Source organism: Novosphingobium sp. FSW06-99 (genome assembly GCF_001519065.1).
GTDB lineage: Bacteria > Pseudomonadota > Alphaproteobacteria > Sphingomonadales > Sphingomonadaceae > Novosphingobium.
In genome coordinates this window covers 1-48,144 of the sequence record NZ_KQ954268.1, presented here as the reverse complement: position 1 = coordinate 48,144, position 48,144 = coordinate 1, and the positions used below count along the sequence as shown (strand labels likewise).

Sequence of the window (48,144 nt, the reverse complement as noted above, 5' to 3'; positions counted from 1 at the left end):
GGCGGGAAAGGGAGGGTTCGGTCGCGCTGTCACGGTCTGTCACGTGACAATCCGTGACATCACGTGATCGGCGACGGTTTTGGCGCTCCCGATCCTTTGCCCGACGGTCCTCGAGGGATCTTTCAGCCAATTTCTTTTCAGCCAGGATCATTGCGACTTCGGCCACAAGATCCGGTGACAGACCGTCGGCTATGAGGCGGGCTAGCAAATCGCTCATACCACACCCCCGAACGCCAGCCCGGCGATCAGATCTGCACGATGCGACGGCACACCACGGCGTAGCACGGCTTGGCGGCGCATGCTGTTGGTGCTAGTATCGTCAGTGTCGCCGCCAAGCAGACAACCGACGCCTTCGCCCAGCCGGGCGGGGGCGTTTTGTTTTATCGGCATGGTTGGCGCTGCGGACATGAGATATCGACCGAAACAGGAGCGATGAACGTGGTTCCAAGGTTGGGAACCGAACGCACGGGAATCGCAGCGTTTCCATAGGTCAAGCGGTATGGTTGGGGACCGCTAATAGCTTGAAAATCAGGCTCGGCGCTATTCCGTCCCCGGGCACCATTGGCCCTTCCAGCGACATCCACCGAGATCCAGCAGCGTCGAAAAAACCGCGGAATTCTGCGGTTTTTGCAAATCGTTTGGACAGCTATGTCCAGTGCTGTCCAGTTGCAGCCGGCCCCCCTTATGGTATTCTTGTTGGTATCGAGATTCAGCGTCCGGCGAGATACCATCATGCCCCTGACCGTCACTGCAATAAATGCTGCAAAACCAAAGGATAAGGCATACAAGCTGACTGACGGCATGGGGCTATATCTCCTCGTTACGCCCACCGGCGGGCGCCTCTGGCGGATGAACTATCGGTTTGGCGGCAAACAGCGCACGATAGCCTTTGGGAACTACCCCGACCTCTCGCTCGCCAAGGCGCGCGAAAGGCGTACGCAGGCCCGTGAAGCGCTAGCCGACGGCAAAGATCCCATTGAAACCAAACGGTTGCAGGAGCGCGAAATCAAGTCGCGCTCAGAAGACACTTTCCAGGCAATCAGTCGCGAATGGCTGGAGAAGCTGGAATGCGAAGGACGCAGCGCATCGACGATGAGCAAGCTGCGGTGGCTGGTCGACTTTGCCATCCCGCATATCGGCGAGCGCCCGATAACCGATCTCACCGCTCGCGATCTCCTTGATATCCTGCGGACGGTTGAAGTTCGTGGGCGTTATGAAACCGCAAACAGGCTGCGCAGCACCTTCGGCACGATCTTTCGCTATGCCATTGCGACGGCGCGCGCCCAGCGTGATATCTCAGCCGATCTCAAGGGTGCATTGATCACGCCGAAGACCAAGCACCATGCAGCCATTCTCGACCCGAAAATGCTCGGCGCCCTGCTCAGAGCGGTTGAGAATTATGAGGGGCAACCCACGCAAGCCGTGGGCCCAGAGCGCATGCAGCGGCTGTGGCCGGTGCAAGAAGTCGTCACGACCGGGGCCAATGTGGTGGTCGGGTCGGACTGGCCAGTGATTGCCGATGTCAATCCGTGGCTGGCGCTGGAAACGCTGGTCACACGTCAGGCGCCCGGCGCAACCGGCCCGGCAGCGGCGCCGAACGAGGCAATCACGCGGGCCGAGGCTCTGCGCCTGCTGACCGTGAACGGCGCACGCGAAATGGGGCGGCTAGACCGAGGCGGCACGATCGAGCCGGGCAAGCTGGCGGATGTGATCGTGGTCGATCGCAATCCGCTGACCGCGCCGATTGGCCAGATCCACGCCACCCGCGTGCTTGCCACCTACATCGCCGGCGAACAGGTCTTTGCCTTGAAGGATGCCAAGCCATGACTGCCACAACGCATTTTCTGACCGATGAGCGCACTTTCTGGCACAGCACCGGGGTTCAGGCGCTGTTCCTGCCGATCGGGGACTGGGTCGAACCGCCTGCCGGCAGCTATGGTGCAGACACCCCAGGTTCAAAGCGACGGCTGCTCAATCTGGTCCGTGCCTCGGGCTTTGACAGCGAACTGGCGATCCGCAGCGCCGCTCCGGCCAGCCTTGCCGACCTGACCCGGGTCCATGCCCAAGGCTACATCGATGAATTCATGCGGCTGAGCGATGCTGGCGGCGGCGAATTGGGGCTGTTTGCCCCCTTCAGCAAGGGCGGGTTCGAAATTGCGGCGCCGGGACGGGCCTTGGCTGCAACCTCAACATTCCCCTGCCCGCCGGCAGCGGCCACACAACCTATCTCCACGCGATAGACACCATCGTCGTCCCTGCGCTGCGGCGATACCGGCCGGACATGATCATCGTTGCCAGCGGCCTCGATGCCAATGCTGTTGATCCGCTCGCACGGCAATTGCTGCATTCCGACAGTTTTCGAGCCATGACCACACGAATGGTCGATCTGGCCGATGACCTGTACGGCGGACGTCTCGCGGTCATTCACGAAGGCGGTTATGCCGAAGCCTATGTGCCGTTTTGTGGCCTGGCGATCCTTGAAGCCCTTGCCGGAAAGCGCAGCGCAGTCATCGATCCGGAACTGGATTTTTTCATGGCGCAGCAGCCCGACCAGAGGGTCACTGATTTTCAGGCAAGCCTTGTTCAGGAAATGCGCGATATTCTGCAATTGGATTAATTACTTCGATCAAATTGTATCACTTCATTTCTATTCAATGGATTGTCCGAAAAGGTAGATGTCGGAGGGCCTTGACGCTGCGTTGGTCCACGAGTCCTCCACGCGATCACGGCAGGCCGATTGAATTGCATCGCCGACTTTGGCAGATTTAAGCTTGGGGAGGCGATGACAAGCGCCCTTGATCGTCGATCAGTTGCAGGACGGCAGGGGGCTGCTGGCCCCACGTCCAAAGCACCAGATTGCGGTCATCTGCCTGGGCATGAGGCGCGAAGCTTGGGACGAGAATGCCTGCGTACCTTTGAACCTTGAGATCAATCGCGAGTTGCTGCGTCGCGGGTATGCTGCCGGCCAACATCGTGTCGCGCCAGCGACAGTCTGCAAGCGTTGCCACTGAAATACCCAACTTGCTCAATGCTACTGGGTCGGTCCCGTCAAAGACACGAACGATCTCTGCTCTGTAGGCGACGAGTGTGATCGGCTGAAAGGCGCCAACCTGGTTGGCCTCACGCATGGCGGTTTCAGGCCTGAGGCTTGTGTAAAGCGCTGGCATGCCTTTCGGGTTGAACCGGCCGCCAAAGCGCGCGGCTCCCTCACCGGAAAGGGGCGATGATGCCCAAAGCGGGTTCAGCGCCCGGTAGAGAAATCCGCTGTAATCCATCGTGGTGGATCGATCAGGCGTAAACGCCGGCATCGACCGCATCGATGTACTCCAGGACATCGCTGGCACGCCCCGCCTGCACCAGTTGCATTGCGGTCTGTCCGGAGAAGCCCGGCAACGGCTCCGAGCGAAACCAGCCATAAGCCACTAGCGCCGAGCCGAAGCGCGGTTCGACCTTGTTGAGCACCTCGACCAGTTCACGCAGGCGCTTTTGGGTGCGGGGTTGGCGAACGCGCACGGCACGTTGGATTGCGTCTTTGCCCAGACCCGCCGTTCGGGCAAGGTCATCGGCATTGGTCAGCAGCGTAGTCGCAATCCGCCGGGGGTCGAACATCCCTTCGCTGACATATGCTTCCATGCTCATTGTGGCCTCGCTCTCAAGATTATTGACGATATATAGCGTCAATATGCGAGAGCTGCAATGGCATCAAATGGAAGTGCGCGACGGTCGAGTTGCGCGTAAAATGGTTCTCAAAAATGACCCCAAGAATCGGTTGGCCGCATATCCAGAGCTCCTCGTCGCAGGACCTAAATTGGGGGTATCCTTGGGGGTACCGCGATGGGGTATCGGATTGTTTATTTTGAAAATTCATAGCCTTATAAAACATCCAAAATCCCTCCTCCGCACCGCGCAAGCCGACACCCCGGGCAAAACCTCCGGCTGATCCGCCGGGCTGTCTCGACGGCCTGCTAACCTGTCATCAAGCGAGCCAGATTGTCGGCGTCATCGAGCAGCAGATGCACCCCCGCGCCGGTCTGCGCCACGCCGTGCGGCGACAGGCGCGCCAGTGCGGCATGGTCGATCTGCGACTGATCGTGCACCGCCAGTACCAACCGCGATCCGCAGGCGATCGTCCGATCGAGATTGGCCGCCCCGCCACAGGCGCGGACCAGCGCCCCGGCGCGTTCCTGCGTGACAAAGTCGGCCAGAGGCACCGATGCCACGTCCGGCGCCGGTGGCGGGGGCGCAGCGACGGCGGGCAGACCTCGGAACCGGCGGATATCCGATGCCAGCGCGTCGGCGGTCGGGCCAATCACCACTTGCAGCGCGCCGCCGCCGGGTCGGACCACCCCGCGTGCGCCCAGACGGCGCAGCGCGGCTTCGTTGATCGCGGCGGGGTCGGCCATCACCAGCCGCAGCCGCGTGGTGCAGGCATCGATCTTGACCAGATTGCCCGCCCCGCCCAGCGCCGCCACGAATGCCGCCACGCGGTCATCCGCGCCGGTCGGCGCGCCATCGGCCGCCGTCTCGCTCCGCCGCCCCGGCGTCGCCAGATCGAACCGCACGATGCAGAACCGGAACACGCCATAATAGAGCGCGAAATAGACCGCGCCGACCGGCAGCAGCAGCAGGGGCCGCGTGGCCAGCCGGAAATTGATCAGATAGTCGAGCAGACCCGCCGAAAACCCGAAACCCAGTCGCACCCCGATCAGGTTCATCACCGCCATTGCCACCCCGGTCAGCACCGCATGCACCGCAAACAGCAAAGGAGCGACAAAGATGAAGGTGAATTCGATCGGTTCGGTGACCCCAGTCAGAAACGACGTTGCCGCCAATGAGGCGAACAGCCCCGCGACTTCGGCGCGGCGTTCGGGCAGCGCGGTGCGGTACATCGCCAGGCACGCCGCCGGCAGCCCGAACATCATCACCGGGAAAAACCCGCTCATGAACGCGCCGGCCGATGGATCGCCCGCGAAAAACCGGTTCAGATCGCCGCTGGCCCCGTGATAGTCGCCGACGATGAACCACACCACATTGTTGAGGATGTGGTGCAACCCGGTGATCAGCAGCAGGCGATTGAGCATGCCATAGAGAAACAGCCCGAACCAGCCCGCGCCCACCACCCACCGGCTGATCGCGTCGATCCCCGCCGACAGCGCGGGATAGCCCCAGCCCAGCAGCCCTGCCAGCACCACGCCAAACCCGCCCGCGGCAATCGGCACGAACCGTCGTCCGCCAAAGAATGCCAGATATTCGGGCAGGCGAATGGCATGAAACCGGTTGTACAGCAGCCCGCCCGCCAGCCCCGACAGGATCCCCGCCGGAACCGTCAGCTTGCCCACTTCATGCGCGCGCCAGGCGCCGACGACGGCATCGTGCGCCACCGCGATCCCGGCCAGATCGGTCGGCGCAATCAGCAGCGCCTTGGCCCCTTCAACCGTTACCAGAAACGCGACCGCGCCGGCCAGACCCGCCGCGCCATGGTTTTCGCGAGCCAGCCCGACGGCCACGCCGATCGCGAACAGCAGCCCCAGATTGGTGAAAATGGCGCTGCCCGCACCCGCCACAAAGGCCAGCCCGAGGATATCGGGCTGACCCAGCCGTAGCAACAGCCCCGCCACCGGCAGCACCGCGATCGGCAGCATCAGCGCGCGGCCCAGCGGCTGCAACGTGGCGAGTATGCGGTACCCGTGGTGCGCCATGCCCATGCCGTTCAACTTTCCTGCAACCGGTCGCCGAGTTTCGCCCGCACCAGCGCCCGCACCGCCGCCGCGCTGTCGGCGGCAAGCGCCGCCTGCGCGAGGGCGCGCGCCTCGACCAGTGTGACTGTACGCAACAGCGCCTTGACCGCCGCGATGCGCCCAGCCGTGACCGACAGTTCGCCCACCCCCAGCCCGATCAGCAGCGGCACCGCCAGCAGATCGCCTGCGGCCGATCCGCACACCCCGACCGGGCAGCCATGCGCGGCGGCGCCTGCGGTGCAATGCGCAATCAGCCGCAGCACCGCAGGATGCAACGCATCGATCATCGCCGCCGTGGCAGGATTGCCGCGATCGGCGGCCAGCGCATATTGGGTAAGATCGTTGGTGCCGATCGACAGGAAATCGGCCTCTGCCGCCAGTTGATCGGCCAGCAATGCCGCCGCCGGGGTTTCGATCATCACCCCCACGCGCACCGCATCGGCAATCCCGGCCTTGCCCGCGGCCTGATCGACCATGGCGCGCAGGCGCCGCAATTCGCCGCGATCGACCACCATCGGCGCCATGATCCGCAACTGCCCGGCGGGTTGCACCGCCACCAGCGCCGCCAGTTGCGTGGCCATCAGCACAGGCCGCGCCAGCGACAGGCGGATGCCGCGCTGGCCCAGCGCGGGGTTGTCCTCCGCCGCCATCGGCACATAGGCGAGCGGCTTGTCCGCGCCCACATCGAGCGTGCGCACGATCAGCGGACGCCCCGCCATGGCATCGGCAATCGCCTGATACATGGCGCGCTGTTCGTCCTCGCCCGGCGCATCGGCGCGGTCGAGAAACAGGAATTCGCTGCGCAACAGGCCACACCCTTCGGCCCCGGCGGCGACCGCCGCGTGCGCATCCTCGACCGATCCGCAATTGGCAAAGACCTCGATCCGCGTGCCGCAGGCGGTCTGCGCCAAAGCGCCCGCCATCGCCCGCTGCGCCGCGCGCCGCGCCGCCTGATCGGCAATTGCCGCGCGCGCCGCTGCGATGCGCGCGGCATCTGGGGCCAGATCGATCTGCCCAGCCCCGGCGTCGAGCACGGCCAGCGCGCCCTCTGTGGCCGCCAGCACATCGGGCCCTGCGGCAACCAGCATCGGTATCCCCGCCGCCGCAGCCAGGATCGCCACATGCGAGGTGGGGCCGCCGCCCGCCAGGCACAGCCCGCCCGGCGCGCCATCGCGGCACAACGCGCCGAATTGCGATGGCAACACATCCTGCGCCACCACGATCGCCCCCGCCGCAACCGGCGCCAGCGTGGCGCCATGGCCCAGTTCGGCCAGCACCTGGCCCGCCACATCGGCCAGATCGGCCACGCGTTCGATCAGGCGCGGATTGCCCGTCGCGCTCCAGGCCTCGGCATGGCTGCGGGTTGCCGCACGCCAGGCCCAGGGCGCGCTGCGGCCCTGATCGATCGCCTGCGCGGCGATCCGGCCAATATCGGGATCTTCGATCAGCGCGCGATGCGCCTCGGCAATGCCGCCCGCGCCCAGCCGCGCGGCGGCGGCCCGGCGCGCCAGGGCCAGCCGCTGGTGTTCGTGGTCAGGCCCCTCGCCATCGGGTGGCACGGTGCCCTCGGTCACGCGCAAATGCGCGATCGGCCCGACTGCCAGCCCCGGGCTGGCACAGACCGGCCCCGCCGCCACCGCGACGGGCGCCGCCACCTCATGCGCATCGGGATCGGCGCCGACGACCAGCGCCGCCACCGCATCGAGCGCACGCGCCGCATCGGGGCCCTGCGCGCGCAGCACCAGCGTATCGCCACCGCGCGCATCGAGTGTCATGAGTGCCACCGGGCTGCGCGCGGCGGCCTGCCGCGCCGCCTTGAAAACCTCCACATCGGCCGACAACGTCGCCAGCACCGCCGCGATCCGCGCCGCCGGGCGCGCATGAATGCCGTGCTCCAGCCCGACCACGACCGAGCGCTCACAGATATCGCCAGCCGGTTCGGGGTCTTCGGCCACGGTGGCGGCTTCGGGTATGACCGCAAACAGTGGCGAACCCGTCGCGACCGCACCGGTCGGCGCCGCATCGACCAGCGCAAAGCCGGGGCTGGCGATCACGATCGGGGTAATCAGGCTGCGGGCGCCCGCGGCCACCCGATCGAGATCAAAGCGGATCAGCGGCTGCCCCGTCCGCACCCACTCGCCCACCATCACCGCTCCGTCAAACCCGTTGCCGCGCAGCGCCACCGTGTCGATGCCGATATGCAGCAGGACTTGCGCCCCGTTGTCGAGGCCGAGCGTGATCGCATGCCCGGTCGATGCCAAGGCGACGACCGTGGCATCGCACGGCGCGCACAACACCCCGTCGAGCGGATCGAGCGCCACGCCGGGGCCCATCATGCCCTCGGCAAACACCGCATCGGGCACCTCGGCCAGCGCGGTCAACCAGCCGGAAAACGGCGCGACCAGCATGATCGGCGCGGTCATGGCAGCACCAGCCGATCGATCGCCCACAGCGGCGCAGGTCCATGCGTTGCGGTATAGAGGCACAGCCAATGCGCACCCTTCGGATCGCCTGCCAGCGGCACGCGCAGCGCGACCGGCACGCCATCATGCGGCACCGCGCCCAGCGCGACGCGCGCCAGTTCGGGCCCGTCGCACCTGTCCTGCCTGACCACCAGTTCGTCCTGCGTACCGGCCGGGGCGCGCAGCACGATCGCCTTTGCATCGTCGGCAAGCTGATAGTTGAACGCCAGCGCGGCGATCTGCACGGTGATCGGCCCATGCCCAAGTTCGGCATAGGTCTTCCAGCAGCGATCCATGATATCGACCAGCAAGGGATGACCGTCGCGCGCGGGCAGATTGAGCAGCAACCGGTTCGAACAGGACACCAGAATCTGGCTGGTCTTGACACCGCGCAGCGCAACCGGTTCCACCCGCTGACCGCGCAGGCCCGGCGCAAGCGGCACCTGCCAGCGATCGAGCAGACGATATTCATCGGGCAGGCGCGCGGCAAACCCGTCCCAGTCGCGTCGTGCGGGCTGCGTCCAGCCCAGCTCTGCCAGCGCGGCGGCACGTGGCCAGGCCATCGCCAGCATCTGCGCATCGGTGCGCAGATATTCGCTCCACAGTTCGCCCTGCACTCCCAGCAGATGCCCGCCGCCTGTGCCATCGACCTGGCCCGGCTCGACGCGATAGACATCGCTTGGGCTGACCACGGCCCAGCGTCCCGGCGGGGCATCGGGTACGGCAGCCTGGATATGGTCGAAATAGAACACCGGATCGGTCGCCAGCACGACATCGTGCCCGGCCTGCAGCGCGCGTGTCGCATCGTGCGCGCTGTGCCACGACAGGATCGCCGCATCGCGCGGGATGCCGCCCGCCGACAGCATGTCGTCCCAGCCGATCGCCTGCCGCCCGTGCGCCGCCAGATAGCCCGCGATCTGCGCGGTGAACCAGCCCTGCAACGCGGCCTCGTCGGGCAGGTCGAGCGCCTTCATCCGTGCCTGCACGGCGGGCGCGGCGCGCCACTGGCCATGCTGCGCCTCATCCCCGCCGATCGCGATGGTGTGCGAGGGAAACAGCGCCATGACCTCATCGAGCACGGTTTCGAGCGCCTTCAGCGTCGGCGGATCGACCGCAAAGATCGACGGGAACACCCCCCAGTCCGATTGGGCCGAAGCGGGCACGCCCGCAAACCCCCAGTCGGGATAGGCGCGCAGCGCCGCCAGCGCGTGCCCCGGCATCTCGATTTCGGGCACGATCGTCACATTGCGCGCGGCGGCATAGGCAACGACCTGCCGCACTTCGTCCTGGCTATAGAACCCGCCATAGCGCTGGCCATAAGGATCGAGGCGCCAGCCGCCGATCGCGGTCAGGCGCGGATAGGCGCGGATCTGCAGACGCCAGCCCTGATCGTCGGTCAGATGCCATTGCAGCCGGTTGAGCTTGTGCAGCGCCATCACGTCGATCAGGCGTTCGATCGTCGCCACGCTCTGGACATGGCGCGCGCTGTCGAGCAGCAGCCCGCGCCACGGATAGCGCGGCGCATCCTCGATATGCACCGCCGCCAGCGGCGCGTCGCCTTTGGCCGCCAGCAATTGCCACAAAGTCGTCGCGCCATAGAACAGGCCCTGCCGCGTGGTCGCCGCAATCGTCGCGCCGTGGCTGTCGATATCGAGCCGATAGGCCTCTGCGCCCAACCCCGGCACGCGCCGCAACCGGATCGCGCCATCGCGCGCCGCCCCGTCGCGCACAAAATGCCGCCCGAGATGGTCGCGCACCGCCGCATCGAGCCATTGCGCCACGTCCGCCGCTTCGCGATCGCCGCGCGGCACCACGATCGGCGTGCCATCGCCCAGCGCGGCACCCGCCGCACCATCGACCGTTTGCACCACTTGCGGCAAGGGAATGACCGGCAGCGCCACCGCCCGCGCCGGCGCCGCGATCAACGCCAGCGCGGCCAGCCCGGCGCGCCAGTCAACCGCCATGGTCAACGGCCCCGGTACCAGCCCCGTCGATCCAGCTTTCGACCACTTGCAGCCCGGCATCGAGCAGCACCAGATCGGCGCGTGCACCCACCGCAATGCGGCCACGTTCGCCGCCAAGGCCCAGAAAATCGGCGGGTTCGCCGCTGGCGAGCGCCGATGCGGTGGCAAGATCGAGCCCCAGCAGATCGACCGCGTTGCGCAAGGCCCCGGCCATGTCGAGGTTCGATCCCGCCAGCCGCCCTTCGTCGTCATAGCACGCGCCATCGCGCACGGTGATCGTCTTGCCCTGCAAGTCGAACGTCGTGGCCGCCTGCCCGACACAGGGCATCGCGTCGGTCACCAGCATGAACCGCGCATTGGCCCGTGCGGCCAGCGCGATGCGCAAGGTGACCGGATCGACATGGCGCCCGTCAACGATGATCCCGCACCACGGATCGCCCGCCAGCGCCGCGCCGACAACGCCGGGTTCGCGGCTGGTGAGCGGCGACATCGCGTTGAACAGATGGGTGATCCCCGTCACCCCGGCGTCCAGCGCGGCCTGCATGCGCGCGAACCCGGCATTGGTGTGCCCCGCCGAAACGATCACGCCTGCCGCCGCCAGCGAGCGGATGATCGCATCATCGACCAGTTCGGGCGCCAGCGTCAGCAGCACTTTGCCCGCCCCCGGCGCGGTCAGCAGTGTCAGCGCCTCGGCATCGAGCGTGCGCAGCCGTGCGGGGTCGTGAATGCCGCGCCGCTCCATGCTGATGAACGGCCCTTCGACATGGATGCCCAGCACGCCGGGCACGCCCGCCGCAATCGCCGCGCGGGTGGCCGCCAGCGCGCGCGCGATCGTGCCCAGATCATCGCTGATCAGCGTCGGCAGAAACCCGGTGGTGCCGAACCGGCGATGGGCCGCGCCGATCGCGGCGATCGTTTCGACATTCGGCGCATCGTTGAACAGCACCCCGCCGCCGCCGTTGACTTGCACATCGATGAACCCCGGCAGCAGCCTTTGCCCCGCGCAATCGACACGCGGCAGGGCGGCAGGCAGATCGCCGGCCGGCACCAGCGCGGCAATCCGCGCGCCGTCGATCACCACGGCCAATCCGTCGTGCAGGCCATCGCGCAACATGACCCGGGCATTGATCAGCGCACGCGCAGTCGAAATCGGGGTCATCGCGTCGAAGTAACCTTGGCAAGATGGGGCGGGCTGTCGGGATCATAGCCCCGCCGCGCGGCGAGCGCATCGACCAGGCGATAAAAACCCTGGATCTGGACAATCGGCGTCAGCGCCGGATGCGTGCGCGGGATGGCCGGGCCCGATGGATCGACCCCGCCCACTTCGAGCATCGTCGCGCCTTGTGCGCGCGCGGCGGCAATCGCGGCATCGACCCCTTCGCGCCCGGCATCGTCGGGCACGAACGCGATCACCGGAAATCCGGAATGGATCAGCGCCATCGGCCCGTGGCGCACTTCGGCAGCGCTGAACGCTTCGGCATGCAGGCCGCAGGTTTCCTTGAGCTTCAGCGCCGCCTCCTGCGCGGCGGCAAAGCCCGGCCCGCGCCCCAGCACATAGAGCCCGACCGCATCGGCCAGCGCATCGACAAAGTGCTGCCAGTCGCTGTGCCACGCCGCTTCAAGCTGTTGCGGCAACGCCTCGACCGCCGCCAGCATGGCGTCATCCCCCGACCAGCAGGCCACCAGCGCGGCAATCGCCGACAGCGCGGTGATGAACGACTTGGTCGCCGCGACCGCCAGTTCGGGCCCGGCATCGAGCGGAATCACCACGTCGGCCATCGCCGCCAGCGGCGAGGCGGTGTCGTTGACCAACACCACCAGCAAGGCCCCGCCATCGCGCGCGGCGCGCGCCGCCGCGATCAGATCGGGGCTGCGACCCGATTGCGAAATCGCCAGCGCCAGCACCCCGGCCATGTCGGGCTGCGCGGTGAACACCGATGCGGTCGATGGCGCGAGCGAGGCGGTCAGCACCTCGAGCCGGGTTTCGATCAGATAGCGCGCATATGTCGCCGCGTTGTCCGAACTGCCGCGCGCGATCGTCACCACCGCGCGCGGCGGATCGGCGCGCAACCGCGCGGCCAGCGCGCGGATCGCCGCGCCGCCGTCGCGCCATTGCTGCGCCACGCGCGCAGGCGCCTCGGCCGCTTCGCGCGCCATCACCGTGCCCCGTTCGGCAACCATCGCCGTCATGCCGCCCCGGCGTTGAGTTCGGCGACAAAGTCGTACATGTCGCCGCGATACCACGACTGGGTCAGTTCGACCGAGCGCCCGTCGGGCAGAAACCCGCGCCGTTCGATCAACAGCCCCGGCGCGCCCGGTTCGACCCCCAGCAATTCGCACTGGCTGTCATCGAACAGCACCGCGCGCAGGCGTTGCAGCGCGCGGACCGGGCGATGCCCGCTGGCCTCGAGCGCTTCATAGAGCGATGATCCGACTGCTTCTTTCGATGGCAGGCAATAGGCCGGAACCGTCGAGGTTTCGACCGCCATCGGTTGATCGTCGGCATAACGGATACGGTGAAAGCGATAGACCGAGCTGCCTGGACTGAGCCCCAGCACCAGCGATTCCTCGGGCGTTACCGTGCCCTCGGACCGGCGCAGCCACGCGCTGCGCGCCAGCCAGCCGCGCGCGGCCATGTCTTCGGTAAACGACGACAGCTTGGAAAAGCTCTTTTCGACGCGCGCCGTGATGAACGTGCCCGCACCATGGCGGCGCGACACCAGCCCTTCATCGACCAGCGCCTGGATCGCCTTGCGCACGGTAATGCGCGACACATTGATATCGGTGGCAATGTCGCGCTCGGCCGGCAGGGCATCGTCGGCCGCCAGCCGCTTGTCGACAATCGCCTGGCGCAGCGCGCGGTGCAGCTTTTGATAGAGCGGCCCGCTGGCCTGCCCCTCCAGGTCGCCGATGATATCCGAGATCTTCAACGCTTGCGCTCCAGTTTCGCGGTCAAATCCTGCGCCTGTACTGCCCTAACCGCAAAATTCGGCAACGGCAAGCACAATGGTATCTTATTGGTATACATTACCCCTTGCAGAGGTATGCAAATCATGTGACATTGGCTTTACCAATGGAGTCCAAGGCTGCGCCTTTGGGTCAAATTTGGGTGGGCCGTGGTATTATATTGATCTGATCCGGGCGGACGCGCCAGCTTTGCGGCCGATCTGTCCCCAGATCCAAAACATGGGGGTATCTCGATGAGCGTCCGCAAAACTGCACTGATCGCATCGGCAAGCGTGTTCGCGCTGATCGCCTCGCCCGCGCTGGCCGAGGATGCGGCCAAACCCGATGATCCGATCATCATCACCGGCATTCGCGCCTCGCTTGAACGCGCGATCGAGATCAAGAAGATCAGCGAACAGAACATCGACGCGATCTCGGCCACCGATATCGGCAAATTGCCCGACAAGAATGTCGCCGACGCGTTGCAGCGCCTGCCCGGCATCAACACCTCGTCGGCAGCCAGCGGCGAGGGCGGGTTCGACGAAAACGACCGCGTGTCGATTCGCGGCACATCGCCCAGCCTGACCTCGGTGACGGTCGATGGCCATTCGGTTTCGACCGGCGACTGGTTCATCCTCGACCAGTTTTCGACCGTTGGTCGCAGCGTCAGCTTCGACCTGCTGCCTTCGGAAATCGTCGAAACCGCGGTTGTCAGCAAGACGCAGAACGCCGGCCTGCTCGAAGGCGGGGTGGCCGGGTCGATCGATATCCAGACGCGCAGCCCGCTGGCGCTGCACGGGTTGACCATGGAAGGATCGATCCAGGGCGCGTGGAATTCCAACACCAAGGAAACCAAGCCGCAATTCAACGGCATGCTGGGCTGGCACAACAACGACGACACGTTCGGCTTTATCATCCAGGGTTTTTACGAAGACCGCAGCGTGCGCCGTTATGGCCAGGAAACGCTGGGCTATACCCCGATTACGTCGGCCATGCCGCTTGGCGCGGCCAATCCGTCGCTGATCGGGGTGCAGGCCCCGACCCTGATCGGATCGAGCCTGTTCGAACAGGAAAAGAAGCGTGCGGGCGGCTTTGGCGCGCTGGAATGGGCGCCATCGGAAAAAGCCAAGTTCAAGCTGACCGGGTTCTATTCGCACCTCAACGCGACGAACAGCAATGACAATTACATGTACTGGGGCTCGAACGAGCTCAACAACAACCTGCCGACCAGCTATACCGTTGCCAACAACACCCTGACATCGGCGACCTGGCCCGCGCTCAATTCCGCCGGCAAATCGGTCGACGGGCTGGTGATCGACAATATCATCCGCCCCGACGCTTCGGCGGAAAGCTGGTATGTCAATCTCGACGGCACGTTCGAAACCAGCGATCACCTGACGATCCGCGCGCAAGTGGGCTATACCCACGGGGTGGGCGACACCCCCACCGAACCCGCGTTCGAAAGCGATGGCGGCCCCGGCATTTCCTATGCGCCGTCGGGCAACGGCTGGGCGGTCACGCCGACCAGCGTCAATCCGGCCAGCGCCAACGGTCTGGCCAACGACTGGGCCTGGAACGAAACGTTCAAGTCGGTCGATCAGGAAGTCTACGGCAAAGTCGATGGCACTTTGCGCGTGGACAGCGGGCCGTTCCGCTCGATCGATTTCGGCGCGCGCTTGGCACGCCACCAGCGCCAGGTCGATGGCTGGGATCGCGGGTGCAGCCTTGGCGCCAACGGCCAGTGCTGGGGCAGCCCGGCGATGCCGTTTGCGGCGACCAACCCCACCGCCTATCCTGCCGCATACAATGCCAACACGCTGGGCATTCCCGGCCTGCTGGTGCCGATCGCGGGCGATCCGGCGACCATCACCAACATCCTCAACGGCATCACCGACGGGGTGCATGGCCCGATCTCGTCGATCGTCCAGCCGCAGAACTATTACTGGCCGGGATCGATGAAAGTGCGCGAAACCGATGCCGAAGCGTTTGTCATGGCGCATATCGGCGGCGAAGGCTGGCGCGGCAATGTCGGCGTGCGTTTTGCCAACACCAGCGAAAACGTCTTTGCCAACGATTCAAACCCGATCGGCAACGATCCGGTGCTGGTCACCACCTCGGCCTATGGCAATTATTACATCGACCATATCCATCACAACTATTTCGACATTCTGCCCAGCATCAACCTGACATTCGATGTCGCCAAATCGCTGCAACTGCGCCTGTCTGCCGCCGAAACGATGTCGCGCCCCGATTTCAGCGCGCTGAGCGGCACGGTTTCGCTGACCGACGCCAACCTGACCGGCAATGGCGGCAATCCCAACCTGCAGCCGGTCAAGGCCACCGTGTTCGACAGCGCGCTCGACTGGTATTATGCCAAGGGCGCTCTTGCCGGGATCAGCCTGTTCCACGACGATCTGCAATCCTATGTCACCTATGGCGTGACCAATGCGGTCTATTACAGCGAATTCTACAAGAGCAACGAAACGTACGCGATTTCATCGCCCTACAACACCAGCGGGCAATTGTCGGGCGTCGAACTGCAAGTGCAGCAACCGGTCGCCTATGGCTTCGGCTTTCAGGCCAACGGCACCTGGGTGACCGGCCATGATTCCGACGGCAACCCGCTCGTCGGCACCTCGAAGTTCACCTACAATCTGGTCGGGTATTACGACAAGGGTCCGCTCAGCGCGCGCATGGCCTATACCTACCGGTCGCATTACTATGTCGGGCTCGACCGCAGCTCGGCGGAAAATCAGGACAATTACGGCACGCTCGATGCCTCGATCAACGTCAAGGTCACACCTTATCTCAGCTTCAACCTCGACGCGGTGAACATCACCAACAACAAGCTGAAATATTATGCCCAGATCCCGCAGCAACCGCGCGCGGTCTATCTCAACGGCACCAACTTGTTCTTTGGCGCCCGCTTCAAGTTCTGATTTCGAGCCCCGCCCCAGGCCCACCATAGCCAAGGCGGTCGATCCATGGCTGCAGCACGGGCAACACCGGCTGCAGCCCTGTTTCGTAGTGGCGCCAGCGATCGAGGCCGCGTGTCGAAATGCCGCCGCGCAATTGCGGCGCGCTGGGGGTCAGCACCACGCGCCGGGCCATCGTCGCGGCCACATCGAGCATCGCCGGATCGGGCACCAGCCCCACAAACGCCGCCACATCGGCCAGCCCGGCGTGCGGATCGGCCACCAGCGCCTCGTGCCGCACATCGTGGATCGCCAGCGAGACGCGTGCGCGCAACTGCGCCGCCATGGCCATCGACGCCGCATAACAGTCCGCCGCATCGGCCAGCGTGGTGAACGCATATGTCAGCGCGTTCATCGCAAAGGCGCTACGCAGGCAACCGAGCACGACGCTGCGCGGGTCGCGCAAGGCAAACAGCACGCGCGCCTCGGGAAACAGCCGCGCGATGATCGGCAACCATTGCGTGCCTGCGGGCGCCTTGTCGATGAACAGTGTCGTCGCCGGATCGTCGCCGGGCCGCAGTCCGCCCAGCGCGGCGACATCGCGCCAATAGCGTTCGCGCCACGCGGCGATCGCCCGCGCATCGAGCGCGCACAACTGCGCGCATCCCGCCGCATCGTCCAGAAATGCGCGCTGCGCCGCGATCAGTGTCGGCGCTTCTTCCAGCGTGCGCACATCGCCATGCCCGACCAGGATCTGTTCGAGCAGGGTCGTGCCCGAACGTGGAAAACCGAGCAGAAACACATGTCGCGCGGGCGCGGGCGACACGCTGCGCGGATCGGTCGGCGGCAGGTCATGATTGCCGAACCACGCCGTGATCCGCCGATAGCGCGCGGCCTCAGGCTCGTGCGCGGCGGCCAGCGCGGCAAAGTGTGCGCGCTGGATCGCCTTGCCCGCAATCGCCGCGGCCAGCGCCCCGGCATGATCGCCCAGCGCATCGCGCGCGTCGCCGATCAGCAACAGGCTTTCCGCGCGCTGGTCGGGCGACAGGCCGGGCGCCTGCAACACCCGTTCGAGCAGCCTGTGCGCACGGGCCCAGTCACCCGCGTCACCCGCCAGTCGCGCCGACAGCCACAGCCCGCCGGGATGATCGGGCGCGAGCCCTGCCAGCCGGTCGCAAACCCAAGCCGCTTCGGCCAGCCGCCCTGCGCGGTAGAGCATCAGCCCGAGTGTCAGCAGCGCCCCGGGATCGCCCGGCTGCGCGGCCACCAGCCGCGCCTGCCAGGCAATGTCGGCGGCGAGTGTCACGGGTTGCTCCATCGGCCGATCCTAGCCTCCCCCGGCGGGGAAACGGAACCGGTTTCTGCGCCCCCCCCCCCCGCGACAATTCACATATGCCAGGTCAGATCGATGCCGTGCGTGTGTCAATCGGCGTCCAAACGGTTGCGTGCGTTCTCATCTTCGAGCGCGCGCAGACGCCGGGCCTCGGACGCCTCCAGCCCGCCGAACTTCGCTTTCCATTTGTAAAGCGTCGCCGAGCTGATCCCGTGGCGGCGACATACCTCTACCGTCGCCATCCCGGACTCCTGCTCCTTCAACATTGCGATGATCTGCTCTTCGCTGAACCGGCTGCGCTTCATTGCCGTCCGCCTCCTTCGTGTCGGACTCTACCAAAAAGCGGTCACATTTCAGGAGAGCACGGCAAGTGCGGCCTAATCTTTGCTGTTTTATGATGGGGCTCACCCTATCTACATTAAATTCCCAAGCCTACCATTGGAATTCGTGTGGCCAAATGTTGTGCGATACATATGCCATATTAGTTCGTGATACCCTTGGATTTGAGAAAGGCAAGGATGCGCGCGCGCGTCATGTCCGCCACGAAAAACTCACTGAGCATTTGATGTTGAGTTGCGTTGAGAATTGACCCGGGAGGTCCATAAATTTTCACTGAGAATTGACCCATGCTTTCCTCACCCCTGGCTTTCAGGCGGGGGGCATTGGAGTGATCGACATGGCTCGGCTTTGGGGCCTGCCCCCGGCAGGCCCGTCGCCTGCGCTGCTCAGTGTGATCCGACGCTGGTATTATCGCGACAAGATTCCGATCCGAGATATCAGCCGGCGGACAGGTTTGTCGCGCAACACGATCCGCAAATACGTGCGCGCTGACATGGTGGAGCCGATATTCAAGGTTCCCAAGCGGCCCAGCAAACTGGACGCATTTGCCGAGAAACTGGCGGCATGGCTGCGCATAGAATCCGGCAAATCGCGCAAGCAGAAGCGGACAGCCAAGCAACTGTATTCCGATCTGGCGGCGCTCGGGTACGAGGGATCATACGCCCGGGTTGCGGCTTTTGCGCGGGCCTGGAGGCGTGAGCGGCAGTACAAGCAGCAAACCACTGGGCGCGGAACATTCGTGCCGCTGGCATTTCAGCCTGGTGAAGCCTTCCAGTTCGACTGGAGCGAGGATTACGCGCTTGTCGCCGGCAAGCAGACCATGCTGCAGGTTGCCCATACCAAGCTGGCTCACAGCCGGGCTTTCGTTGTGCGCGCTTATCCGCTCCAGACACACGAGATGCTGTTCGATGCGCTGACGGAGGCATTCCGGGTGCTGGGCGGCGTGCCAAGGCGCTGAGTGGCGAGGAAATCTGGTGCCAACTGTTTTCCGAACCCGCCGCCGGGTCCGATTTGGCCGGACTGAGGTTGCGCGCCGAACCCGACGGCAACGGGTGGAAGCTGAACGGGCAAAAGCTGTGGACCAGCTATGCGCACCTTAGCGATTACGGTGTGATCGTCGCGCGCACCGACCCGACAGTGGCCAAGCACAAAGGGCTGACGTATTACTGGGTCAACATGCATGCGCCGGGTGTCGAAGTGCGCCAGGTGCGGCTGGCGGGTGGTGACAGCCATGTCAACGAGGTGTTCTTTGACGATGTCCGGCTGGACGACAGCCAGCGCCTGTCACCCGTCGGTGGCGGGTTTGGCGTGGCGATGGCGACGCTGATGATCGAACGCTATGTTGCGACCGACAGCAGCGGGTTCGGCCCACATCTCGACATGTTCACCAGTCTGGCGCAGACCGTGCAGGTGAACGGCCAGCCGGCAATCCGCGACGGCCGGGTGCGTTCAGCACTTGCGCGCAACTATGCCATGCGCAACGCGCTCGATGCCATCACTGCGCGCGCCATGCTGATGATGCAGGCGGGAATGGAACCCGGCCCCGAAGGATCGCTCAACAAACTGGTATCGGTGCGTTCGCGGCAGAAGCTGGTAGAACTGGCGATCGATTTGCTCGGAACCGATGGCGTCCCGTTCGATGAGCATGCCTCGGTGCGCGAAGACTGGTCGACCAGATGGATCAACGCGCCGACCGGACGGATCGCCGGCGGCGCCGACGAAATGCTGCTCAATACGATTGCAGAGCGTATCTTGGGCCTGCCGCAGGATCACCGTCCCTACAAAGGCGTGCCATTCAACGCCATCCCCGCATAATCGCACTTTCTTCAAGCCGGACCATACCCATGCTGACCGAGAACGCAGAGATCACCGCCATCCGTGAGGCAGTGGGTGGATCAGTACCCGGCCCTTGGGCTTACCCGTCGGCGCTAGCCAACGTCTATCCCGACGGCCCCTTGCGGTTTGAGCATCTCATGACCACCGCCGAGGCGCTCAAGCCCTCGCCGGTCCTGGAGGATCGATGATGGCCCGATCGCCCTTATTCGGACGGCGAATCCATATCACCGGCAGTGTTGTCGATGACTTGGCTGTGGCAAGCGGCGAGAGTGTTGAGCAGGCGCGCACTCTCGTGCATGCTACGACAAATTCGTGGCCACGCTGGGTCGACGACTCAACGAAGGACCGAAGCTGCGGCAGGAAATTCCCGAAGACGTTACGAAGTAGCCATCGCCTGGTTGGCGCGATTCCGAATTGCAGCGCCCGCCGGCGTCGCCCGGCAGATGCTGCAACCAGAACCTAAGGCTGGTGTGGCGGCCAGTCGGGTTCTCATACCCCTTCGATAAAGAACGCCTTCGACTTCGAGCCGGCATGGCGAAACTTTACGGCAGCCTGATAGGATGGGCTGTCGTACCAGGCCCTGGCGGCCGCCATGTCGGGGAATTCGAGGATCACGGCGCCTTCGATCGGGTCTCCTTCGAGCTGATCGAGAGCGCCATAGGCGGCGAGCGGCTTCAAAGTGTGGCCTTGAGCCGCAAGGGAGGCACGCGGGCCGTATTCTGCGAGGCCCCCCGGATCGAGGGTCTGCTCACGGATCATGACAAAGTAGGCGCTCATAGTGGTCATCCTTTCGAGTTGGAATGATTGCCCAGGCAGAGGCTTGCGGACCGGATCGATTGCAGCCCCCGCTCGCCGGCAGCGGCGTCAGACCTGAGCCAGGCCGCCGTCGATCGGAAGATCGATGCCGGTGACGTAGCTCGACTCGTCGGAAGCCAGGAAATAGGCGCCAGCCGCCAGCTCCTCCGGGAGGCCGAGACGGCCGAGCGGCGTCATCGAGGCGAAGGCGCCCTTGGCGGCATCGGAGGCTTCGTCGCTGTCGAACTGACCCCGGATGATCGGGGTTTCCGTCGCGCCGGGACTGAGCGCATTGACACGGATCCCCTTGTCCTTGAGTTCCTGCGCCCAGACGCGCACCAAGGCCCGGACGCCAGCCTTCGCGGCGGCGTAGGTGCCGTGAGCGGGAACCCCCTTCACGTTGATGATCGAGGACACGACCACGATAGAGCCGCCACGTGACATCAGCGGCAGGGCCTTCTGCACAGTGAACACAACGCCCTTCACATTGATGTCCATGGTCTTGTCGTAATGGGCTTCCGACAGATCGAAGATCTTGGCGTGCTCGATGAATCCGGCGTTGGCGACGACGATATCGACCTTGCCCTTTTCCGCTTTGACGGTGTCGTAGAGCCGATCGAGGTCGGCCAGGTTCGCCACATCCCCCTGCACCACCGTGACGTTTCTGCCAATGTCGGCCTTGGCCTTTTGTAGTTCGGCCTCGCGGCGCCCTGTAATGAACACATAAGCGCCTTCACGGACGAACCGCTTCGCGGTCGCCAATCCGATGCCGCTTGATCCGCCGGTGATGACGGCAACTTTTCCTTCGAGATTGGTCATAACATGCTCCTTCATGTGATCGGCGCAAGGCGTCCGATCGGGTCTGAGCGGGACGATGACCCTGCCGGGCACCCTGATCGCCGCCGATGAGGGGAGTATTGCCATTCTCAGCGGGGTCTGCTCAGACTGCCCGAAGCGATAGTGTCTATTCTTGGGAGGAATGGTGGACCGCCTTCAGGCCATGACCACCTTCATTCGTGTGGTCGATACCGGCTCCTTCTCGGCCGCCGCACGACAGCTCCGCATCGGTCAGCCTGCGGTATCGAAAGCCATCGCGCAGCTCGAGGATCGCTTGCAGGTGCGCCTTCTGGTACGCTCATCGCACGCCCTTTCGCCGACGAACGCGGGCCTGCGATTTTACGAGCGTGCCCGGCTCGCCATTCAGGAGGTCGACGAAGCAGAGCAGGAGGCGCGCGGCGCCGGCGCGGGCCTATCGGGTCGGCTCAGGGTTTCGGCGGCGACAACCTTTGCCCGACTTATGATCATTCCGCGCCTGCCTGAATTCCTCGCCAAACATCCGTCGCTCGACATTGACGTGCTTCTCGATGATCGGGTCATCGACCTCGTTGCTGAAGGGATCGACATCGCTCTGCGCATGGGCACGCTGAGTGACTCAACCGCGATCGCCCGAAAGCTCGCCACAGGCGGCAGGTCCGTTGTCGCCACAGCCGCTTATCTTGCCCGGACCGGCCTACCCAAGACGCCGGCCGATCTGGCCCACCATCACGCCTTGGTATACAGCCAGCTCGACGACACCTGGTCTTTTCGAAAAGGCGACGTCAAGACAACAGCGGCCGTGCGCGGGCGCGTTCGCCTCAGCGCGGCGGAAGGCATCCGAGCAGGAGTGCTCGCGGACATGGGGCTGGCCGTGACCTCGGACTGGATGTTCGCACCCGAATTAGCGAGCGGCGCTGTTCGGCGCGTGCTGCCGGACTGGACCCTCCCGACCATCGATTTATGGGCCGTTTTCCCGACGGGCAGGCTTGCCAGCGCAAAGGCGCGCGCCTTTGCCGAATTTGTCGAGGACATACTGAGCGTCGAGTCGGCAGCAACCTGAAGGCTAGAGCGTCCTGCGGAAAACCTGAATCGATTCCCGCGGGGCTTGATTTGTGATTCACCCTCATTGGAGGTGGATCATGGGCAAAGCGCATTCGACTGATCTTCGGACTCGTGTTTACGACGCTATTGCGGATGGCGTCACACGGCAGGGTGCAGTTGGCGCCGCGAAAATCACTTCATCCCATTTTAGATACGGACCGTCGCATGACCTAAATTTGGGGTATTAGATTGGGTATTTTGATTGGGGTATTGGAATTTATCACCTCTTTTTCATATCGATAATTGTACTCAGATATCCCTCCTCCACTCCTATAAATTTCCCGATCTTTATTCGCGAGCTTACGCTAGATTTTAATTTGCCTCCGTCACCTCAAGAGACGAACCCATCAATCAGAGCCCGATTCCTTTTGAATTTGGTCAAACTCGCGAGAAAGAGCCAAAGGCATACCATTCACCGTTAAAAAACGCCATTTGGCCGCAAATCGGAATCGAACCCGGTTTAAATTCTTTTCTGATGGTATTTTTGCTGGCTCGCCCCTGCATTTTCATTTTTATATGAATATGTAACATCAACTTAGTTGGCATATTCGATTCCGTCCCTGCATCATTGGCCCTTCAATCTTCGGCGACGGTCAGGATCAACGATTAGTCGCGAGTGGATAGCAGCGCAGGATTGTATCGGCTTCGCGCATTTGCCCCCAGCGCGGCGGGAAGGATTTTGGCGACGGCCTTGCCGACGATGTCGTGCCAATCGATGCCCAAAATCGCCTCGCGCGCCTTGTTGGCCAGCACATATATGTCGGTTTTTTCCGACCGCACCCCTACCAGCGACGGAATGCGTTCGATCACCGTTTCGGCAAAGCGGCGCTGGCGTTCACGATCGATGTTCGATTTGTGGAGATTTTCAGCAAGACATTGCAGTCGGCGTCATTGTCCGCGCGTTCCGCCACGGTCGCCTTCAGAAGATCAAGAATAGAACCGACACCAAGGTATCGACCGCTTGCCGTAGACGGATCGGCCATATGACCTGGCAATTCAGATGAAAAGTGAATTGCGGTCAACCAGACCGATAGGTTTTCCGTAGTCATCGATCACTGCAATCAACGGACAATCCGGATTGTTCTTGAAGCTATGATAGATGACTGCACCCGAATCAACAGGCCGAGCGAGTTCGAATTCTACCGCTATTCGTCATAAGGGGACATTATTCACCCGAGTGCTGCGTTCGTTACCAGCCTAGATACCGCTGGTTAAGGATTGGACAATCAGGCCTGCCTGGCAACGCACAAACGACCGGAAAACACATTCTTTTCGGGGCACCCGCCGCGCCCGGACTGCACCACGCACCGTCATATCTCGACACGGTGAAGGACGATGCACAAAGACGGCCCGCACCGACAAGATCGCCGTTTCATTTGCATGGCCATTCAGGGCTATGGGACGACAGGGATGGCTAAGATGCATCGTCAACGTGGCATTACCCATAGTTAACTGTCATCAATCTGACGTAAATAATTCTTCGCTCGACAATGGCAGCATTTACAAAAATTGCACCTTGACATCGACCGATTCGTAATAGACCCTCTTATAAATGGATGTTCTAAAAAATGCCCTTGAGGTCATTTGCAACTCAGTCAACATCTATCTAAACAATATTGATAAACGCGCCGACTCTTGGGTAGTACTTACCAGTATTACTGATCATGACGGGTCAATCAATCAATTGACCCGGGGAAAAATTGTGATGGGCGTATACAACATCACCCGCGAAGCATTTGCCAGCAGCTATACGCCCGTCGCAGGCGTGCCCGCTGATCGGGATGCGACGCGCGGACTGTCTGTCGTTGCGCCGCCACTCTATCTTGACGTCCATGTCATGTTCATGGCCAATTTCACCGAACGCAGTTACCCCGACGGATTGGCCGCACTGTCGCGCCTGATCAGTTTCTTTCAGCAAAATCGGGTGTTTACTCCGCAAAACACGCCCGATCTCGCCCCAGAATTGACCAACCTGACACTGGATATCGAAAACCTCGCCCCGGTCGAAGTCAACTATGTCATGAGCATGCTGGGCACGCGATATCTGCCCAGCGTGTTCTACACTTTGCGGATGATCCCGTTTGCGTCTTCGGCGATGCTCGAACGCCGTTATCCCGTCCAGTCGATTACCAGCAATGTAGGGCCGGCGTGACGTCTGCGCCTTCGCCATGTACCACGCAGCTGTTGCAAACGCTGTTTCGCGTGGCGTTTCGCCATGGCTTCTACAACGCCAGCGACCAGCGCTGCACCGATCTGGAAGCGATCCCCACCCCGGCCTGCGCAACGCTGCTGCAGGCGTCGGGCCTGATTTTCCGCGCCATGGACGATGGCTTTGGGGTGTTTCTGCCCGGCGATCGGGCCCCGGCGCTGACGGCGATGCTCGCCCGCCAGCCCGGTGCCCGGCTGAGTTTTCTGCTGCGCGCCGGAAATTCTGCTTTCGTCGGCATAACCGACTTGCCGATCGACATGTCCCCAATGCGCCACGCGATCCATGTCAGCAATCTGGCAACCCACAGACAGGGCCAGACTCGCGAATTCGGCAGGGCCGATGCGGTCGGCGTATTTGCGCCGCTGGATGTGACCGACGCGGATGTGGCGTTCGTTGCAACAGCCGCCGGAACGGTGTCGGCGGTCGATCTGTGCGGCGCGCCCGCAGCGTCGTGCACTGTCACCGCGCCTGGCCCGACAACGCTGTCGCTGGCGGGTCAGGCTTACGGCGCTTATACGATTTCTGGCGATCCGTTCGGATCGCCGAAAACGCTGGTCTATACCCCGCAGACTTCGCGTGCGATCGGCCTGATCGACCTTGTGCTGGCACAGCCGACGGGCAGCACCGCGCCCGCCGCCGCCTTTGCACTGACAATCGACAACGGGCAGCTTGCGGTCAATCCGGTTACGCTGACGCTGGCATTCGCGCCCCGCGCCACAGTGTGGAAATATTACATCGTGTCGCGCGGCAGCGACGTCGGCTTTGCCCCCGGCCTGACGATCACCGGTACGAACATCGATACCGGAAAGCCGATGACTTTTACAAAATCGCCCGAAGTACTGCCCAACGGTGATGCCGCGGTGCTGTTCACGGCCGACGCGGCGATACTGATGCGCGCCGTGCCGACCGCGCAATACGCCCTGTCAGGCCAGCGCGACGGCGGACCGGGGCATCGCGCCGATATCGCCATTGCCCGATTGCCCAATGCACCCAGCGCTCCGGTCTGGCCGAACGGCCAGCAACCGGACGGCGGGATTTCCGAAATTTTCGTTTATATTTAAATCTTTAACTGATTCCAGCGGACGAGGATGACCACGATGCCCGTACCAATCGCATCAATTGTGCCCGTTACCAGCACTTACCTCGCGCGCAAGACGCCGGGCGTATATGTGACCGAAATCCCGGCATTCGGGGACAGCATTGTCGGTGTTGCCACCGCCGTGCCGGTGTTTGTGGGCTATACAGAATTTGCCGGCGATCCGGTCACCGGGACTCCACTTTATCAGACGCTGGTGCCGATCACGTCGCTGCTCGACTATACCACACGTTTTGGCGGCCCGGCCCCGGCCGGATTTGCGATTTCGCCAATCGGCAACGGCAATCCCCCGTCCAGTGGATCTGGCAGCGGATCAGGTAGTGGTTCGGGCAGCGGGGCCGTGTCGAGCGCCAGCGGTTCGTCAGCATCATCGTCTTCGGGCGCGCTTGCGGTTGCGGCGGTGCCCGATTTCAACGCGCCCTTTGCCGACGCGACCGGCGCGATCAGCACCACGGGCTTCAGCCTGCAATCCACCGCGACCCCGGACGAGATCACCCAGTTCAATCTCTATTGGGCACTCCAGGCGTTCTTCGCCAATGGTGGCAGCCAGGCCTATGTCGTTTCGGTCGGAAGCTATTGGCTGAACAAAGCGCCAACCAGCACGCCCAACCCCGATGCCAGTTGGTTTCTGACCAGCATCGATGCCAACGATCTCAAGGTGGGGATTCAGGCCGCCGGGATGCAGACCGGCCCAACCATGACAGTCGTACCCGAAGCATGCCTATTGCCGTTCAGTTCAACATCGACCGATTACGGCGACGTGGTGACGATGATGCTGAGCCAGGCGCAAGTGTTGCAGGACCGGGTTGCCATCATCGATCCCCCCGGCATTCTGGCGGCAAACACGATCGACTTGCTAACCACCGCACAGACAACGCTGGCCAATGCGATCGCCCCGGCGATTGCATCGGCCAGCTTTGGCGCGGTCTATGCACCAGCGATCAATTCGTCGATCGTTTCGGTCGATACCATAAATTACACCAACCTGGCGGCGACCGACAACACAGTGATCAACAATATCCTGACCAGCCAGGCTACCCAGTTGTACAAGGGCGCCGCACTGACCAGTGTGCAGGCCGCCATTGCCACGGCATTCCCGGTGACCGCGACGGGCAGTCAATATTCGACCAGCGGCACCGGCTATCCGGTCCAGGCAGCCACGCAATCGCTGGCCGATTGGCAACAGGGGCTGGACAATTTCCTGCTCAACACTTTGCCGGTGTTCAAACAGATCGAAACGTTGATCGCCACGCGCATGAATGTGCTGCCCGCCAGCCCGTTTGCAGCAGGGGTCTGGTCCGCCAGCGATGGACGCAACGGGGTGTGGAACGCGCCCGCGAACATCGCGCTCGCTTCGGCCATTTCGCCGCTTTACGTGATGACCGACGCGCAACAGGCCGGGTTCAACGTGCCGCTGAACGGTCAGGCCATCAATATCATCCGCGCGCAGCCGGGCCGCGGCAATGTGGTCTGGGGCGCGCGCACGCTCGACGGCAACAGCAACGATTTCCGCTATATTCAGGTGCGTCGCACGCTCGTTTTCATTGAGCAGTCGATCAAGCAGGCGTTGGCGCCTTATGTCTTTGCGGCCAATGACTCGCTTACCTGGTCGACTGTGAGCGCGGAAATTTCCAGCTTTTTGACAGACTTGTGGCAGCGCGGCGGGTTGATGGGCAACAAGCCGAGCAATGCGTTCAGCGTGGCGGTCGGGCTTGGCACCACGATGACGGCGCAGAACGTGCTGGACGGCTACATGATCGTCGCGGTTTCGCTGCAACTGATCCACCCCGCCGAATTCATCGAACTGACTTTCACGCAGCAGATGGGCAGTTGAACCGCCTCCAATTCTGACCGCACCCCATTGCATACAAGGATACGAGCATGACCGGAGAGACCCAGAACACCACCTGGCCTTTGCCAAAATTCTATTTCACGGTTACCGGCATGCCGGGCAATCCGGTGTTTCAGGAAGTAACCGGGCTGGAAACCGAAGTTCAGGTGATCGAATACCGCGCAGGCAACAGCGGCATTTTCGCACCGATCAAGATGCCAGGCCTGGCCAAAGTCGGCAATATCACGATGAAGAAGGGAATATTCGTCACCGATCAGCTCTTGTGGACCTGGTTCAAATCGATCACCATGAACACCGTCGCGCGTTCGACGATCGTCATCAACTTGCTCGATCAGAACGGCACCGCGCAATACAAATGGCAACTCAACAATGCCTTCCCCGTCAAGCTAACCGGGACCGATATGAAATCGGATGGCAACGAAGTCGCCGTCGAAAGCATTGAAGTGGCCTATGAAACCATGAGTATCAGCATCGGCGGATGACGAGACAATGCCGGCGACCAAATATTATCCGCCCCCGGCATTTGCATTTTCCGTGGGGGTATCGTCAGCATCATCGCCAGTGTTGTCGGGTAGCATCGACGCGGGCTTTCAGGACGTTTCCGGAATCGATTCCAGTGTGGAGATTGTCGAACTGGTCGAAGGCGGCCTGAATACCCACGTCCACCAGTTGCCGGGTGTTACCAAGCATTCCAATCTGGTGCTTAAACGCGGCTATGTGACGCAAAAGTCGGCTTTGGCCGACTGGGCCGAACAATCCGTCGGTTCGACACTCGGATCGCCCATCGTAACGCAGACGATCAGCGTGTTCCTGCTCGACGCCAATGGCAATGCGCTGGTTACATGGACGTTTCTCAATGCCTGGCCAGTGAAGTGGGAAGTGGGACCGTTTGATTCGACCAATTCCTCGAAAGTCCTGACCCAGTCGTTGGAGATCGCCTATTCGAAGGTTTACAGCACATTGCAGGGGTCATCATCGTGACAAGCGGTGCAACGACAGCAGTGCGAGCGGGAACGCGTAAAAATGCCTCTGGAAATCAGTGAAATCGCCATCCGGCTGGTCGTGGGCGATCCCGCGCGCGGATCATTGGCGGGGACTTCGGCTGTGCCGGATGCGCAGGCCGCCCCGGCGGCCGGGCTCTCCCCGCACGAGATCGACGAACTCGTGCGCCGCTGCGTGAACGACGTGCTCGCCACCCTGCGGCTGAGCGGGGAGCGTTGAAATGGCATCGACCAGCGCCATCGGCAGCCAGCCGACCAAGATGGTGATCACGGCCTATGCCGATCCCCAATTCAAGACCAAAGTCGCCAGCGACAGCAACCCGTTCACGGTCTGGATCAATCCGGCAAGCTATAGCTATAACCGCACTGTTCAGTACAACGACCGCCAGGCGCAGGGCGCAGCAGGCGGCTCGCCCGAATTCAACCGCATTGGCGATGCCGACCTGAGTTTCGATCTGACATTCGATGCGACCGGGGTCATCCCCGTGCCCACCGGGCAGAGCTACGAAAACGGCGTGTCCGATGTGGTGAATACGTTCATCGCGCTGCTGTCGACCATCAACGGTGAAATCCACACCCCCAACTATCTGGTTGTGGGGTGGGCCGGGTTGCAGTTTCAGGGCGTGCTCACCAGCCTGAAAATCGATTATTCGCTGTTTCGCCCCGATGGCACGCCGCTGCGCGCCAAACTGTCGGTGGCCTTCAAATATTATGCCAGCGAGGCAATGCTTGCCCAGGCGACCGGATTCAGTTCCCCCGATCTGACCCACGTCGTCACGGTCGTCGCGGGCGATACGCTGCCCGCGCTGTGCTACCGCATTTATGGCGACAGCGGCTACTACGCCAAAGTCGCGCGGTTCAACCGGCTGGTAAATTTCCGCGATGTTCCCCCGGGAACGGAACTGCTGTTCCCGCCGTTATCGGGGTCGGCGTCATGACCGCGCCATCACCCGTCGATCTTGCCACCACCGTGGTGGGTTTTTCGGTGACATGCGGGGGCACCGCTTTGCCACCGTCGATCCAGATCGTATCGATCGATGTGTGGACCGGGGTAAACCGGCTGCCCAAGGCGCGGATGGTGATTTCAGACGGATCGGCGGGCGAAGAGAACTTTTCCACCAGCGATTCCGGATTGCTGGTGCCCGGCGTGACGATCACGATCGCGTTCGGCTATGGCGGCAGCGAAACCACGGTCTTTTCGGGCATCGTCTACCGCCAGGCGATTGAGGCATCCAACAACGGCCCGCCACGCCTGATCGTCGAGGCGACCGACAAAGCGATGGTGATGACGCTGGCGCGCGGCAACGCGGTCTTTTCCGACATGACCGACAGCGAGGTGTGCGAAAAATTGATCGGCGATGCCGGTCTGACCCCCGCCGTAACCGCAACCGACAGCGTCCAGACCAACGTGCAATATTACGCTTCGCCATGGGACCTGGTGATCATGCGGGCGCAGGCAAACGGCATGGTGGTGATCGCCAAGGCGGGCACGGTGACTGTGGCGCCGCCGGACACCGGGCGCGATCCGGTGCTGACGCTCACGTTTGGAAGCTCGATCCTCGATTTCCGGACCGAGATGGACGCATCGACCCAGTTCGATGGAAACGCGATCCAGAGCATAGCGTGGGACCCGGCAACGCAGACGCTGGCGACGTCATCGACCGCGCAGGCATCGGTCAGCGTGCCCGGCAACATCTCGTCGGCGACATTGGCGGGGGTATTCGGCGTATCGGAATTTGTCCAACAGACCCCTGGCCCGCTCGCCACAGGGGAATTGACGCAGTGGGCATCGGCCGAACTGATGATGTCACACTTGTCGAAAATACGGGGATCAGTGCGGTTCCAGGGCAGCGCGCTCACCGAACCGGGGTCGATAGTGACACTGGCGGGATTGGGCGACCGCTTCAACGGCAATGGCTGGGTCGCAGGCGTACACCACCGATTGGCCGAAGGGTTGTGGCGCACCACGCTCGAACTGGGCCTGTCGCCCAACTGGTTCGCGACGGTCGCGCCCAATGTCGCCGCGCCGGGTGCGGCGGGGCTGTTGCCGCCGGTTCACGGTCTTCAGGCGGCAACGGTCATGCAGATCGACGCCGACCCGGCCGGCGAATTTCGCGTGCAAGTGTCGCTACCCTTGCTGAAATCTACCGATGGGATCTGGGCGCGGCTCGGCTCGTTCTACGCATCGAGCGGGTTCGGCGCATTTTTCTACCCCGAAATCGGCGATGAAGTGATTGTCGGGTTTCTGGCCGGAGATCCACGTTTTCCGGTGGTGCTGGGCGCGCTGTACAGCAAGGCCAGGCCCCCCGCCCTGACGCCCGAGGCGGCCAACAACACCAAAAGCATCAGGACCCGCGCGAACCTGCACCTCGATTTTCTGGAAGACAGCCAGACCGTGCAAATCGTCACCCCGGGAAACCAGACCATCGTCGTTAATGACACAGACAAATCTATTACAATCAAAGATATGAACGGAAATTCGATTGTCATGGGCATGACCGGCATCGCCATCAAGAGCGCCAGCGACATCACCATATCGGCAACCGGATCGATCACCATCGGCGCCGACAGCGCGCTGAGCGCCAGTGGCACCGCCTCGGCGCAGCTCAAATCCACCGGGGTCGTCACGGTCAGCGGCGCAACCGTGGCGCTCAATCCATGAGCGGGGGCCCGACTTTGCGCCGACCAGCGGCGGGCGGGCGTGACCAACCCGGACCGAGCGCGTCCTACCCCGCGTTTCTGGGGTGCGGCTGGTCGTTTCCGCCGACGTTCGTGCGCCCCAACGCAACGGTGGTGATGGCGCAAGGCGATGTCGATATCCAGCAAAGCTTGTGGATCCTGCTGTCCACCGGGCTGACCGAGCGGATCATGCTGGCATCTTACGGATGCGATCTGCAATCGATGGTGTTCACCGCGCTGACCACAACCACCGCCAACGCCATCGCCCGCATGATCGGAAACGCGATCATCGAATGGGAACCCCGGATCACGGTCGGAAACATTGCGGTGACGGGCGCCCCGGAAGAGGAAGGCCTGCTGGCCATCACAATCGATTACCGGGTCATCCAAACCAACACGCGCAACAATCTGGTGTTCAACTATTACACGCGCGAAGCCACGCTGTCGGCACCGGCGGGATGACGATCGGTCCGGCCTCGCGTTGTCTCAACCCGGCGCTCAGCCAGCAGGACCGGGCGGCGACCGCGCCCCGGCCCGAAGCGCTGGCCATCGATGGACGCAGCCTCGCGCAATTGCTGGCATTCGGTGCGCACTACGGCTGCCTGATCCGGTTTTATGATTTGACCGATACGCCACACGGCGATTGGTCGCTGTTTTTTGGCGACGATCCGGCGGTGGCCGCGGCGATGGAGGCCGCACTCGATCTGCCCGAGATCGCGACCGCCTTGCGCGCGCTGCTGGCCGAGGCGCGGGCCATGGCCAGCGGGTATCAGCGCCATGTCGTGCGCGCGCAACTGGTCATCCACGGGTTGATCGTTATCGCCGATGCGCAACCTCTGGACGATGATGCCGATTTTGACGGGTTCCTTACCGCGCAAGTCCGGCGCATGCGGCGCGACGGGCTGGCGCTGCCGCTGCACAACTTGCACCACCACCGGCACCGTCGCGGCGGTGACGAAGACTGGCGGCGGCGTGATATCGAACTGCTCGAAGCCCTGGCGGAGGCACTGCTGACCGAATTGACCGGGCGCGCGGCGGCGGCGCAAGCCCGGCTCGAACGCCAGCTTGACCAGCGCGGCCATGCCCCGCAGGCCGCGCTGTGGATCGCATTTGTCCAACTCTATGCCAAGGCGCGCGGCGCGCTGAACCGGTTTCCCCGGCGCCTCCTTGAATTCTATTACCGCGATGTCCTGCGCCAAAACCACCGCGATGCGGTCCCGGCGCAGACTTATCTCGCGTTCGGTCTGGCCAAAGGTGTGACCGAGGCCTCGGTTCCCAAAGGCACGCGGTTTCTTGCCGGAACCGACAGCGCGGGTCGGACGATCGGCTATGCCGTGCGTGAATCGCTTGCCGTTACGCCGGCGGTGGTCACCGGATTGAGCGTGCACCGCGTATCGTCCGACGATACCGGCCAGACCGGCGTTCTGGTCGGTACCGCAGATCCTGACGATCCCGCGTCGTTCCCGGTTTTCGGCGGCGATCAACCTGGCAGTTTCGGCGCGATCAGCATGCAGGCATCGGGACTGGGATTTTCGCTGTCGAGCGACGTGCTGATGCTGGCCGGCGGCCAGCGCGATGTTGTGGTCACGCTGGCCTCGGCGGCTTTGCCCGGGACCGCAACCGCCGTCGTCGCCCCCGTCGAAGGCCAGTGGTTCGCAATGCAATATTCGACCGCGGGCGGCTGGATGCAGGTTGAAGCGTTGCAATTCGCCGCCGCCGGGCTGGGCACCGGTCAGGAAACCTTGCAGTTGACGTTCCGCTTGCCGCCTGTCGCTCCGCCACTGGTGGCCGTGACGACAAAGCCCGCCCCCGGCGCCCCTACGCCCGATCAACCCGCCAATGCGTTCCCCGGCCTGACCGACGCCCCGACGCTGATCGTTCAGTTGCTTGCCCCATCGACCGGCGCCGCGGGTGCGCCCAGCGTCTATCAAGTGCTCAGCCAGATCCGCATTGCAACGATCAGCATCAATGTCGCGGTCGCGGGACTCTTGCCCGAAAAACTGGCGAGTTCGGGCGGCGCGATCGATCCGGCGCAGAATTTTCCGATATTCGGCATCACGCCGGTCCAATCCTCATCGCTGGCGATCTCGGCGACCGAATTGTTCGTGAAAGTGCCCACCAGCCTCGAACTGGTGATCGATTGGGCGGGCCGCCCGATGAACAGCACCGGTTTTGCGGGCTGGTACAGCGACTACACCGTCAATCTCGACGGGGGAAACCCCGGCCTGCCGCTGTTCGACAACACCACATTTCGCGCCGGCCTCGCCCCGGCGCAGCCGGGCCCGTGGACCACGGCACAATCCCAGCCGCTGTTCCTGTTTCAGACCGACGGCAGCAGCACCGCCGCCGATGGCGCGGGGCCTGCAGCGGTGGCGCCGCTTTGCGCGCAATCAGTGCTGGCGCTGTCGGGCATTGCCCCGGCCGATCCGCCCCCGCTCTATGCCGATCCGGCCGCCAACACGCTGCAACTCGTGCTGGCTGCGCCCGCTTATGCCTTTGGCAACACGCTCTACGCGCGCAACCTGATGGCCGCGTCTGCCGCCAATGCCGAAACCATCCGTAACAGCAAGGGCAACACGCCGACCACGCTGATGGCGAACGCCGGCGATGCGATTGCCGCAGCGCCCGACGCTGCATTTCCCGCGACCACGCAAAAAACCCTCTCGTCAACGGTTGCGGGTCTGCAAACACACGCGTTCACCGCATTCCACAGCGCGATATCGGCAAGCGCGGCCGATGGCGACACGCAAGGCCACTCGCTCGACGCGCTGAAAGCCGCGCTGACAGGGGTTACGCCGCCGGGGCTGTGGCAACGCCTGCGCGGCAACATTCCGGCCATCGATCCCGCAGGCGTAACCGGGGGCCTGTCGAACTGGCTGGAAAGCTGGCGCGATCGGCTGACGCCACCATCAGGCAACCGCGCGCTCCAGGTGGGCGAGCGCCTGTTGCAGACCGCGTCTGCGCTCGGCGACGTATGGGCGGCGGCATCGGGCGACCCGGTGCCGATAGCGCGCGGGCTGATCGGCACGGCGCTGCAATCGGGGCAGAAAACGGTACAAACCGCCACCGCGACAACGGTTCTGCCCAATCCGCCTTGGCTGCCGATGGCCTCGGCGGTGCAAATCAACTATGCTGCCGGCGAACGCAGCGATGCGGTAGATGCGGCGACGCTGGGCACCAACGGCACGCTGATCCACCTCAACGCGTTTGGTCAGGCGGTCCCGGCCAAAGCTCCGCCGGACAGCGCAGTGGCCGGTATCTGGCTCTTGCCCGAAGTCAGCGGCGCGGCCGCACTCTACATCGACTTGTCGCACGCAGTCGATGCGGTAACGCTGCTGTTCGTGCTAGAAGCCGGCCCCGACGGGTGGTCGACCGGACGATCCGACCTGACCTGGCAAAAACAGAGCGGCGGCCATTGGCTACCGGTCGAACTGGTCGGCGATACCACCGACGGCTTGCGCAACACCGGGATCGTGCGCTTGCAAGTGGCCAATGCGCAACCGGGGGATAGCGGCCCGGCATCGCGGCTGCGCGCGGTGCTGGATGCCCGCTGCACCAACAGCGCCTGCATCAAAAGCGTGACCACCAATGTTACCATCGCCGACTGGGTCGGGCCGGGCGGCGCAGATGGGCTGGGCACGCAGATGCCCGCCGGAACGATTGCCAAAAGCGAACGCGCGATACCCGGCATCGGATCGATCCAGCAGCCGATGGCGGGGTTTGGCGGGACGCCTCCGAATGTCGGGGTTGCCTTTGACGCGTGGATGGCCGAACAGTTGCGCCACAAGGGCCGCGCGATTGCCTGCCACGATTATGCCCGCATCGCGCTGGCCGCAATCCCCGCACTGTGGCAACTGGCCGTGATCCCCGCCACCGACGAAGCCACCGGCCGACCCGCGCCGGGGCGAGTGTGGCTGGCCGCGGTCGCCGGGCCGCAGACCCCCAACATCGCCGACCCGACGACACCCGAAGTCGATGCCGCCACGTTGCAGAACATCGGCCGGATCGTCGGGACCATCGCTTCGCCGTTTGCGCGTTTGCAAGTGACCAATCCGCCGTGGACCCGCATTTCGGTCACCGCGACGCTGACGTTCACCGACGACGATACGGCCTTTGCATGGGAAGCGCGGCTGCAAGACGAACTGGTGCGCTGGCTGTCGCCCTGGCCCGATCCGCAGTTGCCCCCGCGCGATGCGGCGTATTGGACGCGCCAGGCCATCGCCGAATTCATCCGCAATCGCCCATATGTACAGGCGATTGTCCATCTGTCGCTGCATCACGACCGCGATCCGGGGCAAGGCTGGCACTATTTCACTTCGGCGCGGGCGCACGAACTTTGTGCCTTCACGCCGCCGGTCGATGCCCGAACGCCGGCGAGCGCATCATGACCGATCCGGCAGGCACCATCGACCGCGCCACGCAGACCGAGCCGGGGGCCGCCTATCACGCGCTGGTGGCCGATGCGATAGCGATGATCCAGACTTTGGCGGGCGATGTCTGGACTGATTACAACTATTCCGATCCCGGCGTGACGATCCTTGAACAGCTCGCTTATGCCTTGACCGAATTGCCCTATCGCGCGCTGCTGCCTGTGGAGGATCTGCTGGCAGGGCCCGATAGCGCGCGCCTGGCTCTGCGCCGGCATGCGATGTACCCCGCGTGGTCGATTCTGCCGTGCAACCCGGTCACGCTGTCCGACTGGCGCCGCCTGCTGATCGACCGGGTGCCCGGGCTCGCGAATATCTGGCTGGTCCCGCTGGGCACGACCGACGACGATCCGGCGCCGCAGGGGCTCTATGCCATCCGCGTCCTGGCCAAGCGCGAAGGCGGTGAGGAGGCAGCGCTGATCGAACGCGTGCGGCGCTGTTTCGTCGCCCACCGCGGGCTGGCCGAAGATGTCGAACGCATCGATGTGCTCACTCCGATCGATACCGTAGTCGAGGCCGCAATAGAGATCGCCCACGACACCGATCCCGATGAAGCCCTGGCGCAAGGCCTGTTCGCGCTCACGCTGACATTGGCCCCTGAACCCACCCGAATTGGGTTGGCCGACTGGCGGGCGCGGCACCAGGAAACGACGGCGGTGTTTTCCGGCCCGCTGATGCTGCGCGGGTTTATCGAAGACGATCAGTTGAAGCCGGCGCCCACAGGCTTCACCGTCGAATTCCTGGCCGAAGTGCTGGGCGCGGCGCCGGGCATTCTGGCGGTTGATGCGCTGACTGTCCGGCTGGACGGGCAGGCGGACGCGTTTGCCGGGGCCGCGCCGATCCCGGTGCCCGATGGCGCGTTCCTGCATTTGTGGACACGGCCGCTCGCGCATGGCCGATTTTCGATCACGATCACGCGTATGGGCGCGCGCATTGTGCCCGATGCGGCGCGCGTGGAGCGAAAGCTCGAGGGCTTGTGGACGGTCCATCGCAAGACCTGGGCGCTGCGCGGCGATTATATCGCGGCTTATCCCGGCCCGATCGGCGACCATGTCGATCTGGCCGCCTATACTTCAGTCCAGACCCAGTTCCCGCTGATTTACGGCATTGGTGAGAACGCGCTGGCCGATGGCGTCGGCGCGGCGCGAAGCGGCGCGGCCAAGCAGCTCAAAGGCTATCTAATGGCGTTTGACCAGTTGCTAGCTGACTATTTCGCGCAATTGGCGCTGCTGCGCACGCTGGTTTCGATCGAGGCGGGGGGCCCATCCGGCCCCACTTATGCCTGGCAATCGTTGCGACCGATCGTCCCCGATGTGGCGCCGCTGATCAGCCGCAACTATGAACTGCACATGGCCGAACTCGTCGGCAAGACCGATCCGGTGGAACGGCGGCGGGGCGAAGTGCTCGATCTGTTGATGGGCATGCTCGGGCTCGATTGGGTCATGCCGCTGTCAACCGCATCCCCGACAAATCTGCATGCCCGGGACCACACTTGGGCGCAGATCGCGGCGCAGCAGGCAATGTTGCGCCGCGCGGTGCCCGCAACGCGCGATCGCGGGCGGGGGCTCGATTATCTGCGCCACCGCCACCGGGCCGTCGCCGGAACCGAATGGGCCAGCCGCATCGAACTCGGCCTGATCGACCGCGAACATGAGGTGGGCGAGGTCTGGCCGTTCGCGCAGGGCGCGCCGGATGCCATCATCGACTTTCGTTATCCGCCGCACCTGTGGGAACCTGCCGAAGTGCTGTTCGTGCTCGTCACGGCGGAAGATTTGGCGATCGAAGGCGGCGCGCAAGATGCCGATGATCTGAGCTTTCTGGCCGGTCGGCGGATCGTGCCCGAACTGTTGCTGGTGACGCACCATGCCGATGCCTATCGGATCGGCTATCGCGACGATTTAGGGAAACATTCGCTCGCCTGCCGCGACCCCGACGGGCAATGGTGGTTGGTCGCACGGGTCGATCGTATGGAAACTGCGCTGCGGCTGTTGCGCGCCTTGCGGCTGGCGGCCGATCGCCAGTGGCGCGACCGGCTGCATCTGGTCGACTGGATCCTGTTGCGCCACGGCGCCGGGGTGAATGGCGACGCCGGCCGCTTTGGCATGCATGTGACCGCTGTCCTGCCCATGCATCCCCTGCCGGAACCGGGCGACGGCGATGCCGCGTGGGAAATGCGCGCGACGACGGTCCTGCGGGCCAACACGCCAGCACATATCGCGCTCGATTGCCTGTTTCTCGGCCGTGCCGCCATGGCCGAGTTCGAATTGCTCTATGCCGCATGGCGACTGGCCCTGGGCTGTCGCGGTCAAAGCCGTCTGGCCCGTGCCAGCCGCCGGCTTGACCGGTTTCTGGCAAAGCACTTGCCGCCCGTCGCCAAACACGATCCCGACCCGCCGCCCGCGCCGCCGCCTCCGCCCGATCCGGCGCCACCGCCAGCACCGCCACCGCAAAACGCGCTACCGGTGCCGGTGACGCTGGCGATTCCCGACCGGACCGATCCCGACGAAATACCGACTGACGCCCCTGCGGAAATGTCGCTTTTGCAAAGGTTGGAAGGGCTGGCCCAACGCCTTATCAGCCCCGTTCTCCGGCTGATCGGATCGTTGAGGCCGGGCCTACAACCCGGCGCGGCCCCCACCGCGCTGCTTGCCGCGCCCCAACCCGCCGCGCCCAAACCGGTGCAGCCGTCACACCCCGCACGCCATGCCGTCGCGGCACCACCGGGCGCGCGCGGTTTCGATTGCGATAGCGTCCTGGCGGTCAGTGGTCGCGCGGCGGCGTTCAAGGCACAGGGTTTCACTTTTGCGGTTCGCTATCTGGCGCGCGAAACCCCCGGCGTCGACGATCTGAGCGCCGCTGAAGCGACCGCCATCCTCGATGCAGGGCTGGCGTTGATGGCGGTGCAACACGTCACGCCCGGCGTCTGGCACCCAACGCCGCCGCTTGGCAACGCCTATGGCGCATCGGCGGTACGCCAGGCCCGGGCCTGTGGCCTGCCGCAAGGCGTGTGCCTGTGGCTCGATCTTGAAAGTGTGGCGCGTGGCACGGCGCAAACCGATATCGTGGGCTATTGCAACGCATGGTTCGCTGCCGTGCGCGCCGGTGGATTTCGTCCCGCGCTCTATGTCGGCGCCGATTGCGGGCTCGATGCCAATGCTCTGGGCACCGCGCTGGATTGCGAATTCTTCTGGCGATCAGGCAGCCAGGTGCCCGATGTCGCGGTCCATGGCTATTGCATGGTGCAGACCATCGACAAGCGTTTTGTGCTGGACACGATCGCTTACGACCTCAACGTTATCGAGCCCGACGCGAGAGGCGCGACGCCGTTCTGGGCCGTCGCGGGCACCACGCCATGACCATTTTCGTGGCGATCGCCGCTTACCGCGATGCAGATCTGGCGCTTACCATGGCCGACTGCCTGGCCAAAGCACGCTGGCCGGGCGATTTGCGGTTTGGCGTGTGTTGGCAGTTTGCGCCCGGCGATGTGCCCCCACCCGATGCGGGACCGGCCCCGATCCGGCGTATCGACGTGCCCTGGCAACACAGCCAGGGGGCGTGCTGGGCCCGCGACCGTGCGCTATCGTTGTGGGATGGCGAGACATTTCTGTTTCAGATCGATTCGCATCACCGGTTTGTCGCCGGATGGGATGCGCTGCTGATCGACCAGATCGAAGCGAGCGGCACCGATCGCCCGTTGTTGACAACATATGCCCAGGGTTTCGATCCCGAAGCGCCGCCACCCGCGGGCGGGCAGCCGACCGCGATGATGCTGCATGGCTTTACCGATCAGGGCATTGCCCATTTCGCGCAAGTTGCCCGGCCGCAATGGGTAGGTGGGCCGCCCCGGCGCGCCCGGTTTCTATCCGCGCATCTGATTTTCACGCTCGGGCGTTTTGTCGGCGACGTGCCATATGACCCCGACCTCTATTTCATCGGCGAAGAGATCAGCCTGGCGATCCGCGCCTTTACCCACGGCTATGACCTGCTGCACCCGTCGGCGCATGTCATGTGGCACGAATATTCGCGCCGCCAACGCGTGATGCACTGGCAGGACCATCAGGCCGCCGCGCGCGACACGGCAAGTCTCGACAAAGTGCAGCAATTCCTGGCGGGCAGGATAACCGGCCGGTTCGGGCTGGGCCCCGCGCGCAGCCTGGCCGAATACGAGACATATGCTGGGGTCGATTTTGCGGCCCGGCGCGCCACCCCCGCCGCGCGGCGCGGCGACGAACCCGGCCCGCCGCCGCCGCCGGGCCGGGATGTGCGTGCGCCAAGACCCTGGCATGTGCGCATTGCCGTGCCCCGGTCTGCGGTCCCGGCCGCAGCGCTCGATCGCGCGCCGTTCTGGTATGTCGGGTTCCACGACGTGGCCGGAGTCGAAGTCGCGCGCGTCGATGCGGAGGCCGATGAAATCCGGCGCTTGTGCGGTACCGGCGATGCGATGATCGCGCTGGAACGTCGGTTCATCGCCGCGCGCCCGCCGGTTCGCTGGACCATTCATCCCACCGATCGTCGTCGCCACTGGTTGCCACCGCTGGGCGGCGCGATCGAGCCCGAAAACCTGATCACGTCATGACCGGCAAGGATATCGCCATGCGGCCCGCAAAGATCCATTTCATCACCGGGTTGCGGCCCGACTTTGGCGGCATGCCGTTCAACATCGTGCACATGCTGGCCATCCTGTCGGCACGGATTACATACCCTGATCACGAGATTTTCGTGTATTATGAACACGAACCGAGCGGGATATGGTGGGATTACGCGCGCCGCTTCGTGACCGAAGTCCCAACGGTCGCGCCAACTGCGGTGTTTGGCTGTCCGGTCCGGCATTTTGCCCATGCCGCCGACGTATTGCGGCTGCAACTGCTGATCGAACACGGCGGGATCTATTTCGATACCGATACGATGGTGTGCCGCCCGATCGCCGATCTGCCCACCGACGTGGTGGTGATGGGCCTCGATGCGGGCAGCGAACATAGTGCGGTCGGGCTTAGCAATGCATTCATCGCCGCGCCGCCGGGTGCGCCGTTCCTGCGCCGGTGGTTCGATGGCTATCGCGATTTTGACGCCCGCGACTATGTCGGTCATTCGGTGAAGCTGCCCCATGCACTGGCTATGGCAGGGGAACCGGGCGTGCGGATCATGTCGCGGCTGGCGTTCTGCTATCCGCACAACGACGCACGATCACTGCACAACTTGTTTGCGCGCAGCGTCGATGTCCGCAGCAGCTATTCGATCCATTTGTGGGAATCGGTGTCGTGGCACTATATTGCCGCCATCACCCCCGAAGCGATTGCGCGCGCCGACACCACCTACAATCTGCTCGCCCGCGCGGTGCTGACCCATTTTCCCGACAGCCCGGCATCGCCAAAGCTGTGGCCGGTGCGGATCGCGCTCGATCGCGCCAGCCTGCCCCACGCGGCGATCGATCGCCCGGCATTCTGGTATGTGGCGTTTCACGACAACGACGGCGCCGAAGTGGCCCGGCTGGACGCGGATGCGGGCGAACTGGCCAGACTGGCGGCAATGCCCGGTGGTGAACTGGTGATCGAGCGCGCGGTCCCGGCGCTGCAACCGCCGCGATCGTGGACTGTGTGGCCCACCGACCGCGCGCGCCGCTGGCTCGATCCGCTACGCGGCCAGTTCGCGCGTTAACCGATTCATATCTTCCGCCCTGCTGCCCGCCACCGTAACCCGCTGGTACCGTTGGTGGGTCGGGTGCGGAGGTATGGCCACAAGCCGGTACAGCTTCGTATCAGGGCACTGTTACCGTCATTTGCGCGGGCATTTCGACAGTGATTTCGCCCAGCCAGGTGCACAGCAACGTGCACCCGGTATCGAGCGCGGGGATGCCTCCGACGGTAACCGTTGGCGTGCCGGGAATCCATGGCGCGGCCAGTGCCGGGATGCATGGTGCCGGGGTGGGCGTGCCGAGTGCGGCGGCGGTCAAGGCAATGACTTCGGGGTTGGTGGGCGCGGTGCACAGGCCGAAACTTGCCACGTTGACCATCGGCTGATTGTCGAGGATCGTGCCGCACGGCAGGCCGCAGGCGGTAACCCGGTTGACCGGCAGCACATTGAACGGCACCGGCAAGGCGCCGAAACTGCATGTCAGAATGGCGGCCGAAGTTACTTCAGGCGTGGACATGGCGGCGCACTTTCAAAACCAGAGCATCGTGCAAAAGAGTGGGAACCGATTTTTTACGCATAACGATGCGACAACAAAAATCCAGTTGTCAGCCAAAATAGCGTCCGTTCTTCAACAGCTCCAGCCTGATTCCATCGATCAGATCGGCCTGGATTACGGTTGCGGGTTGGCGGCCGACCGCCAGCAGCGCGGCATGGCGCAGCACGTTGATGATCGCCCCGCCCGCCAATTCGTGCGCGCGCGCCAATGACGCGAAATCGACATCGGCGGCCAGCGCAAACCCCGGATTGGCAAAGCTTTCCTGCCACAGCCGCAAACGGGCCGGGGCATCGGGCATGGCAAACTGGATCGTGGTCTGGAAACGGCGGGCAAAGGCTTCGTCGAGATGCGCGCTCTGGTTGGTTGCCAGTATCGCCACGCCGGGGTGCGTTTCCAGCCGTTGCAACAGATATGCGATCTGCTGGTTGGCCGCGCGATCGTTGGCGGACCGCGATTCGGTGCGTTTACCGAACAGCGCGTCGGCTTCGTCGAAAAACAGGATCCAGTTGCGATCGGTCGCTTCGTCAAACAACGCGGCAAGGTTCTTTTCGGTCTCGCCAATCCATTTCGAAACCACCCGCGACAGATCGACGCGATAAACCGGCAGGCCATAGTGTTTGCCCAGCAGGCAGGCGGTCAGCGTTTTGCCGGTGCCGGGGGGACCATGGAACAGACAACGATAGCCGGGCTTCAGCCGTCTGGCCAAACCCCATTCGCGCATCAGCGTGTCGCCGTGTTCCAGCCAGCGCCCGACCATTTCGATTTGGCGCATGGTCGGCGCATCGAGGATCAGGTCGGACCAGTCGAGCGGCGTGGTGATCGCGCTGGCGGGAAAATCGACGTTCGGCTGATGTTCGACCTGTTCGCCATAGACCAGCGTTTGCAGCCCCCGCAGCGACAGCCGCAGCACCCCGGACAGCGCAGGATCGCGCGGATCGCCGGGATCGACCGTCAGCACGCCGCGCGCGAGCAGCGCATGATGCAACAAAGCCAACGGATCGGGCGCCGACAGCGCGCCACCAAATGCCAGGAACTGGGCCGTGGCCAGGGTCGGCAGAAAACCGCGATGCGCCTGCCCCGTCGCGCCACCGAATTCGGTAAAGCCACGACCGGTCGCCGCATTGGTCAGCAGGAACGGATCGAGCCGTTCGGGGGCCAGGCTGGGCGCGGCGGCCAGCGCCAGCACCAGCCGATCGACATCGTTCAAGCCCAGTGCATGGATCAGCGCGGGATACGCCGCCGATCGATCGATCAATGGCGGCGGCGGCGGCAGTTCCACCGCGCGGCGCAGCGGCTTGTCCTGGCCAAAGGCGGCGAACCGGGCCGCAATCGCGGCATCGAGCCAGTCGAATTCGGCCGCGATGAAGCGAAGATTGTCGGCCGTGGCGGCCTGCTCTGTTCTCATCGTTACCACGTCACATAAATCGGTTCGGGCATCCAGTGGTGATAAACCACCGACAGACCCCATGGGATCTGATCCATCAGCACGTCCAGCGTCTTGCGCTGCACCTGCAGCGTCCATTTGCCGCCGGAGCACTGCAAGCGGCCTTCGCGTTGGAAAAATGTCTCCTGCAAGGCATCGATCGATGTGCGGTTCAGTGGCGGCCAATTGGCCAGCACTGCCTTAAGCATCGCATCGCACGTGGCCAGATCGCCGGATCGCGGGTCGATTGCGCGCGCCACCGGCATCGCGGGTGGAACGCCGCACAGCAGTTTGTTGAGCACCAGGTGCGGTTCGGGCCGATCGAGCCGGCCATCGACCAGAAACTGCAACAGATGGCAGGCGCGCGACAGCGCCTCGCCCGGCAGCACGCGCGTTCGGCCTTCCGCATCGGTGCCAAGCAGGCCAAGTTCGTCGAACAGTCTGGGCAAAAACGGATGCACCAGCACCAGTCCGGCATTGGCGACATAGAGCGATTGGTCGGGTTTGCCGTCGGCAGGTTCCGGCACGGGCAGTGGGGAAGCCCTGGGTGCACGCGCCGAGGCGACCGGCGGAACGGGCCTGCGCAGCACCGCCACCAGCGCAAAATGGCCGCCCGTGTCGGCCAGCCGCAGCGCGCGGGCGCGTATCCGTGCGGCCCGATCGGAATTCTCGCCCGCCATGGTGCGGATCAGGCGCGCCACGACGATTGCCACATCGACGCGTACCGACGCGGTTGCCGCATCGAACGCGGCGGCCCAGAGCACGCGCGGATCGGGCGTGCGCGCGCCGAACGGCGCGCCGTGGCGCGCCGCCGTCGTCACCAGCATGATCGCGTCGTGCAGCGTAGCCGCCACCGCAGGCGCCAGCAGATGCAACAACCGCCCCAGCCCCGGAACCGGCAGGATCGCCGCCCAGCGCGCGCGATCAGTCGCCCGCGCACGGCGTGCCAGCAGCCAGTTGATCAGGTGCCGGTCACCCGCATCGAGGCGGCTGACAAACAAGGCGCCCAGCGCACCCGCATCGGCGGCCGGCGCCGTCGCCCCGTCGAGCCAGTCGAGCAGCGCGGGCATGGTCGGCATGGTCCGACCACCAGGCGGCATCGGCGCAACGGCGGGATCGTCGGGCGACGGCAACGGATCGCCCAGCCGGTCCAACCCAACGCTGTCGCCGATCAGTGCGGACGCCGCCGCGCGCAACCGGATCGCCCGACGTTCCGCCGCGCTGCGCCCCGCCAGCACCGGCGCCAACACACCGCGATCGGATTTTGCCCAAGGCGCACATTGCGCGATCAAGCTGTCCAGCGCGGCCGGGGGCAAAGTTTGCGCCGCGCGCTGCAGTCGCGCCAGCACGATGTCTTCGCGATCGGCCGAAAACAGGCTGATCCGCTCGGCCGGACCGATCGCCATCAACGCCGAGGCACTATCGGCAAGCGGCGCGCGTCCGTCGAGCCAGGCCGCCAGCGCCTCCAGCCTGTCAAAATGCTGGCCGACACCTCGCCCCGCCGGCGGCAACGGCGGGTCGCTATCCAGCAGCAGCGCGACGATCGTGGCGCGCCACCACGAGAAATCCGCGCCTTTGCCAGCGTCAACACGTTTGCCCGGACCCAGCACCGCGATGATCTCGTCCGGCAGCAGCCAGCCCAGCAGCCGGGTCGCGATCGCTGCGGCCGCAGCTGGTGATCCGGCGCCGCGCCGCGCCTCGGCCGCCAGCCAGTCGGGGTCAGACGCCACCAGCGCGGGCAATTGCGCGCCGGCCCCGGCGGGTGAACCCGATTGAAGAAAGGCGGCGATGGCCGTGCGGTCAATTACAGTCGAACCCGCCGCTATCCCACCTACCCTTTCAAGCGGTCTCTGATTGCTGTCATCCGCGCGGTCGGCCGCGTCTGCCCCTACCACCGGCAATGCGCGCAGCAGCCTTGCGCGTAGCGTTGCCATTCGCACGGCACGCGCACCCGGCGTTGTGCGCGCCAGACTGCGTTCGAACGCCGCAATCAGCGCGGGCGCGCGCGCGCCCGCCAGATGCGCGACGAGCAGGCGAAAGTCCTGCTCGCCAAGCTGAAGCGCCTGATCGCGCGACATAGCCGGATCGAACCATGCGCCATGGTCCGGCCGCCGGCGCAATGCGGCCAGCAGTGCGGCATGCGATGCCGAACGCCCCGCTGCGACAGACTCGTTCAGCATAGCGCGCAAACCAGCCGGGCTGACGCCCGCCAGGTCGGCCAGTGCCGCCAGCACGGCATCGACCAACCGACGCAGGTCGAAGGGCGAACCCGCCGCCAGCACCGGATCGAGTACAGCCGTCCAGACCCGCACGCGCCATTCATCCCGCGCAGTCTGTACGTGAAGGCGCAACAGCGCGGCGATCAACGCGTGGATGACGAACCGATCATCGCGCAGCATCAACCGCAGCACAGATCGCAGCCCCGCATCGTCGAGTTGCCGGACCAGCCGCTCGATCGCCCACGGCCGCCGCGACAGCCGCCGCAGCATCGCCGCCAGCGCCGCACCATCGCGCATGATCGACGCCTTGATCCGGCTCGACAGATTGAAGAGGTCATCGCCATGGATGCGCGCGAGCGTGCCGCGTTCGAGAAATTCGCCAAGCTGTTGCAGGTGCCAGGGCCCTTCCGCCACCAGCCGCACATCGCCCTCACGATCGCCGTCGCCGCCCGCGCGCGCCGCATGCAGCGCGCGCGCCAGCGCCTCCGCCAAGGCATTCTCCAGCGCGGCTACCGCATCGGTTTCCAGAAAGTCCGGGCGCAAGCGACCGAGATCAAGATCGAGCGTCGCGATCTGCAAGCAACCATCGATCGGCCCCAACCGGTCGAACACCCGTTCAAGCACTTGCGGAAAAACGCGACGGGCCAACGTTTCCAGTTGCGGGCGCAGGGCCATCGCCCGATCCAGATCGGCAACCGCGACCGACACGTCGAGCTTGCCGATGCGGTGCGATTGCGCGCCCACCCTACCGCGCGGCATCGCCCACCCGGCAACCCGCGAGTCGGACATCGATGGGGAGCGCACTGCAAGCCATGGCCCTGACGCTAGCCGCCGTGCCGAGACAACACCAGACCAACGTGAAATCGGCCTATTCCCGGCCCATTTGCTTTGACAGCGGACCTCCATCGCGTAGGATGTTGGAACATCGAGGGGCATTGCGAATGGATCACCAAACCGCGCAACGGCAAGCAGAAACGCGCCCGCAGCCTGTGACCAAAGCAGCCGCCATCGCAGGCCCACACGATACCCGATTAACGAACATGCGCGCCGCGCTGGACGCGGCGCCGGTGGTTCAGCGGCTGTTGGCAATAACCCCGCCGCCCCTCCACACCGTGGCGAACCGGACCGGCCTGCCCGATCGGCTCAAGGCCGGGATCGAGGCTTTGTCGGGCATCGCAATGGACCACGTGCGGGTCCATCGCAATTCGCCCAAACCCGCGCAATTGCAAGCGCACGCTTATGCGCAAGGCAGTGAAATCCATTTGGCGCCGGGGCAGGACAGGCATTTGCCGCACGAAGCATGGCACGTGGTCCAGCAGGCGCAAGGCCGGGTGAAGCCGACCATGCAATCAAAAGGTGGTACGGCCATCAACGACGATGCCGCGCTGGAGCGTGAATCGGATGTGATGGGCCGGGCGGCACAGGCCACTTCACCGAAGCCCGCCGAACCACGCGCAAACACGTCAATCCGGCCAGGCACAGTTGCGCAACGGACCATCAACGCCGCCGCCGCGCTGCCGCCCGCGACCGTTCCGATGGCCCCTGCCCTGGTCGCGGCAGGCCCCGTAGTCGCACCCGCAGTCGCGCCTGTGGTAGCACCGGTGGACACGGTCGCCGATCGCGTGCGGCGCTTCTTGGCGGATGCGACGATGACGAATTCGGGCCAAACCGTCGCGCGAGAGATCGAAACTGCGCTGTGGGAAATTGACCCCAATGCCGGTGAAGAAGCCAGAGTCGATAATTGGCGTCGCGAACTTTACCGCTTCAAAGCGCGTATAGATGCGATCGCGGGTAACGACGCGGCGGCAGAAGCCGAAGCAACCGAATTGGTCGGCGAGATTACCAAATACACCAATTTGATCTGCAACGCGGGGGCCGTCAACGCTATTCTGAGCTGGAAGGTCAATGCCGTGCGCACGGTCGGCAATCCGGTCCGGGTTGAATATCATGGCGTGGCCATTGCTGCGCTTGTTGCACTCAACCCGAGGGGCACGGACCCGCGGCCAGTTCCCAAAAAGCCCAAAGTAAGCCTCGACCGGCATCTGTGGAACAATCTTGGACCTGGCATTGTCAGCAATGCGTTGAACACCATGCTCGTCTCGACCGTCGAAGCGCGGGACGTTCAGGCGGATATGGCCCTGATCGGAGAGCGCTATCGAGCCCTGATGAACGCAAACAAGACCGCGGATTTTCAATTCAGCCCGGTTCCTTCGCGGCAATACCAGATCGAGCATCTGACCCAACAGGAACCGCACATATTTCCGATTGGCGGCAGCGATACCGTCACTTTGTCCCAACCCGAGCATGCCGCGCTGAAACTGATCAAGGGCGCGATCGGAGGGGCACATCCGGATTGGGCAACTTTGGTGACGAACATCGCCGCCGATCAACGCCGGAACGTTCTTGCAAAGATGGCTGCGATGAAAATGTCGCAAGCCCATCGCAACAGCTTCGAGGCCGCCATGCTCGCGTTGGAACCGGCTCCCCCCGCAAAGGCGAAATCGGCCGCATCGGCACCGAAAAAGGGGGCCAACAAGAAACTCAAGAAGTGAAACAGACCGGTAAAATCGCGCCGCAGTTCACACCCTTCAAGCGGGCAGCATGGCCAGCCAATGGCTGACCGCGATCACCGCAATCCCGGCCACCACGGTCAGGTGCGGCAAATAGCCCGCGTCCGTGCGGGCACACGGTTCGGGGCGCAAGTGCAAATCGTCGAGCGTGTCTTCGAGGAAGCGGCCCTTGTCGGTGACATATTGGCGCCACAGGAATACCGGCACGATCAACGCGACACAAGTCAGCCCGGTTT

The 48,144-nt window shown here is 64.1% G+C and carries 37 protein-coding genes and 3 pseudogenes; 21 read left to right on the top strand and 19 right to left on the bottom strand.

Translation table 11 applies throughout. The features are described 5' to 3' along the window. Positions 1-217, bottom strand: a 217-nt coding sequence (locus AQZ49_RS22895; RefSeq protein ID WP_231739352.1) for a hypothetical protein, incomplete at its 3' end; no start/stop codon positions are given. Between the two features lie 515 nt (positions 218-732). Here AQZ49_RS22895 and AQZ49_RS20675 point away from each other — a divergent pair. Then, a complete protein-coding gene (locus tag AQZ49_RS20675; RefSeq protein WP_082701957.1) occupies positions 733-1,827 on the top strand; it encodes an integrase arm-type DNA-binding domain-containing protein in 1,095 nt (364 codons plus the stop codon). Between the two features lie 253 nt (positions 1,828-2,080). After that, complete coding sequence (locus AQZ49_RS22890) at positions 2,081-2,617, top strand: arginase family protein (protein WP_369819165.1); 537 nt, start codon at positions 2,081-2,083, stop codon at positions 2,615-2,617. 148 nt (positions 2,618-2,765) lie between these two features. On the opposite strand, the gene AQZ49_RS20660 is transcribed toward AQZ49_RS22890, so the two are convergent. From AQZ49_RS20660 to AQZ49_RS20625, 8 genes are all read right to left on the bottom strand, one after another. After that, positions 2,766-3,308, bottom strand: coding sequence for an RES family NAD+ phosphorylase (locus AQZ49_RS20660; protein WP_231739351.1), 543 nt, complete (start codon positions 3,306-3,308; stop codon positions 2,766-2,768). After that, a complete protein-coding gene (locus AQZ49_RS20655) occupies positions 3,289-3,639 on the bottom strand; it encodes an antitoxin Xre/MbcA/ParS toxin-binding domain-containing protein (RefSeq protein ID WP_067620555.1) in 351 nt (116 codons plus the stop codon). The genes AQZ49_RS20660 and AQZ49_RS20655 overlap by 20 nt, the downstream gene beginning before the upstream one ends. Before the next feature lie 326 nt (positions 3,640-3,965). After that, the gene (nagE, locus tag AQZ49_RS20650; protein WP_369819164.1) at positions 3,966-5,705 is read right to left on the bottom strand and encodes an N-acetylglucosamine-specific PTS transporter subunit IIBC; all 1,740 of its coding nucleotides are present in this window, start codon (positions 5,703-5,705) and stop codon (positions 3,966-3,968) included. Positions 5,706-5,710: 5 nt separating this feature from the next. Then, positions 5,711-8,161 carry a phosphoenolpyruvate--protein phosphotransferase gene (ptsP, locus tag AQZ49_RS20645; RefSeq protein WP_067620552.1) on the bottom strand — a complete coding sequence of 817 codons (2,451 nt, stop codon included), beginning with the start codon at positions 8,159-8,161 and terminating at the stop codon, positions 5,711-5,713. Then, complete coding sequence (locus AQZ49_RS20640) at positions 8,158-10,164, bottom strand: beta-N-acetylhexosaminidase (RefSeq protein WP_067620549.1); 2,007 nt, start codon at positions 10,162-10,164, stop codon at positions 8,158-8,160. The genes ptsP and AQZ49_RS20640 overlap by 4 nt, the downstream gene beginning before the upstream one ends. Beyond that, positions 10,154-11,323: an N-acetylglucosamine-6-phosphate deacetylase gene (nagA, locus tag AQZ49_RS20635; RefSeq protein WP_067620546.1), complete on the bottom strand. Its 1,170-nt coding sequence runs from the start codon at positions 11,321-11,323 to the stop codon at positions 10,154-10,156. Before nagA ends, AQZ49_RS20640 begins: the two co-directional genes overlap by 11 nt. Beyond that, positions 11,320-12,345 (bottom strand): SIS domain-containing protein, encoded by a 1,026-nt coding sequence (locus tag AQZ49_RS20630; protein ID WP_067620578.1) that lies wholly within the window; start codon positions 12,343-12,345, stop codon positions 11,320-11,322. The genes nagA and AQZ49_RS20630 overlap by 4 nt, the downstream gene beginning before the upstream one ends. 5 nt (positions 12,346-12,350) lie before the next feature. Beyond that, a complete protein-coding gene (locus AQZ49_RS20625) occupies positions 12,351-13,094 on the bottom strand; it encodes a GntR family transcriptional regulator (RefSeq protein ID WP_067620543.1) in 744 nt (247 codons plus the stop codon). Between the two features lie 270 nt (positions 13,095-13,364). Here AQZ49_RS20625 and AQZ49_RS20620 point away from each other — a divergent pair, with 270 nt between their 5' ends. Then, on the top strand, positions 13,365-16,049 hold the full coding sequence (locus AQZ49_RS20620; protein WP_067620539.1) for a TonB-dependent receptor: 2,685 nt from the start codon (positions 13,365-13,367) through the stop codon (positions 16,047-16,049). Here AQZ49_RS20620 and AQZ49_RS20615 read toward each other — a convergent pair. Both AQZ49_RS20615 and AQZ49_RS20610 read right to left on the bottom strand, forming a co-directional pair. After that, positions 16,039-17,343 carry a tetratricopeptide repeat-containing sulfotransferase family protein gene (locus AQZ49_RS20615; RefSeq protein ID WP_067620536.1) on the bottom strand — a complete coding sequence of 435 codons (1,305 nt, stop codon included), beginning with the start codon at positions 17,341-17,343 and terminating at the stop codon, positions 16,039-16,041. The genes AQZ49_RS20620 and AQZ49_RS20615 overlap by 11 nt on opposite strands. 107 nt (positions 17,344-17,450) lie before the next feature. Continuing rightward, a pseudogene (locus AQZ49_RS20610) lies at positions 17,451-17,663 on the bottom strand (transposase); the annotation flags it as partial. Positions 17,664-18,034: 371 nt separating this feature from the next. Here AQZ49_RS20610 and istA point away from each other — a divergent pair. From istA to AQZ49_RS20595, 3 genes and pseudogenes are all read left to right on the top strand, one after another. After that, positions 18,035-18,652 (top strand): annotated as a pseudogene (gene istA, locus AQZ49_RS22455) (IS21 family transposase); the annotation flags it as partial. After that, entirely contained in the window at positions 18,622-19,512 is an 891-nt protein-coding gene (locus tag AQZ49_RS20600) for an acyl-CoA dehydrogenase family protein (protein ID WP_156428427.1), read from the top strand. The pseudogene istA and the gene AQZ49_RS20600, both read left to right, overlap by 31 nt. 29 nt (positions 19,513-19,541) lie before the next feature. After that, the gene (locus AQZ49_RS20595) at positions 19,542-19,721 is read left to right on the top strand and encodes a hypothetical protein (protein ID WP_067620529.1); all 180 of its coding nucleotides are present in this window, start codon (positions 19,542-19,544) and stop codon (positions 19,719-19,721) included. 301 nt (positions 19,722-20,022) lie between these two features. Here the strand turns inward: AQZ49_RS20595 and AQZ49_RS20590 are convergent, their stop codons facing one another. Further along, positions 20,023-20,310: a DUF1330 domain-containing protein gene (locus AQZ49_RS20590; RefSeq protein WP_067620574.1), complete on the bottom strand. Its 288-nt coding sequence runs from the start codon at positions 20,308-20,310 to the stop codon at positions 20,023-20,025. A gap of 87 nt (positions 20,311-20,397) precedes the next feature. Then, complete coding sequence (locus AQZ49_RS20585) at positions 20,398-21,147, bottom strand: SDR family NAD(P)-dependent oxidoreductase (RefSeq protein WP_067620526.1); 750 nt, start codon at positions 21,145-21,147, stop codon at positions 20,398-20,400. Between the two features lie 181 nt (positions 21,148-21,328). Here AQZ49_RS20585 and AQZ49_RS20580 point away from each other — a divergent pair, with 181 nt between their 5' ends. Next, positions 21,329-22,204 carry a LysR family transcriptional regulator gene (locus tag AQZ49_RS20580; protein WP_197411152.1) on the top strand — a complete coding sequence of 292 codons (876 nt, stop codon included), beginning with the start codon at positions 21,329-21,331 and terminating at the stop codon, positions 22,202-22,204. Between the two features lie 647 nt (positions 22,205-22,851). Here the strand turns inward: AQZ49_RS20580 and AQZ49_RS20575 are convergent. Together AQZ49_RS20575 and AQZ49_RS22450 are read right to left on the bottom strand one after the other, a co-directional pair. Further along, complete coding sequence (locus tag AQZ49_RS20575; protein WP_067620523.1) at positions 22,852-23,055, bottom strand: hypothetical protein; 204 nt, start codon at positions 23,053-23,055, stop codon at positions 22,852-22,854. Then, a complete protein-coding gene (locus tag AQZ49_RS22450) occupies positions 23,052-23,294 on the bottom strand; it encodes a hypothetical protein (RefSeq protein WP_156428426.1) in 243 nt (80 codons plus the stop codon). The genes AQZ49_RS20575 and AQZ49_RS22450 overlap by 4 nt, the downstream gene beginning before the upstream one ends. 503 nt (positions 23,295-23,797) lie before the next feature. Between AQZ49_RS22450 and AQZ49_RS20570 the strand changes: the two genes are divergently transcribed. Genes AQZ49_RS20570 through AQZ49_RS20510 form a run of 13 tightly spaced genes read left to right on the top strand, consistent with a single transcriptional unit; the run spans position 23,798 to position 41,164 of the window. Then, complete coding sequence (locus AQZ49_RS20570; protein ID WP_082701954.1) at positions 23,798-24,397, top strand: Pvc16 family protein; 600 nt, start codon at positions 23,798-23,800, stop codon at positions 24,395-24,397. Positions 24,398-24,429: 32 nt separating this feature from the next. Beyond that, complete coding sequence (locus AQZ49_RS20565) at positions 24,430-25,515, top strand: hypothetical protein (RefSeq protein WP_156428425.1); 1,086 nt, start codon at positions 24,430-24,432, stop codon at positions 25,513-25,515. Positions 25,516-25,551: 36 nt separating this feature from the next. Continuing rightward, the gene (locus tag AQZ49_RS20560) at positions 25,552-27,384 is read left to right on the top strand and encodes a phage tail sheath family protein (RefSeq protein ID WP_156428424.1); all 1,833 of its coding nucleotides are present in this window, start codon (positions 25,552-25,554) and stop codon (positions 27,382-27,384) included. A 47-nt stretch (positions 27,385-27,431) separates the two neighbouring features. Then, complete coding sequence (locus tag AQZ49_RS20555; RefSeq protein WP_067620512.1) at positions 27,432-27,884, top strand: phage tail protein; 453 nt, start codon at positions 27,432-27,434, stop codon at positions 27,882-27,884. 7 nt (positions 27,885-27,891) lie between these two features. Continuing rightward, positions 27,892-28,383 (top strand): phage tail protein, encoded by a 492-nt coding sequence (locus tag AQZ49_RS20550; protein WP_067620509.1) that lies wholly within the window; start codon positions 27,892-27,894, stop codon positions 28,381-28,383. A gap of 42 nt (positions 28,384-28,425) precedes the next feature. Continuing rightward, positions 28,426-28,623, top strand: a complete 198-nt coding sequence (locus tag AQZ49_RS20545; RefSeq protein ID WP_156428423.1) for a DUF5908 family protein — start codon at positions 28,426-28,428, stop codon at positions 28,621-28,623. Position 28,624: 1 nt separating this feature from the next. Next, complete coding sequence (locus tag AQZ49_RS20540; RefSeq protein WP_067620504.1) at positions 28,625-29,341, top strand: LysM peptidoglycan-binding domain-containing protein; 717 nt, start codon at positions 28,625-28,627, stop codon at positions 29,339-29,341. Next, a complete protein-coding gene (vgrG, locus tag AQZ49_RS20535) occupies positions 29,338-31,065 on the top strand; it encodes a type VI secretion system tip protein VgrG (protein WP_067620499.1) in 1,728 nt (575 codons plus the stop codon). The genes AQZ49_RS20540 and vgrG overlap by 4 nt, the downstream gene beginning before the upstream one ends. After that, complete coding sequence (locus AQZ49_RS20530; RefSeq protein WP_082701953.1) at positions 31,062-31,544, top strand: GPW/gp25 family protein; 483 nt, start codon at positions 31,062-31,064, stop codon at positions 31,542-31,544. Before vgrG ends, AQZ49_RS20530 begins: the two co-directional genes overlap by 4 nt. Further along, entirely contained in the window at positions 31,541-35,470 is a 3,930-nt protein-coding gene (locus tag AQZ49_RS22675) for a baseplate J/gp47 family protein (protein ID WP_067620496.1), read from the top strand. The genes AQZ49_RS20530 and AQZ49_RS22675 overlap by 4 nt, the downstream gene beginning before the upstream one ends. Beyond that, positions 35,467-38,865, top strand: a complete 3,399-nt coding sequence (locus tag AQZ49_RS20520) for a DUF1906 domain-containing protein (protein WP_067620493.1) — start codon at positions 35,467-35,469, stop codon at positions 38,863-38,865. The genes AQZ49_RS22675 and AQZ49_RS20520 overlap by 4 nt, the downstream gene beginning before the upstream one ends. After that, complete coding sequence (locus tag AQZ49_RS20515; protein WP_067620490.1) at positions 38,862-40,085, top strand: GlcNAc-transferase family protein; 1,224 nt, start codon at positions 38,862-38,864, stop codon at positions 40,083-40,085. The genes AQZ49_RS20520 and AQZ49_RS20515 overlap by 4 nt, the downstream gene beginning before the upstream one ends. Next, entirely contained in the window at positions 40,082-41,164 is a 1,083-nt protein-coding gene (locus AQZ49_RS20510) for a glycosyltransferase (protein WP_067620487.1), read from the top strand. The genes AQZ49_RS20515 and AQZ49_RS20510 overlap by 4 nt, the downstream gene beginning before the upstream one ends. Before the next feature lie 100 nt (positions 41,165-41,264). Here the strand turns inward: AQZ49_RS20510 and AQZ49_RS20505 are convergent, their stop codons facing one another. From AQZ49_RS20505 to AQZ49_RS22445, 3 genes are all read right to left on the bottom strand, one after another. Further along, complete coding sequence (locus AQZ49_RS20505) at positions 41,265-41,657, bottom strand: DUF4280 domain-containing protein (RefSeq protein WP_067620484.1); 393 nt, start codon at positions 41,655-41,657, stop codon at positions 41,265-41,267. A gap of 88 nt (positions 41,658-41,745) precedes the next feature. Next, the gene (locus AQZ49_RS20500) at positions 41,746-43,101 is read right to left on the bottom strand and encodes an ATP-binding protein (protein ID WP_067620481.1); all 1,356 of its coding nucleotides are present in this window, start codon (positions 43,099-43,101) and stop codon (positions 41,746-41,748) included. A gap of 2 nt (positions 43,102-43,103) precedes the next feature. Continuing rightward, positions 43,104-46,097, bottom strand: coding sequence for a contractile injection system tape measure protein (locus AQZ49_RS22445; RefSeq protein ID WP_231739348.1), 2,994 nt, complete (start codon positions 46,095-46,097; stop codon positions 43,104-43,106). Between the two features lie 182 nt (positions 46,098-46,279). Between AQZ49_RS22445 and AQZ49_RS21975 the strand changes: the two genes are divergently transcribed. Further along, on the top strand, positions 46,280-47,890 hold the full coding sequence (locus AQZ49_RS21975; RefSeq protein ID WP_197411151.1) for an eCIS core domain-containing protein: 1,611 nt from the start codon (positions 46,280-46,282) through the stop codon (positions 47,888-47,890). 36 nt (positions 47,891-47,926) lie between these two features. On the opposite strand, the pseudogene AQZ49_RS22670 reads toward AQZ49_RS21975, so the two are convergent. After that, positions 47,927-48,144: pseudogene (locus AQZ49_RS22670) on the bottom strand (amino acid permease); the annotation flags it as partial.

What these genes read in the sequence shown, in the direction of transcription:
- AQZ49_RS20515 (WP_067620490.1), top strand. Translation starts at nt 38,862, where the DNA reads ATGACCATTTTCGTGGCGATCGCCGCTTACCGCGATGCAGATCTGGCG.
- AQZ49_RS20530 (WP_082701953.1), top strand. Translation starts at nt 31,062, where the DNA reads ATGAGCGGGGGCCCGACTTTGCGCCGACCAGCGGCGGGCGGGCGTGAC.
- AQZ49_RS20590 (WP_067620574.1), bottom strand. Translation starts at nt 20,310, where the DNA reads ATGAGCGCCTACTTTGTCATGATCCGTGAGCAGACCCTCGATCCGGGG.
- AQZ49_RS20595 (WP_067620529.1), top strand. Translation starts at nt 19,542, where the DNA reads ATGCTGACCGAGAACGCAGAGATCACCGCCATCCGTGAGGCAGTGGGT.
- AQZ49_RS22675 (WP_067620496.1), top strand. Translation starts at nt 31,541, where the DNA reads ATGACGATCGGTCCGGCCTCGCGTTGTCTCAACCCGGCGCTCAGCCAG.
- AQZ49_RS20500 (WP_067620481.1), bottom strand. Translation starts at nt 43,101, where the DNA reads ATGAGAACAGAGCAGGCCGCCACGGCCGACAATCTTCGCTTCATCGCG.
- AQZ49_RS20630 (WP_067620578.1), bottom strand. Translation starts at nt 12,345, where the DNA reads ATGGTTGCCGAACGGGGCACGGTGATGGCGCGCGAAGCGGCCGAGGCG.
- AQZ49_RS20520 (WP_067620493.1), top strand. Translation starts at nt 35,467, where the DNA reads ATGACCGATCCGGCAGGCACCATCGACCGCGCCACGCAGACCGAGCCG.
- AQZ49_RS20675 (WP_082701957.1), top strand. Translation starts at nt 733, where the DNA reads ATGCCCCTGACCGTCACTGCAATAAATGCTGCAAAACCAAAGGATAAG.
- AQZ49_RS20660 (WP_231739351.1), bottom strand. Translation starts at nt 3,308, where the DNA reads ATGCCGGCGTTTACGCCTGATCGATCCACCACGATGGATTACAGCGGA.
- nagE (WP_369819164.1), bottom strand. Translation starts at nt 5,705, where the DNA reads ATGGGCATGGCGCACCACGGGTACCGCATACTCGCCACGTTGCAGCCG.
- AQZ49_RS20570 (WP_082701954.1), top strand. Translation starts at nt 23,798, where the DNA reads ATGGATGTTCTAAAAAATGCCCTTGAGGTCATTTGCAACTCAGTCAAC.
- AQZ49_RS20655 (WP_067620555.1), bottom strand. Translation starts at nt 3,639, where the DNA reads ATGAGCATGGAAGCATATGTCAGCGAAGGGATGTTCGACCCCCGGCGG.
- AQZ49_RS20545 (WP_156428423.1), top strand. Translation starts at nt 28,426, where the DNA reads ATGCCTCTGGAAATCAGTGAAATCGCCATCCGGCTGGTCGTGGGCGAT.
- AQZ49_RS20510 (WP_067620487.1), top strand. Translation starts at nt 40,082, where the DNA reads ATGACCGGCAAGGATATCGCCATGCGGCCCGCAAAGATCCATTTCATC.
- AQZ49_RS20555 (WP_067620512.1), top strand. Translation starts at nt 27,432, where the DNA reads ATGACCGGAGAGACCCAGAACACCACCTGGCCTTTGCCAAAATTCTAT.
- AQZ49_RS20620 (WP_067620539.1), top strand. Translation starts at nt 13,365, where the DNA reads ATGAGCGTCCGCAAAACTGCACTGATCGCATCGGCAAGCGTGTTCGCG.
- AQZ49_RS20585 (WP_067620526.1), bottom strand. Translation starts at nt 21,147, where the DNA reads ATGACCAATCTCGAAGGAAAAGTTGCCGTCATCACCGGCGGATCAAGC.
- AQZ49_RS22450 (WP_156428426.1), bottom strand. Translation starts at nt 23,294, where the DNA reads ATGACTACGGAAAACCTATCGGTCTGGTTGACCGCAATTCACTTTTCA.
- AQZ49_RS20560 (WP_156428424.1), top strand. Translation starts at nt 25,552, where the DNA reads ATGCCCGTACCAATCGCATCAATTGTGCCCGTTACCAGCACTTACCTC.
- nagA (WP_067620546.1), bottom strand. Translation starts at nt 11,323, where the DNA reads ATGACCCCGATTTCGACTGCGCGTGCGCTGATCAATGCCCGGGTCATG.
- AQZ49_RS21975 (WP_197411151.1), top strand. Translation starts at nt 46,280, where the DNA reads ATGGATCACCAAACCGCGCAACGGCAAGCAGAAACGCGCCCGCAGCCT.
- AQZ49_RS20640 (WP_067620549.1), bottom strand. Translation starts at nt 10,164, where the DNA reads ATGGCGGTTGACTGGCGCGCCGGGCTGGCCGCGCTGGCGTTGATCGCG.
- vgrG (WP_067620499.1), top strand. Translation starts at nt 29,338, where the DNA reads ATGACCGCGCCATCACCCGTCGATCTTGCCACCACCGTGGTGGGTTTT.
- AQZ49_RS20540 (WP_067620504.1), top strand. Translation starts at nt 28,625, where the DNA reads ATGGCATCGACCAGCGCCATCGGCAGCCAGCCGACCAAGATGGTGATC.
- AQZ49_RS22445 (WP_231739348.1), bottom strand. Translation starts at nt 46,097, where the DNA reads ATGCCGCGCGGTAGGGTGGGCGCGCAATCGCACCGCATCGGCAAGCTC.
- AQZ49_RS20505 (WP_067620484.1), bottom strand. Translation starts at nt 41,657, where the DNA reads ATGTCCACGCCTGAAGTAACTTCGGCCGCCATTCTGACATGCAGTTTC.
- AQZ49_RS20580 (WP_197411152.1), top strand. Translation starts at nt 21,329, where the DNA reads ATGACCACCTTCATTCGTGTGGTCGATACCGGCTCCTTCTCGGCCGCC.
- ptsP (WP_067620552.1), bottom strand. Translation starts at nt 8,161, where the DNA reads ATGACCGCGCCGATCATGCTGGTCGCGCCGTTTTCCGGCTGGTTGACC.
- AQZ49_RS20550 (WP_067620509.1), top strand. Translation starts at nt 27,892, where the DNA reads ATGCCGGCGACCAAATATTATCCGCCCCCGGCATTTGCATTTTCCGTG.
- AQZ49_RS20615 (WP_067620536.1), bottom strand. Translation starts at nt 17,343, where the DNA reads ATGGAGCAACCCGTGACACTCGCCGCCGACATTGCCTGGCAGGCGCGG.